The 53,892-nt window shown below is 63.2% G+C and carries 61 protein-coding genes and 1 pseudogene (2 of these 62 running past the window's edge); 27 read left to right on the top strand and 35 right to left on the bottom strand.

Annotation, left to right across the window (positions count from 1 at the left end):
• Both X751_RS149220 and yihA read left to right on the top strand, forming a co-directional pair.
• Positions 1-586, top strand: partial view of a CatB-related O-acetyltransferase gene (locus X751_RS149220; protein ID WP_023744902.1) — the 3' portion only. It extends 53 nt beyond the left edge of the window; only the last 586 of its 639 coding nucleotides appear in the window; its start codon lies beyond the left edge, outside the window; its stop codon occupies positions 584-586.
• Positions 583-1,242, top strand: a complete 660-nt coding sequence (gene yihA, locus X751_RS149225; RefSeq protein ID WP_023673242.1) for a ribosome biogenesis GTP-binding protein YihA/YsxC — start codon at positions 583-585, stop codon at positions 1,240-1,242. Before X751_RS149220 ends, yihA begins: the two co-directional genes overlap by 4 nt.
• Positions 1,243-1,308: 66 nt before the next feature.
• On the opposite strand, the gene X751_RS149230 is transcribed toward yihA, so the two are convergent.
• Positions 1,309-2,052: a TetR/AcrR family transcriptional regulator gene (locus X751_RS149230; protein WP_023673241.1), complete on the bottom strand. Its 744-nt coding sequence runs from the start codon at positions 2,050-2,052 to the stop codon at positions 1,309-1,311.
• A gap of 146 nt (positions 2,053-2,198) precedes the next feature.
• Between X751_RS149230 and X751_RS149235 the strand changes: the two genes are divergently transcribed.
• Entirely contained in the window at positions 2,199-3,380 is a 1,182-nt protein-coding gene (locus tag X751_RS149235; RefSeq protein ID WP_023744901.1) for an HlyD family secretion protein, read from the top strand.
• Between the two features lie 22 nt (positions 3,381-3,402).
• Positions 3,403-4,998, top strand: coding sequence for a DHA2 family efflux MFS transporter permease subunit (locus X751_RS149240; RefSeq protein ID WP_023744900.1), 1,596 nt, complete (start codon positions 3,403-3,405; stop codon positions 4,996-4,998).
• 118 nt (positions 4,999-5,116) lie between these two features.
• On the opposite strand, the gene X751_RS149245 is transcribed toward X751_RS149240, so the two are convergent.
• From X751_RS149245 to X751_RS1000000167505, 6 genes are all read right to left on the bottom strand, one after another.
• Positions 5,117-6,664 carry an FAD-dependent monooxygenase gene (locus X751_RS149245; RefSeq protein ID WP_031247104.1) on the bottom strand — a complete coding sequence of 516 codons (1,548 nt, stop codon included), beginning with the start codon at positions 6,662-6,664 and terminating at the stop codon, positions 5,117-5,119.
• A gap of 153 nt (positions 6,665-6,817) precedes the next feature.
• The gene (msrB, locus tag X751_RS149250) at positions 6,818-7,318 is read right to left on the bottom strand and encodes a peptide-methionine (R)-S-oxide reductase MsrB (protein ID WP_023736961.1); all 501 of its coding nucleotides are present in this window, start codon (positions 7,316-7,318) and stop codon (positions 6,818-6,820) included.
• Positions 7,319-7,529: 211 nt separating this feature from the next.
• Entirely contained in the window at positions 7,530-8,087 is a 558-nt protein-coding gene (locus tag X751_RS149255) for a fasciclin domain-containing protein (RefSeq protein WP_023744898.1), read from the bottom strand.
• 224 nt (positions 8,088-8,311) lie between these two features.
• On the bottom strand, positions 8,312-9,034 hold the full coding sequence (locus X751_RS149260) for an anti-sigma factor (protein WP_023736962.1): 723 nt from the start codon (positions 9,032-9,034) through the stop codon (positions 8,312-8,314).
• Complete coding sequence (locus X751_RS149265) at positions 9,031-9,570, bottom strand: sigma-70 family RNA polymerase sigma factor (RefSeq protein WP_023673234.1); 540 nt, start codon at positions 9,568-9,570, stop codon at positions 9,031-9,033. Before X751_RS149265 ends, X751_RS149260 begins: the two co-directional genes overlap by 4 nt.
• 120 nt (positions 9,571-9,690) lie before the next feature.
• Positions 9,691-9,927: a hypothetical protein gene (locus X751_RS1000000167505; RefSeq protein ID WP_023696029.1), complete on the bottom strand. Its 237-nt coding sequence runs from the start codon at positions 9,925-9,927 to the stop codon at positions 9,691-9,693.
• 56 nt (positions 9,928-9,983) lie between these two features.
• Between X751_RS1000000167505 and X751_RS1000000167960 the strand changes: the two genes are divergently transcribed.
• Positions 9,984-10,214 carry an amidase family protein gene (locus tag X751_RS1000000167960; RefSeq protein WP_023696030.1) on the top strand — a complete coding sequence of 77 codons (231 nt, stop codon included), beginning with the start codon at positions 9,984-9,986 and terminating at the stop codon, positions 10,212-10,214.
• Between the two features lie 77 nt (positions 10,215-10,291).
• On the top strand, positions 10,292-11,185 hold the full coding sequence (gene argB / locus X751_RS149280) for an acetylglutamate kinase (RefSeq protein ID WP_013528489.1): 894 nt from the start codon (positions 10,292-10,294) through the stop codon (positions 11,183-11,185).
• A gap of 49 nt (positions 11,186-11,234) precedes the next feature.
• Here the strand turns inward: argB and X751_RS1000000165660 are convergent.
• From X751_RS1000000165660 to X751_RS149290, 3 genes and pseudogenes are all read right to left on the bottom strand, one after another.
• Positions 11,235-11,628 (bottom strand): annotated as a pseudogene (locus X751_RS1000000165660) (RidA family protein); the annotation flags it as partial.
• 112 nt (positions 11,629-11,740) lie between these two features.
• Positions 11,741-13,288, bottom strand: coding sequence for a magnesium-protoporphyrin IX monomethyl ester anaerobic oxidative cyclase (gene bchE / locus X751_RS149285; RefSeq protein ID WP_023744897.1), 1,548 nt, complete (start codon positions 13,286-13,288; stop codon positions 11,741-11,743).
• Positions 13,289-13,399: 111 nt separating this feature from the next.
• Complete coding sequence (locus X751_RS149290) at positions 13,400-13,876, bottom strand: Lrp/AsnC family transcriptional regulator (RefSeq protein WP_023687465.1); 477 nt, start codon at positions 13,874-13,876, stop codon at positions 13,400-13,402.
• A 139-nt stretch (positions 13,877-14,015) separates the two neighbouring features.
• Here X751_RS149290 and phhA point away from each other — a divergent pair, with 139 nt between their 5' ends.
• Positions 14,016-14,852, top strand: a complete 837-nt coding sequence (gene phhA / locus X751_RS149295; protein ID WP_023744896.1) for a phenylalanine 4-monooxygenase — start codon at positions 14,016-14,018, stop codon at positions 14,850-14,852.
• A gap of 197 nt (positions 14,853-15,049) precedes the next feature.
• Here phhA and X751_RS149300 read toward each other — a convergent pair whose 3' ends face one another.
• The 3 genes from X751_RS149300 to X751_RS149305 all read right to left on the bottom strand — a co-directional run bounded on the left by X751_RS149300 (position 15,050) and on the right by X751_RS149305 (position 17,595).
• On the bottom strand, positions 15,050-16,489 hold the full coding sequence (locus X751_RS149300; RefSeq protein WP_023744895.1) for a GMC family oxidoreductase: 1,440 nt from the start codon (positions 16,487-16,489) through the stop codon (positions 15,050-15,052).
• Positions 16,486-16,656 carry a hypothetical protein gene (locus tag X751_RS1000000166990; protein WP_023673226.1) on the bottom strand — a complete coding sequence of 57 codons (171 nt, stop codon included), beginning with the start codon at positions 16,654-16,656 and terminating at the stop codon, positions 16,486-16,488. Before X751_RS1000000166990 ends, X751_RS149300 begins: the two co-directional genes overlap by 4 nt.
• Before the next feature lie 177 nt (positions 16,657-16,833).
• A complete protein-coding gene (locus X751_RS149305; RefSeq protein ID WP_023681345.1) occupies positions 16,834-17,595 on the bottom strand; it encodes a GGDEF domain-containing protein in 762 nt (253 codons plus the stop codon).
• A gap of 175 nt (positions 17,596-17,770) precedes the next feature.
• Between X751_RS149305 and X751_RS149310 the strand changes: the two genes are divergently transcribed.
• Positions 17,771-18,490 carry a pyrimidine 5'-nucleotidase gene (locus X751_RS149310; protein ID WP_023687469.1) on the top strand — a complete coding sequence of 240 codons (720 nt, stop codon included), beginning with the start codon at positions 17,771-17,773 and terminating at the stop codon, positions 18,488-18,490.
• Positions 18,491-18,570: 80 nt separating this feature from the next.
• Here X751_RS149310 and X751_RS149315 read toward each other — a convergent pair whose 3' ends face one another.
• Entirely contained in the window at positions 18,571-19,416 is an 846-nt protein-coding gene (locus X751_RS149315; RefSeq protein ID WP_023681343.1) for an LOG family protein, read from the bottom strand.
• A 147-nt stretch (positions 19,417-19,563) separates the two neighbouring features.
• Here X751_RS149315 and dapD point away from each other — a divergent pair, with 147 nt between their 5' ends.
• The 3 genes from dapD to X751_RS149330 are packed head-to-tail and all read left to right on the top strand — an operon-like array spanning position 19,564 to position 21,611.
• Positions 19,564-20,418: a 2,3,4,5-tetrahydropyridine-2,6-dicarboxylate N-succinyltransferase gene (gene dapD / locus X751_RS149320; protein ID WP_023744894.1), complete on the top strand. Its 855-nt coding sequence runs from the start codon at positions 19,564-19,566 to the stop codon at positions 20,416-20,418.
• The gene (locus tag X751_RS149325; RefSeq protein WP_081726158.1) at positions 20,415-20,819 is read left to right on the top strand and encodes a DUF805 domain-containing protein; all 405 of its coding nucleotides are present in this window, start codon (positions 20,415-20,417) and stop codon (positions 20,817-20,819) included. The genes dapD and X751_RS149325 overlap by 4 nt, the downstream gene beginning before the upstream one ends.
• A 21-nt stretch (positions 20,820-20,840) precedes the next feature.
• Positions 20,841-21,611: a hypothetical protein gene (locus X751_RS149330; protein WP_023732758.1), complete on the top strand. Its 771-nt coding sequence runs from the start codon at positions 20,841-20,843 to the stop codon at positions 21,609-21,611.
• Between the two features lie 65 nt (positions 21,612-21,676).
• On the opposite strand, the gene X751_RS149335 is transcribed toward X751_RS149330, so the two are convergent.
• A complete protein-coding gene (locus X751_RS149335; protein ID WP_023744892.1) occupies positions 21,677-22,690 on the bottom strand; it encodes a 2-dehydropantoate 2-reductase in 1,014 nt (337 codons plus the stop codon).
• 115 nt (positions 22,691-22,805) lie between these two features.
• Here X751_RS149335 and dapE point away from each other — a divergent pair, with 115 nt between their 5' ends.
• A complete protein-coding gene (dapE, locus tag X751_RS149340) occupies positions 22,806-23,996 on the top strand; it encodes a succinyl-diaminopimelate desuccinylase (protein ID WP_023732760.1) in 1,191 nt (396 codons plus the stop codon).
• A 2-nt stretch (positions 23,997-23,998) separates the two neighbouring features.
• Positions 23,999-24,604, top strand: a complete 606-nt coding sequence (locus tag X751_RS149345) for a hypothetical protein (RefSeq protein ID WP_023696038.1) — start codon at positions 23,999-24,001, stop codon at positions 24,602-24,604.
• Here X751_RS149345 and truA read toward each other — a convergent pair.
• The 6 genes from truA to def all read right to left on the bottom strand — a co-directional run bounded on the left by truA (position 24,601) and on the right by def (position 28,199).
• Positions 24,601-25,356 carry a tRNA pseudouridine(38-40) synthase TruA gene (gene truA, locus X751_RS149350; RefSeq protein WP_023681338.1) on the bottom strand — a complete coding sequence of 252 codons (756 nt, stop codon included), beginning with the start codon at positions 25,354-25,356 and terminating at the stop codon, positions 24,601-24,603. The two genes, X751_RS149345 and truA, sit on opposite strands and share 4 nt — an antisense overlap.
• A gap of 11 nt (positions 25,357-25,367) precedes the next feature.
• Positions 25,368-25,874, bottom strand: coding sequence for an N-acetyltransferase (locus tag X751_RS149355; RefSeq protein ID WP_023692998.1), 507 nt, complete (start codon positions 25,872-25,874; stop codon positions 25,368-25,370).
• Positions 25,871-26,821 carry a methionyl-tRNA formyltransferase gene (gene fmt, locus X751_RS149360; RefSeq protein WP_023725313.1) on the bottom strand — a complete coding sequence of 317 codons (951 nt, stop codon included), beginning with the start codon at positions 26,819-26,821 and terminating at the stop codon, positions 25,871-25,873. The genes X751_RS149355 and fmt overlap by 4 nt, the downstream gene beginning before the upstream one ends.
• A 38-nt stretch (positions 26,822-26,859) precedes the next feature.
• Positions 26,860-27,285: a type II toxin-antitoxin system VapC family toxin gene (locus X751_RS149365; RefSeq protein WP_023732763.1), complete on the bottom strand. Its 426-nt coding sequence runs from the start codon at positions 27,283-27,285 to the stop codon at positions 26,860-26,862.
• Entirely contained in the window at positions 27,282-27,569 is a 288-nt protein-coding gene (locus tag X751_RS149370; protein ID WP_023739789.1) for a hypothetical protein, read from the bottom strand. The genes X751_RS149365 and X751_RS149370 overlap by 4 nt, the downstream gene beginning before the upstream one ends.
• Before the next feature lie 99 nt (positions 27,570-27,668).
• The gene (def, locus tag X751_RS149375; protein ID WP_023739790.1) at positions 27,669-28,199 is read right to left on the bottom strand and encodes a peptide deformylase; all 531 of its coding nucleotides are present in this window, start codon (positions 28,197-28,199) and stop codon (positions 27,669-27,671) included.
• A 103-nt stretch (positions 28,200-28,302) separates the two neighbouring features.
• Between def and X751_RS149380 the strand changes: the two genes are divergently transcribed.
• Entirely contained in the window at positions 28,303-29,556 is a 1,254-nt protein-coding gene (locus X751_RS149380; RefSeq protein ID WP_023692996.1) for a DNA recombination protein RmuC, read from the top strand.
• A 99-nt stretch (positions 29,557-29,655) separates the two neighbouring features.
• On the opposite strand, the gene X751_RS149385 is transcribed toward X751_RS149380, so the two are convergent.
• From X751_RS149385 to X751_RS149400, 4 genes are all read right to left on the bottom strand, one after another.
• On the bottom strand, positions 29,656-30,462 hold the full coding sequence (locus tag X751_RS149385) for a class I SAM-dependent methyltransferase (protein ID WP_023687477.1): 807 nt from the start codon (positions 30,460-30,462) through the stop codon (positions 29,656-29,658).
• 81 nt (positions 30,463-30,543) lie between these two features.
• Positions 30,544-30,948, bottom strand: a complete 405-nt coding sequence (locus tag X751_RS149390) for a GFA family protein (RefSeq protein ID WP_023744891.1) — start codon at positions 30,946-30,948, stop codon at positions 30,544-30,546.
• A gap of 78 nt (positions 30,949-31,026) precedes the next feature.
• Entirely contained in the window at positions 31,027-31,980 is a 954-nt protein-coding gene (locus X751_RS149395; protein WP_023687479.1) for a cation diffusion facilitator family transporter, read from the bottom strand.
• 110 nt (positions 31,981-32,090) lie between these two features.
• Positions 32,091-32,900 (bottom strand): transglutaminase family protein, encoded by an 810-nt coding sequence (locus X751_RS149400; RefSeq protein ID WP_023687480.1) that lies wholly within the window; start codon positions 32,898-32,900, stop codon positions 32,091-32,093.
• A gap of 212 nt (positions 32,901-33,112) precedes the next feature.
• Here X751_RS149400 and X751_RS1000000168475 point away from each other — a divergent pair, with 212 nt between their 5' ends.
• Together X751_RS1000000168475 and sugE are read left to right on the top strand one after the other, a co-directional pair.
• The gene (locus X751_RS1000000168475) at positions 33,113-33,238 is read left to right on the top strand and encodes a hypothetical protein (RefSeq protein ID WP_006200611.1); all 126 of its coding nucleotides are present in this window, start codon (positions 33,113-33,115) and stop codon (positions 33,236-33,238) included.
• A 206-nt stretch (positions 33,239-33,444) separates the two neighbouring features.
• Positions 33,445-33,759, top strand: a complete 315-nt coding sequence (gene sugE, locus X751_RS149405; RefSeq protein WP_023681326.1) for a quaternary ammonium compound efflux SMR transporter SugE — start codon at positions 33,445-33,447, stop codon at positions 33,757-33,759.
• 85 nt (positions 33,760-33,844) lie between these two features.
• Here sugE and X751_RS149410 read toward each other — a convergent pair whose 3' ends face one another.
• The gene (locus tag X751_RS149410; RefSeq protein ID WP_023673205.1) at positions 33,845-34,273 is read right to left on the bottom strand and encodes a DUF6481 family protein; all 429 of its coding nucleotides are present in this window, start codon (positions 34,271-34,273) and stop codon (positions 33,845-33,847) included.
• A gap of 234 nt (positions 34,274-34,507) precedes the next feature.
• Here X751_RS149410 and X751_RS149415 point away from each other — a divergent pair, with 234 nt between their 5' ends.
• From X751_RS149415 to pmtA, 7 genes are all read left to right on the top strand, one after another.
• Positions 34,508-35,569, top strand: a complete 1,062-nt coding sequence (locus tag X751_RS149415) for an LLM class flavin-dependent oxidoreductase (protein ID WP_023744890.1) — start codon at positions 34,508-34,510, stop codon at positions 35,567-35,569.
• 110 nt (positions 35,570-35,679) lie between these two features.
• Positions 35,680-36,849 carry an AI-2E family transporter gene (locus tag X751_RS149420; RefSeq protein ID WP_023741322.1) on the top strand — a complete coding sequence of 390 codons (1,170 nt, stop codon included), beginning with the start codon at positions 35,680-35,682 and terminating at the stop codon, positions 36,847-36,849.
• Positions 36,850-36,931: 82 nt separating this feature from the next.
• On the top strand, positions 36,932-37,135 hold the full coding sequence (locus X751_RS149425) for an arylamine N-acetyltransferase (protein ID WP_023703806.1): 204 nt from the start codon (positions 36,932-36,934) through the stop codon (positions 37,133-37,135).
• A gap of 22 nt (positions 37,136-37,157) precedes the next feature.
• Positions 37,158-38,156 (top strand): LLM class flavin-dependent oxidoreductase, encoded by a 999-nt coding sequence (locus X751_RS149430; protein ID WP_023744889.1) that lies wholly within the window; start codon positions 37,158-37,160, stop codon positions 38,154-38,156.
• A 371-nt stretch (positions 38,157-38,527) separates the two neighbouring features.
• A complete protein-coding gene (gene dnaK, locus X751_RS149435) occupies positions 38,528-40,444 on the top strand; it encodes a molecular chaperone DnaK (protein ID WP_023673200.1) in 1,917 nt (638 codons plus the stop codon).
• 219 nt (positions 40,445-40,663) lie between these two features.
• Positions 40,664-41,794, top strand: a complete 1,131-nt coding sequence (gene dnaJ, locus X751_RS149440; RefSeq protein WP_023681322.1) for a molecular chaperone DnaJ — start codon at positions 40,664-40,666, stop codon at positions 41,792-41,794.
• Between the two features lie 117 nt (positions 41,795-41,911).
• Positions 41,912-42,517, top strand: a complete 606-nt coding sequence (pmtA, locus tag X751_RS149445; RefSeq protein ID WP_023687484.1) for a phospholipid N-methyltransferase PmtA — start codon at positions 41,912-41,914, stop codon at positions 42,515-42,517.
• Positions 42,518-42,612: 95 nt separating this feature from the next.
• On the opposite strand, the gene X751_RS149450 is transcribed toward pmtA, so the two are convergent.
• Positions 42,613-43,512, bottom strand: coding sequence for a LysR family transcriptional regulator (locus X751_RS149450; protein ID WP_023744888.1), 900 nt, complete (start codon positions 43,510-43,512; stop codon positions 42,613-42,615).
• Positions 43,513-43,643: 131 nt separating this feature from the next.
• Here X751_RS149450 and X751_RS149455 point away from each other — a divergent pair, with 131 nt between their 5' ends.
• The 4 genes from X751_RS149455 (at position 43,644) to X751_RS149470 (ending at position 45,983) form a co-directional block, all read left to right on the top strand.
• Positions 43,644-44,255: a LysE family transporter gene (locus tag X751_RS149455; protein ID WP_023744887.1), complete on the top strand. Its 612-nt coding sequence runs from the start codon at positions 43,644-43,646 to the stop codon at positions 44,253-44,255.
• Positions 44,256-44,375: 120 nt separating this feature from the next.
• Positions 44,376-44,972 carry an NADPH-dependent FMN reductase gene (locus X751_RS149460; protein WP_023703810.1) on the top strand — a complete coding sequence of 199 codons (597 nt, stop codon included), beginning with the start codon at positions 44,376-44,378 and terminating at the stop codon, positions 44,970-44,972.
• The gene (gene pyrF, locus X751_RS149465) at positions 44,969-45,682 is read left to right on the top strand and encodes an orotidine-5'-phosphate decarboxylase (RefSeq protein WP_023701963.1); all 714 of its coding nucleotides are present in this window, start codon (positions 44,969-44,971) and stop codon (positions 45,680-45,682) included. The genes X751_RS149460 and pyrF overlap by 4 nt, the downstream gene beginning before the upstream one ends.
• 13 nt (positions 45,683-45,695) lie before the next feature.
• Positions 45,696-45,983: a DUF1330 domain-containing protein gene (locus tag X751_RS149470; RefSeq protein ID WP_023701962.1), complete on the top strand. Its 288-nt coding sequence runs from the start codon at positions 45,696-45,698 to the stop codon at positions 45,981-45,983.
• 18 nt (positions 45,984-46,001) lie between these two features.
• On the opposite strand, the gene X751_RS149475 is transcribed toward X751_RS149470, so the two are convergent.
• The 8 genes from X751_RS149475 to X751_RS149510 all read right to left on the bottom strand — a co-directional run.
• On the bottom strand, positions 46,002-47,255 hold the full coding sequence (locus X751_RS149475; protein WP_031247103.1) for a low temperature requirement protein A: 1,254 nt from the start codon (positions 47,253-47,255) through the stop codon (positions 46,002-46,004).
• 90 nt (positions 47,256-47,345) lie between these two features.
• The gene (locus tag X751_RS149480) at positions 47,346-48,407 is read right to left on the bottom strand and encodes a hypothetical protein (RefSeq protein ID WP_023703813.1); all 1,062 of its coding nucleotides are present in this window, start codon (positions 48,405-48,407) and stop codon (positions 47,346-47,348) included.
• A 103-nt stretch (positions 48,408-48,510) separates the two neighbouring features.
• Entirely contained in the window at positions 48,511-49,386 is an 876-nt protein-coding gene (locus tag X751_RS149485) for an SMP-30/gluconolactonase/LRE family protein (RefSeq protein ID WP_031247102.1), read from the bottom strand.
• Positions 49,386-50,027, bottom strand: coding sequence for a 2-dehydro-3-deoxy-6-phosphogalactonate aldolase (locus X751_RS149490; protein ID WP_023744884.1), 642 nt, complete (start codon positions 50,025-50,027; stop codon positions 49,386-49,388). The genes X751_RS149485 and X751_RS149490 overlap by 1 nt, the downstream gene beginning before the upstream one ends.
• A 21-nt stretch (positions 50,028-50,048) precedes the next feature.
• Positions 50,049-50,993 carry a 2-dehydro-3-deoxygalactonokinase gene (locus X751_RS149495; protein ID WP_031247101.1) on the bottom strand — a complete coding sequence of 315 codons (945 nt, stop codon included), beginning with the start codon at positions 50,991-50,993 and terminating at the stop codon, positions 50,049-50,051.
• A gap of 5 nt (positions 50,994-50,998) precedes the next feature.
• Positions 50,999-51,766 carry an SDR family oxidoreductase gene (locus X751_RS149500; RefSeq protein ID WP_023744882.1) on the bottom strand — a complete coding sequence of 256 codons (768 nt, stop codon included), beginning with the start codon at positions 51,764-51,766 and terminating at the stop codon, positions 50,999-51,001.
• A gap of 169 nt (positions 51,767-51,935) precedes the next feature.
• Positions 51,936-53,285 carry an EAL domain-containing protein gene (locus X751_RS149505; RefSeq protein ID WP_023681311.1) on the bottom strand — a complete coding sequence of 450 codons (1,350 nt, stop codon included), beginning with the start codon at positions 53,283-53,285 and terminating at the stop codon, positions 51,936-51,938.
• A 100-nt stretch (positions 53,286-53,385) separates the two neighbouring features.
• Positions 53,386-53,892 carry the final stretch of a hypothetical protein gene (locus X751_RS149510; protein ID WP_023744881.1) on the bottom strand. Its footprint extends 1,293 nt past the window's final position, so 507 of the gene's 1,800 nt are visible here — the last part of the coding sequence; the start codon falls outside the window, past its right edge; its stop codon occupies positions 53,386-53,388.

The raw sequence follows: 53,892 nt of genomic DNA, 5'->3' as shown, positions 1-53,892 counted from the left end.
CGGCTTCCTCAAGCCCCTGGTCACCGCGCCGAATATCGAGATCGGCGAGTTCACCTACTATGACGATCCTGACGGACCGGACAAATTCGCCGAGCGGTGCGTGCTGCATCATTATCCCTTCATCGGCGACAAGCTGATCATCGGCAAGTTCTGCGCCATCGCGGAGGGCGCGCGCTTCATCATGAACGGCGCCAACCATGCCATGTCCGGCTTTTCCACCTATCCGTTCAACATTTTCGGCCATGGCTGGGAGCAAGGCTTCGACCCGAAGACGTGGTCGCAGGAAGTGCGCGGCGACACGGTGGTCGGCAATGATGTATGGATCGGCATGGATGCGGTGATCATGCCCGGCGTGTCGGTCGGCAACGGCGCCATCGTGGCGGCGAAATCGGTGGTGACGCATGACGTGCCGGACTATGCGATCGTCGCCGGCAATGCGGCAAAGGTGGTGAAGATGCGTTTCGACGACAGGACGGTGCGGCGGTTGCTGGCTGTGGCGTGGTGGAATTGGCCGGTGGACAAGATCGGCCGCAACCTCAACGCCATCCGGGGCGCCGATATTTCGAGGCTGGAGGCAGCAATTTGAACGCGCTGGGCAACACCGTCATCGGCACCGACCTGTTCACCAAGGGGTGGATCTTCATCCGCGGCGTGCCGGCGATGAAGTTCCTGCCGCCGGAGGGGCCGCCTGAGATCGCCTTTGCCGGCCGCTCCAATGTCGGCAAGTCGTCGCTGATCAATGCGCTCGTCGGCCATAACGGGCTGGCGCGCACCTCCAACACGCCGGGGCGCACGCAGGAGCTCAACTATTTCGTGCCGGGCGGGTTTTCCGGCGAAGGCACCGACCTGCCGCCAATGGCGCTGGTCGACATGCCGGGCTACGGCTATGCCAGCGCGCCGAAGGAAAAGGTGGACGATTGGACCAAGCTGGTCTTCGACTATCTCAAGGGCCGCGTGACGCTGAAGCGGGTCTATGTGCTGATCGATTCCCGCCATGGCATCAAAGCCAAGGACGACGAAGTGCTGTCGCTGCTCGACAAGGCGGCGGTGTCCTACCAGATCGTGCTGACCAAGACCGACAAGATCAAGGCCGCCGGCGTGCCGCAGCTGATCGAAGAGACATTACTGAAGATCAAGAAGCGGCCGGCGGCGTTTCCGTTCGTGCTCGCCACGTCGTCGGAAAAGGGCGAGGGTCTGGACGAACTGCGCGCGGCGATCGTGCTGGCGGCCAATGGCGGTTAAAAGCAACTCCGGGAAAAGTGTGAAGCGGTTTTCCGTCCGGAGTTGCGAAAAAAGACCTTTGGCTAACTAGGCCTTTGCCTTGGACTTCGCCTCAAGCGCGATCATCTGATGGCTTTCTTCCTCGGCAAGCTTTTCGGTGCCGTAGGACTTCAGGAACAGGCTGACGCCCGACCGCACGATGTGGTCGATTTCATCCTGGCTCGGCGCCGTGGTGCGGTAGGCGAAGATGCACTGGCGAAACAGGCCGGCGAGGCACAGTTCGGTGAATTGATAGGCGGCAAGATCGACATCATCGATCTTGAGCAGGCCGCGTTCGATGGCTGCATTGAGGAACTTGACCACCTTGTCGTGGCCGCGTTTGGGGCCACGTTCGTAAAACCGCGCGCCCATGTCCGGTATCCTGTCGGAGGCGCCGATCACGGTGCGTTGCGCCTGGATGACCTTGGCCGAGGTGATCTTCATCGACAGCACCTTGCCGAATTTCACCAGCGTCTGGCGCAGATCGTCGGCGCGGTCGAGCATGTCGTACATGTTCTTGAAGATGGTGCCGCGCTCTTCCTCGATCAGCGCCTCGAACAGCTCTTCCTTGTTGGCGAAGTAGACATAGATCGTGCCCTTGGAGACGCCGGCCTCGCGGGTAATGTCGTTCATCGACGCCGCTTCGAAGCCCTTGTCGATGAACACGCGCCGCGCGCCCTCAATGATCTGGCTGCGCTTGACGGGATCCTGGCCCGCCGCCGGGCGGCCGCGACGCGCACTATCCAGCACATCGCACCGATCATTTTCGACGTCGGGTAACGTGTCGGCCATTAAAGTCACACCTCGCGAAATAATTCGAACCGAGCGGTTCGATTGCTCTTGATATGGGCCTGCTTTAGCGCTATGTCAACGTTCGGATCGAACCGAACGGTTCAGTATAACACATTTTCCTTATGTAGCTACGGTAGCGAGATATCATGTCCTCGAACACGCCAACCACCGCCGAAGTCCGCCCCTTTCCCAACGCCAAGGTCTCGCCGGTTATCGAAGCGCCGGAAGCGCCCATCAAGCCTGCCGCCGAAGTTTTGGCCGAGGTGCCGGCCAAGAAGAAGCGGTCGGCTCGCTCGTTCATGCTGCCGATCATCGGCCTCGCTCTGCTCAGCGCCGGCGCCTGGTATGGCTATAATTACTGGACCGACGGCCGGTTCCTGATCTCGACCGACGATGCCTATGTCCAGGCCGACATGTCGTTCGTCTCGCCGAAGATTTCCGGCTATGTCGATCAAGTCAAGGTCTCGGAGAACCAGCAGGTCAAGGCCGGCGATCCGCTGCTGACGATCGACGACGGCGACTACAGAATAGCCGTTGCCCAAGCGGAGGCGCAGATCGCCACGCTGGCCAAGACGCTCGACCGTATCGACGCGCAGACCAAGGCGGCGCACGCTTCGCTGCAACAGGCGCAGGCGCAGAAGGTCGCCGACCAGGCGGCAGCCGACAATGCCGCTCGTGCCCAGCAGCGCGCCGCGCAACTGGTCAAGACGCATGTCGGCACGCAGGCGCAACTGGACGACGCCCAGACCGCTCTCGACCAGGCCAATGCAGCCCTTGTCGGCGCCGACGCGCAGATTGCAGCCGCACAGGCCAATATCGGCGTGTTCGAAGCGCAGCGCGCCGAATCGGCCAGCACGCTGGCTTCGCTGCGGCTGAACCGCGACAAGGCCGCCCGCGATCTTTCCTTCACCGTGCTCAAGGCGCCTTATGACGGCGTCGTCGGCAACCGCTCGGTCGAGCAGGGCGACCTCGTCAGCCCCGGCCAGAAGCTCGCCGTCGTGGTGCCGCTGGACAAGCTCTACATCGTTGCCAACTTCAAGGAGACGCAGCTGGCCAAGCTGGTGCCCGGCGAGAAGGTGCGGGTCTCGGTGGACGCCACGGACGGCCATGATTTCGAAGGCACGGTGTCGTCGCTGGCGCCGGCTTCGGGTGCGGTGTTCTCGCTGCTGCCGCCGGAAAATGCCACCGGCAACTTCACCAAGGTGGTGCAGCGCATCCCGGTTCGCATCGACGTGCCGGCCGATGTGCTGAAGGCCGGCAGGCTGCGCGCCGGCCTGAGCGTCGTCGTCGCCGTCGACAGCCGCACGGCTCCGACCGCGGCGAACTGAGCGGCCGCAAGGGGATAACGCCATGGCAACCGCAACCATAACAGCAGGAGCGGCCCCTGCCATGCCGGCGGTGCCGACGACCATCTCGACGCGCCGCCTCATCGCCTTCCTGGCGATGGTGTTCGGCATGTTCATGGCGATCCTCGACATCCAGATCGTCTCAGCCTCGCTGGCCGAGATCCAGGCCGGCCTCAGCGCCAGTTCCGATGAAATCCCATGGGTGCAGACCGCCTATCTGATCGCCGAAGTGGTGATGATCCCGCTGTCGGGCTTCCTCAGCCGGATGCTGTCGACGCGCGTGCTGTTTGCAGGCGCCGCGGCCGGCTTCACGGCGGCCAGCGCGCTGGCCGCGACCGCCACCAACATCGACCAGATGATCGTCTACCGCGCCATCCAGGGCTTTATCGGCGGCGGCATGATCCCGAGCGTTTTCGCCGCCGCCTTCACCATCTTCCCGCCGTCGCGCCGCGCCATGGTGTCGCCGATGATCGGCCTGGTGGCGACGCTGGCGCCGACCATCGGCCCGACCGTCGGCGGCTATATCAGCCATGCCATGTCGTGGCACTGGCTGTTCCTCATCAATGTCATTCCAGGCATTCTGGTGACGGTCACGACCTGGACCCTGATCGATTTCGACAAGCCCAATCTCGGCCTGTTCAGCAAGTTCGACTGGTGGGGCCTTGCCGGCATGGCGGCGTTTCTCGGCTGCATGGAATATGTGCTCGAGGAAGGTCCGAACCATGACTGGCTGCAGGAACAGGCCGTGTTCATCTGCGCCATCATCATGGTTGTCGGTGCGGCGCTGTTCTTCTGGCGTGCCTTCACCGCCGAGGAGCCGATCGTCGATCTCAGGGCCTTCACCAACGTCAATTTCGCCTTCGGTTCGCTGTTCTCCTTCGTCATCGGCATCGGCCTGTACGGTCTGACCTATCTCTACCCGGTGTTCCTCGGGCGCATCCGCGGCTACGATTCCATGATGATCGGCGAAGCCCTGTTCGTCAGCGGCCTGGCGATGTTCGTCACTGCGCCGATTTCCGGCATCCTGTCGAGCAAGATGGATTTGCGCATCATGATGATGATCGGGCTGTTCGGCTTCGCTGCCGGCACATGGTGGATGACGCATCTGACCGCCGACTGGGATTTCTGGGAATTGCTGATCCCGCAGATCCTGCGCGGCAGCTCGATGATGCTGTGCATGGTGCCGATCAACAACATTGCGCTCGGCACCTTGCCGCCGGACCGGCTGAAGAACGCGTCGGGCCTGTTCAACCTGACCCGCAACCTCGGCGGTGCGGTCGGCCTTGCCGTCATCAACACCGTGCTGATCGATCGCAGCGCCTTCCACTACGCCAGGCTGGCCGAGCATGTGGAATGGGGCAGTGCGGCGGCGCAGACCAAGCTGCAGAACATGACGCTCGACTTCCAGCAGACGCCTGGTCTCGACGCCACCAAGGCCGCGATCTCCAAACTGTCGGGCATGGTCCAGCAGCAGGCGTCGCTGCTGTCGTTCATGGATGTGTTCACCATGCTGACCGTGCTGTTCGCGACCATGGCGGTCTTTACCCTGGTCATCGCCAAGCCGGCGCCGCCCGCGGGCAGCGGTGGCGGAGGCCATTGAGCGCGCCGGACCCCCCCGCCTGGCGCCCTCATGTGTGACCCCGGAAATCACCCCCGATTTCCGGGGTCACGCTTAAGCATCGATCGTTATCAAGCTCCTTGGTCGAACACCCGGCGCGCTATGCTGCGGCAGGCGGCCCAAACCATTTGGTCAGCGAGTCGGTTAGCCCGGCTGCTTCAGGGCCGCCGACCCAGGCCACATAACCGTCAGGCCGGACCAGCACTGCGCGTGGGGCTTCGACTGCCCCCAGCACCGGAAGCTCCCATGCGCCATCGTAGCTGGCGTCGACCAGCTGAATCCGCTCCACCCACTGGCCGATACCAAAAGCGCCGGGCTCACCAAGATTAAGCAGCAGCGGCCGGGCGTCATGCAGCAGGGCGAAAACCGGCAGCGGACCGGCAGCGGTGACGAGGTCGAGATCCGGCATGCGACGCCCCAGCAGCGGATGCCCCTCGCCAAGATCGTAGTGGATGTCCAGGCCGGACAACATGCCGGCAAAACGCTTGCGCGGTTCTTCCATGCCGAGAAGTTCCGACACTGTATCGCGCAGCGCCTTGGTGCGCTCGTCTTCGCGACGGAGCACGACCGACGCCATGGTGTTTTTCATCACACGCGCGGCAATCGGGTGGCGCTCTGCCTGGTAGCTGTCGAGCAGGCTTTCGGGCGCAGTTTTCCTGACCACCTGGGCAAGTTTCCAGCCCAGATTGACCGCGTCCTGCACGCCGGTCTGCAGCCCCTGTCCACCGTCCGGCGGATGCACGTGCGCGGCGTCGCCGGCCAGCAGCACCCGCCACTTGCGGTATGAGGCTGCCTGCCGGGTCATGTCGGTGAAGCGGGCCAGCGATGTTGGATTGTGGACGCCGTAATCGGTGCCGTAGACGGCAATGAGCGCCTCGCTGAGCTCATGCAATGTGGGCACGCCGCCGGCCCCGACCTCGCGTTCGGTCACCAGCACCCGTACCGTACCGTCTTCCAGTCTGCTGAGGCCGTGAATTCCGATGGCGTCGCGGTGGATACCCCATTGCGGCTCTTCTGTTACCTCGACCTCGGCAATCAAATTGCTGATTGTCGGCTCGGAACCGGGGAACTCTATGCCAGCCGCCTTGCGCACGAGACTTCTGCCGCCGTCGCAACCGACGAGATAATCGGCACGAAGCGACCCGCCATCTGTCAGCGCGACATCGACGCCGCCTGCATCCTGCACGAAGCCTGTCACCTCGCGGCCACGGTAGACCGTGACGCCAAGTTCATCGACCCAGCAGGCAAGGATCCGCTCTATGTGCTTTTGCCACAGCGCCAGCCCGTAATTGTGGCGGGTGGGGAAGTCGCTGATGTCAAGCGAAACGCCGGCGAAGCCTGCGACCTGTGCGGTCTGGCCTTGCGACAGGAACCGATCGGCAATGCCGCGCTGGTCGAAGATCTCGATGGTGCGCGAATGCAGGCCGCCCGAGCGCGCGCCCGCGAGATCCTGGTTCTCGCGCCGCTCGACGATGGCGACATCGATGCCGGCCAGGGACAGTTCGCCGGCCAGCATCAACCCGGTCGGGCCGCCGCCGGCGATCACCACTTGATGGGAGATACGCGGCCGGTCCGCATCAACACCGCCGGTCGATTTGGAGGTCGATTTGGGCTCGCCGTCGCGAGCCCGTGCTTCAGTTCGTTGCATAGGTTCTGGCCCTCTCGTTAAGGGCTGCGGAATCTACGCATAAAAAGCCGTCTGCCAATTCTTGAAGTTGACTGTTTTCGCCCCATTTCAAGAGATAGGGGGCGGTCGTCACACCGGCGCCAAATCCCCACCCCGCTAAAAGACGCCGAACGGTCAGGCAGTGGCCGGCTTGAAGCTGAGCGCAACGCCGTTGATGCAGTGGCGCAGGCCGGTGGGTGCGGGACCGTCATCGAAGACATGGCCGAGATGACCGCCGCAGCGGCGGCAATGAACCTCGGTGCGGGTCATGCCCAGAGAACGATCCGTGGTCTTGCCGACGCTGTTGGCGATCTCCTGCCAGAAGCTCGGCCATCCGGTACCGGAATCGAACTTGGTCTCCCAGGAATAGACCGGCAGGTCGCAGCCGGCGCAGGCGAAAATGCCTTTGCGGTGCTCGTTGAGCAGCGGGCTGGTGCCGGGATATTCGGTGCCTTCCTTGCGCAGCACATTGAAGGCTTCATCCGACAGGATGGCGTGCCACTCGGCGTCGGTCTTGGTGACCTCGAAGGTTTCGGCAGCTCTGGCGGACTGGGTTCCGCCCAAGCGTAGCGTTGCCAAGGCGCCGGCGACGGCCGCAAAGGCGACGCCACTCAAAAGCAAGTCGCGACGGTTCATGACGGAAATCCTCCTGCGGATCATTTTGCCAGATTTGGCCGCCACTGGAAAATCAAAAGCCGGTGACGGTTGCCCTGCAAACCGAACGCTCCAAGCCGGCTCCGCGTTTTGTGGCGGACGGCGTGGAGCGCTCGGAAGATTGCGCGGCCCGCGAAGGGGGAGCCGCGCAATCAGAGAGCTTACCGCCTGTTCGTCGGCGGCAGGGGCTTTGTTACATCTTCGGCAGCAGGACCTTGTCGATGACGTGGATGACGCCGTTCGACTGCTCGACATCGGCGATCGTGACATTGGCGACATTGCCGTTCTCGTCGGCTACGGTGACCTTGCCGCCATCGGCCTTGAGCGACAGCTCGCAGCCGCCGACCGTCTTGACCTTGTGGGTGCCGCCATCGGCCTTGGCCATCGAGGCGACATCGGCGCCCATCGCCTTGGCGCCGATGACATGGCAGGTCAGGATCTTGGTGAGCTTGTCCTTGTTCTCGGGCTTGAGCAGCGACTCGACCGTGCCAGCCGGAAGCGCGGCGAAGGCCTCATTGGTCGGCGCGAAGACGGTGAACGGGCCGGCGCCCTGCAGTGTCTCGACCAGGCCGGCAGCCTTGACGGCGGCGACCAGTGTCGTGTGATCCTTCGAATTGACGGCGTTCTCGACGATGTTCTTGTTGGCGTACATGGCGGCGCCGCCAACCATCGGATTCTCGGCATAGGCGATTGTGGCGAGGGCGGAGACGGCAATGGTACCGGCGAGCAAAAGGGTGGAGATTCTACGCATAGTGTTCGAACTCCTCGGGGTTATTGTTTCCTCTTTCGGGAACATGAGGAGATACGTAATAGAACTGCCTGAGTTTCCGCGCGCCGGGAAAAATTTATCCTTTATCTTGTCGGCGAATTATCTCCGGAGATCGAATCTCTAATCTCCAGCAGCGTATCCAAAACGAAAACAACGGAAGATCTACTTCCGCTGACTTCATTGTCACGTCATGGTTTTACGATCTATCAGATGCCCTTCAGGTCGCCCGCGGCAACGACCGGTCCGGTCGGCTGTCCCGTCGTCGAACCGCCCGTCGGCTCGACGCTGACAGCAAGCACGGCGCCCTGCGCCAGCTTCTGCTGCACGGCCGGGGTAACCGGGATATGGGCGACCTGGCCGGCGGGGATGACGCCCATCGAGACCGGAGCATTCTTGCCTTCGATCATCCACAGTTCGAAGTCCTTGCCGGCGGCGCGTTCGCCCGAAACCAGCGACAGGCCGACATCGCGGCGGGAAGCGTCGTAGACGACAAGGTATTTGACATCGCTGCCTTCGGCAGCCAGCGAGGCGACGAGGCGCTCCTGCGGCACGACGACCGGCGACCTGACGTAAGGCACGGCGACATAGAGCACCAGGGCCGCGAGAGCCGCTGCGGTGAGGCCGCGCCAGAAGCTAAGGCTGGACCACAGGCTGCCGCTCGGGGCCGTCGTCGACGCCGCGGTGGAGGAGAACAGCCGGCGATCGATAGCCGGCTTGATGGTGGCCGGCGGCTCTACCTCAGCATAAGCGGCAGCCATCGGCGAGAGGTTTACTTCCCAGGAATCGACGAGACGGGCAAAGCCGGTCTCCGCGTCGATGCGTCCGGAGGCTATCTGGCGCTCATCCGCCGGCAGCACGCCGAGAACGTATTCGGCTGCGAGCAGGTCGTCGCCTCCACGTTCCGGTCCATTTTCTTCTGCCAGGGTCATCTTTCCAGACATTCTCTAAGTTTCAACAGGCTGCGGCGCAGCCATGTCCGCATCGTGTTGAGCGGAACCTTGTGACGTTCCGCGAGCTCGGCGTAACTTTCGCCGTTCAAATAAGCACCCCGAACGGCTTGCGCCCGGTCTTGTTCCAACTCTTCAAGGCACTGATAGATGCGCTCGGATTCACCGCCCGCAACAACCATAGCCTCTGGCCCCGGACCGGGGTCAGCCACGTCGAGCGCGGCATCGATATCGGCAGCGGGCTTGCGTCGCGACCGGATGCGATCAATCGCATGATTGCGTGCTATGGCCACCAGCCAGGAGATTGGGCTTAGATCGGAAACAGCGAAACGGTCCGCCTTCGTCCACACTTTGACGAAGACCTCTTGCAGCGCTTCTTCCGCATCTCCGCGATCCTTCAATACACGAAGGCACACGCCGAAAAGTTTCGCACTGGTTTGCCGGTAAAGCAGATCGAACGCAGTCCGATCCTTCATCGAGGTCCGGACAATCAGGGTGGAGATATCCTGCGGCGTCATACGGACAAGCTAAGCGATCACGATTTATTTGCAAAGGCAGAAATCTTGTTGTCCACGCAATCGATGTCCGCGCCCGATCGCCAGTAATCGCCGGTCGGTTGCCAAGGAAATCGGCTGTCGTTAGCCTCCCGCAGATAGGGGAACAGCAATGTCGGCCGAACGGATGCTGTGGGAGAACGATGCGACCGGCTTGGCAGAGCTGTTGCACAGAGGCGAGATCTCGCCGCCAGACCTTGTCGATGCTGCGATCGCGCGCGCCGAGGCAACCCGATCATTGCGCATCCGCCGCTTGCCTGAGGCGCCATGGACCCGAAGGGGGCCGACGAGCTCATCGAAAACCTGCTCGACAAATTGCATTTGACCCGTCTCTTGGAGATCAGATCCTTGTTTGGGCAATTGATGGACAAGAGCCTGTGGTTCACCACTGGCCGGCGATCCAGAATGTCAGCGGCCAGCCGTCGATCGCGCTCCCGGTCCATGTCACCGATGCCGGCCTGCCGCTCGGCATCCAGGCCGTCGGCCGCCCCGGCGACGAGCAGGACGCTTTTGTCGCTTGCTGCGCAGATGGAGAAGGTTTCCGGGTGGCTGACGCGGCGGGCGCCGCTCAAGGTGCCGGCCTGATCCGGCAGATTTCATCATCGTGATAGCAAAGCTGTTTGCGGCCTGGGCCAATTCCCGCTAAGACGCCGCCGTCCTTACCCACATCCAGGGAACCATGCCGATGACGGAGATCACCGCCACCGCCGAAATGCAGGCCGCTCTGCTCTCGCGGGCCCTGCCCTATATGCAGCGCTACGAGCACAAGACGGTGGTGGTGAAATATGGCGGTCATGCCATGGGCGATATCGAGCTCGGCAAGGCTTTCGCCCGTGACATCGCGCTGCTGAAGCAGTCCGGCGTCAACCCGATCGTCGTCCATGGCGGCGGGCCGCAGATCGGCGCCATGCTGGCCAAGATGGGCATCGAATCCAAGTTCGAAGGCGGACTGCGCGTCACGGATCAGAAGACGGTCGAAATCGTCGAGATGGTGCTGGCCGGTTCGATCAACAAGGAGATCGTCGCGCTGATCAACGCCGAGGGCGAATGGGCGATCGGCCTGTGCGGCAAGGACGGCAACATGGTGTTCGCCGAAAAGGCGCGCAAGACCATGATCGACCCGGATTCCAACATCGAGCGTGTGCTCGATCTCGGTTTCGTCGGCGAACCGGTCGAAGTCGACCGCACCCTGCTCGACCTGCTGGCGCGCTCCGAAATGATCCCGGTGCTGGCGCCGGTGGCGCCCGGCCGCGATGGCCATACCTACAACATCAATGCCGACACCTTCGCCGGCGCCATCGCCGGCGCCTGCCAGGCGACGCGCCTTTTGTTCCTGACCGACGTGCCCGGCGTGCTCGACAAGAACAAGAAGCTGATCGACGAGCTGACGGTGGCCGAAGCCAAGGCGCTGATCAAGGACGGCACGGTGTCGGGCGGCATGATCCCCAAAGTCGAGACCTGCATCGAGGCGATCGAGCGCGGCGTCGAAGGCGTCGTCATCCTCAACGGCAAGACGCCGCATGCGGTGCTTCTGGAACTGTTCACCGAACACGGCGCCGGCACGCTAATCGTGCCCTGATCGGCAACTGGCTTGGCGGCCAGTTGGTCGGCTGGCCAGCCCTTAGGCAGGCTGGGGGCAGGCGCGCGATGACCTTTATCTTCGAAGTCGAAGCCGGCTAACCAGTTGACGCCGACCGCCGTCCAATTGGTGTAGGGCGGTTCACCGAACACCTTCAGCCGAACGGCATCGATCACGGGCCATTGCGTTGCCGGATCGGTGTGGAAGGTGGTCACGTCGACTATATCGTCGAACGTGGCGCCCGCTGCTTTCAGCACTGCCGCGAGATTGTCGAAGGCAAGCTGGACCTGCTTTTCGAAGACAGGTTCGGGCGACCCGTCCTCGCGGCTGCCGACCTGGCCCGAGACAAACAAAAGATCGCCCGATCGGATTGCAGCAGAATAGCGATTGATCTCGTAGAGAGCCTGCCTGCCGGCAGGAAAGATCGCGTCACGTTTGGTCATTTTCACTCCATTGTCCGGGGCACTCACATACGTCCCGTATGCATGAGGTGGGTACATACGCCGCGTATGTCAATACGCATACGGTACGTATCTATGAATGGCAGCGAGCCGGTCAGGTGCCGGCCGAGATCGCGACAGCCGCTTCGGCCGGCTTGCGCGACGGGCGCATGACGAGCATGGATTCCTCATCGGCATCCTGCGGAGCGCCCCAGAACTCAGCCAGCGTCGGACCATCCTTGAGGCGGCGGTCGCGGGCCAGGAAACCCCAGACCTCGCGGAACCACACGCGGCGGCCCATTTGGGTGTACCAGCGCATCGAATGGCGCTGTTCGGGATCGGGGTGGAAGAGAATGCGCGCCAGCGCCTTCGGCCGCGACTGCACCGCGACCTCGATCAGCTTGACCGAGAAGAACAGCATCCACGGTTTCAGCCGGGTCATCTGCAGCACCTGGTGCTTGTAGTCCCACAGCCGGGCATCCGTCTGGATCACCTTGCGGTCCTTGGCGATGCGGAAGAACGGCGTCCAGCGGTGCGGCGTGACATAGAGCGCCTGGATCTGGTCGGGGTCGTAGGCAAGCAGCTGGCGAAAGCCGCGCCACAGATCGCGAAAGGTCTCATCCTCGAACCCCGCCACCCAGGTCGCCATGGACAGTATGCCATGCTGGCGGAGCAGCCGGATCGCCTCGCGGTCGGATGAGGTGCTGCCGCCCTTGCGGATCAGTTGAAGCGTCTGCTGGTCGGTGTTTTCCATGCCGAGCAGCCAGCGGATGACGCCGGCCTTGCGATAGAGGTGCAGGATGTCGGCATCGCGCACGATGTCGTCGGCCCGGGTCGAGCCGACGATCAGCACCGGCACGTTCTCGGCGATCAGCGCATCGAGAAAGGCGCGCCAAACCTTCTTCGATACGGTCGGGTTTTCGTCGGCGAGGTTGATCAGTTCGACGCCGTGCTGGCGGTGCAGCCAGGCAATCTCCTGCGCAAATTTTTTGGGGTCGCGGTGCCGCCAGCGGGTCCAGAAACCGCGCTGGCCGCAATAGTTGCACAGATGCGGGCAGCCCCGCGAAAACTGCATGACCACGGCGCGCTTGCCGCCCCAATAGCTGTAGCGGCGGTGATCGATCAGCTCCCAGCTGACGCGGTACTCGTCCAGATTGGCAGTGGTCCCGGCCGGCCGCGTCGCGAAGGGGCGGCCGAGATCGTCGCGATAGGCGATACCCGCGACATCGCCCAGCGGCCGGCGATTGTCCAGTGCCACGACCAGGGCAAGGATGGTTGCCTCGCCCTCGCCGCGCACGATGAAGTCGAAGACATCGCTCGCCGCCAATATGTCGCGCCAGTGATAGGTCGGGAACACGCCGCCATAGATCACCAGCGTCGCCGGCTCGAGCGCCTTGACCATGCGGGCGATCGCGAGCGCGGTGGGATGCGCCGAGGTCGAGCCGGAGTGGCCGATCAGGATGCAATCGGGCTGGCCGCTGAGCGCATCGCGCACCAGAGTTTCCAACGGCATCGGCCCGAATTCGGCATCGACCAGCCGGACTTTATGGCCGGCGTCGATAAGCGGGCCGCCCAGTGCCAGCAGGCCGAGCGGTGGCAGATGGTCATCGGGCACGCGGCTGCCGATGGCGGTGTGCGGCGGATTGATCAGCACGATGTTCATGACGGACCTTTGAGCGACGGTCCGCATGGCGTAGCCGGCGTTTCAGTTTCGCATTTGGGCTCCGTTCAGCAGTTTGCGTGCAGCTTTTCCGCAGAAATGGCGGTGCGTGTCCTACCGCCTGAGGTGGGCGAGCGGCACGTGGCCCGGGCCCTTGATGTTCTGCAGCACCAGCTGGGTGTGAACGTCGCGCACGCCGGCAAGGCGCATCAGGCGGTGCATGACGAAGGCGTTGAGTTCGTCGACCGACGGCACCATGACGTGCAGCAGGAAATCGTGGTCGCCGGTCATCGTCCAGCATGACGACACTTCGTCCATGCGTTGCACGGCGGCGATGAAGGTTTCGGGCGAACCGTCGCTGTGGCTGGTGAGCCGCACCTGGATGAACACCTCGACCATCAGGCCGACGGCGCGGCGGTTGAGCACGGCGGCAAAGCCCTTGATGATGCCGGCCTCCTGCAGCGCCTCGAAGCGGCGGGCGCAAGGCGTCGTCGACAGGCCGATCTCCTGCGCCAGTTCGGACACGGGCTTGCGTCCATCGCGCTGAAGCACATCCAGCATCTTGATCTCGAAATCGTCGAACTGAGGCATTTTCACTCTCTTTCAGCTTCTGCTTGGTGATTTTTACCTCAAATCATGGACCCAAGCCATCATCAAAGCTGAATTGCCTCGCCGGCCGCCGCTAGACTCTGCGGACAGATTCAAGTGTCACGATCAGGGGAGAAGAACCATGACGACGATGAGCGTTGCCGAATATGCCCGTGATTGCGCGGCGCAAGGCCTGCGTGGCGACTATTCAGTGTGCCGTTCCGATTTCACCGTGGCGCAGGGCTATGATTACAGCGCCGACGAACAGGCGGTGTGGCGCACGCTGTGCGACCGGCAGACCAAGCTGACGCAGAAGCTGGCGCACCATTCCTATCTCGATGGCGTCGCCGCACTCGGCCTGCTCGACAAGATCCCGGATTTCGGCGCGGTCTCAGACAGGCTGCGCAAGCTGACCGGCTGGGAAATCGTCGCCGTGCCTGGCCTCATCCCGGCCGCGCCCTTCTTCGACCATCTCGCCAACCGGCGCTTTCCGGTGACCAACTGGCTGCGCACCAAGGACGAGCTCGACTACATCGTCGAACCCGACATGTTCCACGACTTCTTCGGCCATGTGCCCATCCTGACACAGCCGGTGTTTGCCGACTTCATGCAGATGTATGGCGAAAAGGCCGAGAGCGTGATTGCGCTGGGCGGTGACGAGATGATCACCCGGCTCTACTGGTACACCGCCGAATACGGGCTGATACAGGAGGAGGGCCAGAAGCTGAAAGCTTTCGGCGCCGGGCTGATGTCGTCGTTCACCGAATTGCAGTTCGCCGTCGCGAGCCCGGACGCGCACCACGTGCCCTTCGACCTCGAAACGGTAATGCGCACCGGTTACGAGATCGACAAGTTCCAGCGCGCTTATTTCGTGCTGCCGTCCTTCGACGTGTTGCGCGATGCGTTCCGGACCGCCGATTTCAAGGCGATCGTCGCCCGCCGCAAGGGGCAGCCGGCGCTGGACCCAGCGACGGTTTAGCAAATCCTGAAGGGTTGCGCGGCACCTATCCCCACCCTTAATCCCTCCCCACAAGGGGGAGGGAGATCTCGTTGGCGCTGATTTCCGAGGGTTTCGACACCAAGGCATGGGTAGCGCCGGCAGCAATCCTGTCGCGCCGTTCGCTTTTTTGACAATCAGACGGTGATGACTTCGTCACACCCGGGGGGATAACTTCGTCACACCGTGATTACTTTGGTCAGATGGTCGCCTAGCCGGCAGGCAAGTGCGGTGATCGTCGTCGTCGGGTTGCATTCGCCCGACGTGCAGAATACCGAGGAACCGCCGACATAGAGATTGTCCATGCCGTGCACCTTGCAGTTGGCGTCGACCACGCTCTTGGTGACATCGGTGCCCATGCGCGTGCCGCCCATATGATGGTGGCCGGCCAGTTCCTCATCCGTCGGGTAGTCCTCGCCATTGGTCAGCCAGTCCATGATGCGGACGCGGCCGAGGTCCTTCTCGATCAGCGTCGTTCCGAACAGCTTGAGCCCCTCGAGGATGGTGCGGCGCTCCAACGGCGACTTCTTCCAGTGCAGCTCGATGCGCGGCACGCCGGCACGGTCGACATCGGTCTTCGACAATTCGATATGGTTCGAGGCCAGCGGCGCCTGTTCCCAGGCGACGTAGAGCTGGGCCGCACAGCGCAGGTTTTGGCTGAGCTGGTAGGCGACCCATTCGGCGGCCTCGGGCGCGGTGCAGGCGAGGTCGGCAATCAGGCTCTTGACGCCGGCATAGGGCATCTCGATCAGGCGTATGCCGAAATTCATGATCTGCAGCCGCTCCATGGCGGCGAGCGTCGGCGAGAAGAACGCCTCGTTGACGGCGTCAACCTCGAACTCCCTGTAATCGGCCAGGATGGCATTGCCGCCCTCGAAGGTCGGGTGCTCCATCCAGTAGCGGCCAAGTGCCGTGGCGTTCGGCACCACGCCGCCATTCGAGCGCTGGTTCGACCATAGAAGCAGCCGCGAATTCTCCAGCCCGCCGGCGCAGACGATGAAATAATCGGCGCTGAAGGCGCCGGCATCCTTGCCGTTCGACCACAGCCTGGCGCCGGTCACTCGTTTGCCGTCCCCGGCAAGTTCGGTGGCATAGGTGTTGAGCACGAGCGCTATGTTCTTGCTCTTGTCGAGCTCGTCGGAGAATTTCTCGCCAAAGCGCACGGCCGGGCTCTTGATCAGCTGCACCCAGCGTATGTCGTCTGAAATCGGCACATCGGGCTTGAAGTCGGGAAGCTCGAGTATGTCGTGCACCTCGGATAGATAGGGCTCGATGTCGGTCCGGGCGATTGGCCAGCCGGTGTCCGGCGCCCATGCCTTGGGCTCAAAGTCCTGCTTGTCGAGCACGCGGCACCAGCCGGCCCAGTGGTTCGACGACCCGCCCATGAAGCGCAGCCGGGTGATGTCGAGATCGAAATATTGATCGCCGACCGTGGAGCCGCGATAGAAATCCTGAGATTCATCGCTGAATTCACGGGAACCGGCTTCCAGCATCACCACCGGAATGCCGGCGGCGCCGAGCTTTCTGGCGATGGTGGTGCCGGCAGGCCCGGAGCCGAGAATGCAGACCTTGGGCTTGAAATCCGAGGCTCGAAACGCCTCATAGCTGTCGAAGATCATGCCAGGTCGCTCCGCTTCAGGATCCAGCCATTGACCACGACGATCTCGTCGGGATCGGCCGGGGGGCGGTCGCTGTCAGGCAGCTTGCGAAAAAGCTGTAGCGCCGGCATCGCAATCAGCGCCTGCACGATGGTGCGGCGCGACATTTTCCTGATGAAGAAACTCATGACACGTCTCTGGATGGGGGCTTCGATCCACGCATGGCGTTCCCTGAACGGCACAGGTACCGGCCAGACATGCCATTCCCGTGCCAAGCCTTGCCTGTAAACGAGTTACAACCCGGTAAACGGCGCAGTTGCGTGGAAACAATGTTGGCGAACCGTTAACAGCCCCACCACCAACACCTAGGCAGCTTCGGAAATGTCCCGGTCGAGGATCGACAAATTGCGGCCGCGGTGCTTGGCCTCGTAGAGCCGGCGGTCGGCGGCGCGCATCAGGTCCGAGACATCGGCATCTTGCGCACAGGTGATGCCGCCGATCGAGACGGTCAGCGGCACCGTGCGCTCGTCGACCGGACGAAAGCGGACCAGCTCGACTTCACGGCGGATGCGCTCGGCCACGCGCCGGGCTTCGGCTTCCGTAGCGCCGACCAGGAAGGCGCCGAACTCCTCACCGCCAATGCGGCCGAGCACGTCGCCGCTGCGGACGCCGCGCTCGATGGCGCTGGCGATCAACACCAGTGCGTCATCGCCGGTCAGATGGCCGAAACTGTCGTTGATCGCCTTGAAATGGTCGGCGTCGATGATCAGCAGCGCGCCGCGATCGGATTTGCGCCGCGAGCCGTCCAACGCGGCAAAGAAGCTCTCGCGGTTGAGCATGCCGGTCATGTCGTCGCGGCTCGCCTTCGCCGACAGGCGCCGATGCGCGGCGGCGAGCTGGGCATGCGCGCGGGCGAGATCGCGATGCGCGTTTTTCAGTCGGTCGCTCTGCCAGAAGGTGCTGGCGCAGGCGATCCAGGCGAGCGCCAGCGGGCACACCGTCGATGTCAGCCAGACAGTGCGGTCGACCGGAAAACCCATGGCGGGAACGATGATCAGCGTCAGCAAAAGCGAGATGGCTACCGAGCCGAATGCGACCGCGGCGGACTTTAAGACTATGCGACTCATCGCTGGCTCCCACTGAACCGTCTCTGTGCCAGCAAGCCCTGAAGGCCACCTTTCCGTGATGGCTAAAATTTGAATGGTGAGCCCATTTTTACAACTCTAGATGCACATAGGTTGTGGATAAGCTCTACATCAGAAAGGGGTTCGAACGGCAGATATTTCATGCCATAAGGACGCCATGACCACGCTGCCCGATCCCGCCCGCTTCGCCCATGTCACCGACTGGGTGTTCGACCTCGACAACACGCTTTATCCGCACCATTCGAATCTGTTTTCGCAGATCGACGTCAAGATGACGGCCTATGTCGGAGAACTGCTCACGCTGCCGCGCGAGGAAGCGCGCAAGCTGCAGAAGGAACTCTATCTCGAATATGGCACGACGCTGAACGGGCTGATGACGCGTCACGGCATCGACCCCGACGACTTTCTCGAAAAGGTGCATGATATCGACTATTCGTGGCTGGTGCCGGATCCGGTGCTGGGCACCGCTATCCGCCAGCTGCCCGGCCGCAAGTTCATCTTCACCAATGGCGACCGCAGGCACGCCGAGCGCACCGCGCGCCAGCTCGGCATACTCGACCATTTCGACGACATTTTCGATATCGTCGCCGCCGGGCTGACGCCGAAGCCGTCGCGGCAGACCTATGAGAAGTTTGCCGAACTGCACGCCGTCACCGGACACAATGCGGTGATGTTCGAGGATCTCGCCCGCAACCTCGAGGTGCCGAAATCACTGGGCATGACCACGGTGCTGGTGGTGCCGCGCAATTTCGAGCCGACCTTTGCCGAGATCTGGGAACGCGATCCGGCCAATGAGGACGACGTCGATTTCGTCACCGACGATCTCGCGACGTTTCTGACGGGGATAGTGGAGGGGGTAGAGGAATTGAGGAGCTGAAGAATTGAAGAACTGGTGAAAGGGAGACCGATCCGGACCTCCTTTTCCTCAATTCTTCAGTTCTTCAATTCCCGGTTCCCCTACTCCCCCAACTTGTAGAAGCGGCTGATGATCCCCCAGGCCTCGTCGGCGGTGTCGACAAAGTCGATGATATCCTGGTCGCCGGGCGTGATGGTGCCTTGTTCGGCCAGGAAATCGAGGTCGATCGCGCGCTGCCAGAACGCCTTGCCGAACAGGATCACCGGCACGCGCTCCATGCGGCCGGTCTGGATCAGCGTCAGCGTCTCGAAGAATTCGTCCATGGTACCGAAGCCGCCCGGAAACACCGCGACGGCCTTGGCGCGCATGACGAAATGCATCTTGCGGATGGCGAAATAGTGGAAGTTGAAGCACAGCTCCGGGGTCACATAGGCGTTCGGCGCCTGCTCGTGTGGCAGGACGATGTTGAGGCCGATCGACGGCGCGCCGACATCGTCGGCGCCGCGATTTCCCGCCTCCATCACGCCTGGGCCGCCACCGGTGACGACGACGAATTCGCGGTAGTAGGACGTGGCCGATTGCTGTGAGCAGAGGCGGGCGAATTTGCGCGCCTCCTCGTAATATTTGCTGTTTTCCTCGAGGTTTTTCTTCTGCGTCTCGTTCTTGGCGGCCCAGGCCTCGCCGCCGGGCTCGGGAATACGCGCGCCGCCGAACAGGATCACCGTCGAGCGGATGCCGCGCTCGGCCAGGATCATTTCGGGCTTCAAGAGCTCAAGCTGCAAGCGCACAGCGCGCAACTCCCGGCGCGTCATGAAGTCGGGATCGTTCCAGGCCAGCCGGTAGGTTTCGGCGCGAGTCTGCGGCGTGTCGGGTACGCTTTTCGAGCGCTCCAGATCCTCGTCCGAATGCGGCAGCGGCGTCCATCCCGCCTTTTCCATAGGAGTCATATGCTTCTACCCGTCCCAACAGTTCACTTGCGCCGTCCCATGGCGCACCCGCGATTGACCCCCAATACGCCTTAACATAGGGTCCGCGCGACTTTCAAAACAAGGTTAAGGCCGACGGCCTTAACAGCGTGGTAACGGAGCGAATTCATGTCGAAGCCTGATCTGGCCAGCCTCGAAAAGATCATCGAGAAGGCCTTCGAGGAGCGCGACACGATTTCGACCGCGACCCGTGGCGAAACGCGCGACGCCATCCAGTCCTCACTCGACCTGCTCGACCGTGGCACCGTGCGGGTCGCCGAGCGCCAGCCGGATGGCAAATGGCATGTCAACCAGTGGCTGAAGAAGGCGGTGCTGCTCTCCTTCCGGCTCTATCCGATGGAGATCATCAAGGGCGGCCCCGGCCAGGCGGTCTGGTGGGACAAGGTGGCGTCGAAGTTCGACGGCTGGAGTGCGGTCGATTTCGAGAAGGCAGGCTTCCGCGCCGTGCCGTCTTCGATCGTGCGCCGTTCTGCCTATGTCGCGCCGGGCGCGGTGCTGATGCCGTCCTTCGTCAATGTCGGCGCCTATGTCGACAGCGGCACCATGGTCGACACCTGGGCCTCGGTCGGCTCCTGCGCCCAGATCGGCAAGAATGTGCACCTCTCGGGCGGCGTCGGCATCGGCGGGGTGCTGGAGCCGATGCAGGCCGGCCCAACCATCATCGAGGACAATTGCTTCATCGGCGCGCGCTCCGAAGTGGTCGAGGGCTGCATCGTGCGCGAAGGCTCGGTGCTCGGAATGGGTGTGTTCATCGGCCAGTCGACCAAGATCGTCGACCGCGCCACCGGCGAAGTGTTTTATGGCGAGGTGCCGCCTAATTCGGTCGTCGTCGCCGGCTCGATGCCGGGCAAGGCCTTTCCGAACAACGAGCCGGGCCCTGGCCTCTACTGCGCCGTCATCGTCAAGCGCGTCGATGCCAAGACCCGGTCGAAAACCTCGATCAACGAACTGCTGCGTGATTGATCCTGTCCGAGCAACCAGAGCGCTCCAGATTGCCCAACACACCACCACTTCCCTGGCTTTTCTTCAGCCTCTCAGGGCGCGTCAGCCCAAGTGCCTACGTGCTCGCCGGGCTGCTGCTGGTGCTTGCACAGTTTTTCCCGCTCTACCAGTTGTCGAGACTGGAACCCGGCACCGCAACCAGCCAGAACTGGGCACTTGTGTTCTGGGTCGTTTTGCTGATCTCGACATGGTCGAGCTTTGCGGTAACCGCAAAGCGGTTTCATGATTTCGGCAAGCCGACTTATTTCGCGTTGATCTCTCTTATCATCGGCCCCATTCTTCTCATCGTTCTAGCGTGTTTCCGCGGTGACCCCGGTCCGAACCGCTACGGCAAACGCAGCAACGCGCCGGCTGAACCATGAGCGCCGACCGGATATCTCGCCATGCGCTACCGCACGCTTGATCCGAAACTGATCATCGACACCGCCGAGCGGCTGGAAGAGCGCGTCGCCGAGCGTTTTCCCGATGCCGGCCTGCGCGGCGTCGCCGCCGAACTGGTGTCGCTGTCGCGCGACCTGGCCAAGGCGGCGCAGGCGCTCGAAGCGCCGATCTGGTGGCTCCGCGGCGCCATCGTCGCCGCTGTTGCCGCCGGCGCGCTGATCTTCCTGTTCGTCGGCACCATCCTGCCGCTCATCCATATCTCGCAGGCCGACGATGCGGTGCAGTCGGTGCAAGGCATCGAAGCCACGATCAACATGATGATCCTTGCCGTGCTTGGCCTGCTGGCGCTGATCCGCACCGAGGAGCGCATCAAGCGCAAGCGGGTGTTTCGCCAGCTGCATGGGTTGAGATCGCTGATCCATGTCATCGACATGCACCAGCTGACCAAGGATCCGGCAGCATTGTCCGCCAATTTCAGGCCGACCGCGCATTCGCCGGCGCGCATCACCAATGCCGCCGACCTGGCGCGCTACCTCGACTATTGCTCGGAGATGCTGTCGATCACCGGCAAGATCGCGGCGCTGTTTGCGCAGTCGGTCAATGACGATGTGGTCATCGACGGCGTCAACGACGTCGAGAACCTGGCGTCCAACCTGTCGCGCAAGATCTGGCAGAAGATCACGCTGATCGAGAACCACCCGGCTGCGCAGCCCCTGCCGGCGCCAGGCTCGGCGAGCAAAGCGCCGGCTCCGAGGCGCGCACCAAAGCTGTGACGCGGCGGGCCCACGCGCCTATTTTCGGGCTATGCGGGCCAAGGCCCGAGGCTCGCGCAAGCAGACTATCCAGTGACGGCTTCCGGCGTCAGCCCGGGTGAGCCGCGCTTTTCCCGCTCGGCCTGCTGCACCAGCGCGGTGACCCGCTTCAGCAGAGGCGCCGGCGTGCCGGCCTTTTCGGCGAGGCTCAGGACGGCCCCCTGCAGGTCACCGATCTCGGTCGGCCGACCGCGCTGGAGGTCGTCCCACATGGACGAGCGCGCCTGCGGGTCGATGGCGAGCATGCGGCGGGCGACCAGCCGGAACAGCCAGTCCGGCAGCCGGAGCAGCTTCGACAGCAGGCCGGGACGCAAGCCGCCGATCCGCGCCGGCGCGATATGTAACGCCTTCATCGCCGCCAGGGCCTCGTCGATCTGACCGGCCAGGATCCGCCGCCAGCGGCGGTCGGCAAGTTCGCTCGCCAGCGGCAGGCCGGACAAGGCGACAAGCGCGTTGTTGAGGTTGATCAGCAGCTTGCCCCACTGAACGGCTTTCATGTCGGGATGGGTTTCCACGCCAAGCCCTTCGACATCGAGAAGGCCGGCAAGGCCGGTCACGCCATCTTCGATCATGACCTTGCCGTCGCTGGCGCGATGCACGTGAAGCGGCAAATTGCCTATGGCCGACTGGACGACATTGAACGGCACCATGCCGGCGAGTACAGTCCGGCCACCGAGCACGGCGCGTAACCGGTCGGCATTGCCGACGCCGTTCTGCAGGCTGACCACCACGACATCGCCGCGCGCATGTCCGGCAACAAGCGACGCCATCTCCTCGGTAGCGCCGTTCTTGACCGTCACCAGCACCACGTCGGCGCTGGCGAGGGCAGCGGCGGGATCGGTGGTGACGGACTCCGGCCGGATGGATCGGTCGCGACCATCGAGATCGGTGATGCGCAGGCCACCGCCCAGCAAGGCCGTCGCTATGTCTGGCCGCGCCAAAAACACCACCTTGCGTCCGGCCAGCGCCAGGCAACCACCGACATAGCAGCCGATGCTGCCGGCGCCGGCAATGACGATGGTCTTTTCGGCGTTGGCCATGCGATTATCTCGTGTTGGCCTGCACTATACGACAGGAAAACCATAATGTCGGCGGCAGGATCGGTCATCATCTCTGGCCGTGACAGGCCTTTCGCTTTCGACTATCGCTTTGCCCATGAAACTGCCGACCGATCCCGCCGCCAACCTCGCGACCCTCATACGCTGCGCCTCCGTAACGCCCGCCGAGGGCGGCGCGCTGGCTGCCTTGGAAGGCATGCTGAAGCCGCTCGGCTTTTCCGTCGAACGCCCTGTGTTTTCCGAAGACGGCACCCCCGACATCGAGAACCTCTACGCGCGTCGCTCCGGCAACGGGCCGCATCTGATGTTTGCCGGCCATACCGACGTGGTGCCGGCGGGCGACGAGGCGTCGTGGACGCATCCGCCCTTCGCCGCCGAGATCGCCAAGGGCGAGATGTACGGCCGCGGCGCCGTCGACATGAAGGGCGGCATTGCCTGTTTCATCGCTGCCGTGGCGCGCCATGTCGAGAACAAGGGTGGTCCGAAAGGCTCGGTCTCGCTGCTGATTACCGGCGACGAGGAGGGGCCGGCCATCAACGGGACGACAAAACTGCTCGACTGGGCGGCGGCCAGGGGCGAGAAATGGGACGCCGCGATCGTCGGCGAGCCCACCAATCCGGACACGCTCGGCGACATGATCAAGATCGGCCGGCGTGGCTCGATGTCGGGCAGTGTCACGGTCAACGGCCGCCAGGGCCATGTCGCCTATCCATTGCTCGCCGACAATCCGGTGCGCGGCCTGATCAGCCTGGTCGACGCCTTGCTGTCGCCCGTCTTCGACAAGGGCACGAAGGATTTTCAGCCGACCAATCTGGAAGTGACCTCGATCGATGTCGGCAACCCCGCGACCAATGTTATTCCGGCCAAGGCGACAGCCACCTTCAACATCCGCTTCAACGACACATGGACTGCCGAGACGGTGCAGGCCGAGATCCATAACCGCCTCGACCAGGCGGCGAAGCGCAAGAAATACCGGACCGGCAAGACGCCGGTCGACTACGAGTTGATCTGGCGCGACCGGCCGAGCCATGTCTTCCTGACGCGCGACGACAAGCTGATCGGGACGCTGCGCGGCTCGATCAAGGCGACGGTCGGCAAGGAGCCGGCGCTGTCCACCTCGGGCGGAACCTCGGATGCGCGTTTCATCAAGGACTATTGCCCGGTGGTCGAGTTCGGCCTGGTCGGCAAGACCATGCACATGGTCGACGAGCGCGTCGCACTGGCCGACCTCGAGACGCTGACCCAAATCTACCAGCGCTTCATCGATGACTGGTTCGAGCAGGGCTGATCATGCTTTCGGTTGACGAGACCTCTTCATCGCTTAACGGCGCCTGGCGGCTGATGCTCGGAAAGGCCGACGGCTTGCGGCTGCTCGACCTTTCGGCGGACGGCTTCTGGAATTCCTTCTTCGCCATCGTCGTCGCAGCGCCGGCGATGATCGTCGGGTGGGTCGGCACGGCCAACGAGATCGGCGATCCCAATGCGTTCGCCGGCCGGCTGGGCATGTTGGTTCGCCTGGCGACCGTCGACCTCGGCTCGTGGCTGCTGCCCCTGTTTGTGCTTGCCCTGGTCGCATCGCGCGCCGGCATCGGCGACCGCTTCGTCCACTATGTCGTTGCCAGCAACTGGGCGTCGGCGATCACCGCCTGGATGCTGCTGCCTTCAGCGCTGATCAGGCTTTTCCTGCCGTCCGGCAACCCGGTTGCCGAATTGGTGTGGCTGGTTCTGGTGGTGCTTTCGCTGGTACTCTCCTGGCGGATGACCAACGCCGCGATCGGCAAGGGCGCGGCTGTCGGCAGCGCCGTGTTCGCAGGCATGTTGGTGGTGTCTCTGGCCGTGTTGTTCGGCCTGGTGGCGCTGCTCGGCATCACTGTGCCGACCGCCGCTCCGGCCTAGAACTTTTCCGGATAGTCTACACCGACGAGAAAAAGCCCGTCGGGCGGCGCCACCTGGCCGCAGGCGGCGCGGTCTTGTGCAGCGAGCGCGGCCTTGAGGTCGGCGGCGGTCCAGCCGCCGTCGCCGACGCGTTTCAGCGAACCGACCATGGAGCGCACCTGGTTGTGCAGGAAAGAGCGCGCCGAGGCCCTGACTTCGATCAGGTCGCCCTGGCGGCTTACATCGAGCCGCTCCAGCGTCCGCACCGGACTATTGGCCTGGCATTGCGTCGAGCGGAAGGTGGTAAAGTCATGTCGGCCGAGCAGGACTTTCGCCGCTTCGTGCATGGCGTCCGCATCGAGCCGCTTCGGCACCCACCAGACCTTGCCCTTTTCCATCGCTGCAGGCGCGCGCCGGTTGAGGATGCGGTAGAGATAGTGCCGTCCGGTGGCCGAGAAACGGGCGTCGAACTCATTGGGGACAACCGTGGCCTGCAGGATGGCGATGCGCGCGCCTGCCGCCTGCAGGTGCGCGTTGACGGCGTCGCGCACCTTGTCGTTTGGCCATGCCTTGGCGAGGTCGACATGCGCCACCTGGGCGGTCGCATGCACGCCGGCGTCGGTGCGGCCGGCGGCGCGTATCCGCACCGCCTCACCGCAAAATTTCTCGATCGCCTGCTCTATCGCCTGCTGCACCGAAGGCTGATCCGCCTGGTGTTGCCAGCCGGCGAAGAGGCTGCCGTCATATTCGATATCGAGACGAAAACGCGGCATACACCCTTCGTTCAGGCGGCGAGTGCGGTAAAGGCCTGGGCGTAGACCAGTTTGCCTTTTTCGGGTGCGTCACCCCAGGCCAGCGCCTGCAGCGCTTCGCCCTGATATTCGCTCTCGAACTTTTCGGCGCGCGCATGGCTGTAGCCGAAGCGGCCGTAATAGGCCGGATCGCCCAACACAACGGCGAGCGTCTCGGCGCCATCCCTGAGGCGGATATGCGCCTCGCGGATCAGCGCACCGCCAATGCCCGAGCCGTGGAACGAAGGTTCCACCGCCAACGGCGCCAGCGCCACGGCTGCGAACTGCTTGCCGCCGTTCTGGACGAACAGCCTGGAAAACAGGATGTGGCCGACCACCTGGCCGTCTTCTTCCGCCACCAGTTCGACAACGGCGTCGCCGCCGGTGACCAGAGCGTCGACCAGCCCGGCCTCCGCCTGCTGGCCGAATGCGTGTTCCTCGACCAGGCGTATGGCCTCGCGGTCCCGCGGCGTCGCGCCGCGTATCGACATCATGCTCATGAGAACTTCATTCCTTTTTCGATCTTGGCCCCGCGCAGAAACTCCTGCGCGGCAGCGGGCTTTCCGCCTGCCCGTTGAACTTCGACCAGCCTGACCGCGCCCGACCCGCAGGCGACCGTCAGCCGGTCATCGAGAATTCCTCCCGACTCGCCCATGCTTTCAGAAAGCGTGCCTTCCAAAAGCGTCGAGCGAAGCAGTTTCAGCCGTTCCGTGCGGCCGCCGATGTCGGCCTCGCACCAGGCGCCGGGAAATGGCGACAGGCCGCGAATGTGATTGTGGACCTCCGCAGCCGGGCGCGTCCAGTCCACACGTGTCTCCGACTTATCGATTTTCCTGGCGTAGGTCACCCCGTCAGCCGCCTGCAAAGTCGATGCCAGGGTATTTGTCTCCAATCGGGACAGCGCTTCCACCATCAGCGTGGCAGCAATGTTCATCAAGCGGTCGTGCAGATCGCCGGCCGTCATGTCGGGCTCTATGGCGCATTTTTCAACCAGTGCCACCGGACCGGTGTCCAGGCCCTCTTCCATGCGCATCACCATCATGCCGGTTTCGACGTCGCCGGCCATAATGGCTCGCTGGATGGGAGCTGCACCACGCCAACGCGGCAAAAGCGAGGCGTGGCCATTGAGGCAGCCGAGGCGCGGAGCCTCCAGAATAGCCTTCGGCAACAGCAAACCATACGCGACGACGACTGCGACATCGGCACGCAACGCATGGAAAGCAGCTTGCTCGCCCTCGCCCTTCAGCGACAGCGGCGTGCGCACTTCGATGCCCAGCCGCTCAGCCTCGCGCTGCACCGGCGACGGTGTCAGCTCCAGCCCGCGGCGGCCCGCGGCGCGCGGCGGCTGCGTGTAGACGGCTGCTATCTCGTGCCCGGCCTCGGCAATCGCGCGCAGCACCGGCACCGAAAACTCCGGCGTGCCCATGAAGATGACGCGAAGCGGCATTTTTCGTCCAGTATCCTGTTCTGCGCGCGGCAGTCCGCTCAAGCGTCTGCTTCAAACGGGTTTACGATCTTGAGGTCAAGCTCTTCGAAGTCCTTAATATTGCGCGTCGCCAGCATAGCGTCGTGCGACAGGCAGATGGCAGCGATCATGGCATCGGAAAGGCTGATCGGCCGGCCGATAGTTTCCCGCATTGCCCGGAGCTTGCCCGCCAGACGGGGAATGGGACCGGCAAATTCGACGACACGTCCCGAAAACTGCTTCGAAACCAGGTGGTCAAGTGCACGGACGTGGCGGTCCGAGCCGGTCTTGTTCAGAAACCTTTCGGCTCCAAAGGACTGCTCCATGACAACAGGACCGCAGAGATAGAGGTCGAGCAGGTCCTGTCTGCGAAACCACTTAGCGACGTTTGGATCGGGCGCGGGCCGGCTCGCTTCCGAGACGACATTGGTATCGAGGATTATCACTCGAAATTCTCAATGGTGCGGCCAAAGTCGCGTTTCCGTTCCGCTTCGATCTCATCCATCATCTGCGCAAATTCGTCGCTGATTGCATTTTCCGAGGCGAAGGCAGCGCGAATCGCATCCCAAGCCGTGAGTCCAGGCTCGGCCTTGCCTTCTTTTTCCGCAACCATGCCTTTTCGCAATAAATCGATCGCCTTGAGCGAGAGGCTTTGGCCGCCCTTGCGTGCCGCATGCTCGATTTCACGCTTCAACGGCTCGGGAATATCTCTGATCAACATATCGCCCATCTGAGTCTCCAGTCTGATATCAATGATATCACGCAAGGAAGCGTCTCTCAATAGGGGCGGGTCGAGACGGGATTTTGTGCGAGTCGCCGAAAGCAGGGCCTATCCCACCAGCTTGCCCGGCCCCTTGTCCTTGGCGAGCTTCTTGAACTTCTTGACCACCATGTCGCGCTTCAGCTTCGAGATGTGGTCGATGAACAGCACACCGTTGAGATGGTCGATCTCGTGCTGCAGGCAAGTCGCCATCAGGCCTTCGGCCTCGATCTCCTGCAGCTTGCCGTCGCGGTCGAGATATTTCACGCGCACCGAGGCGGGACGCTCGACCTCGGCGTAATAGTCCGGGATCGACAGGCAGCCTTCCTCGTAGACCGAGCGGGCGTCGGCGCTTTCGAGGATTTCGGGATTGATGAAGACATGCGGCGCCGGCGGCTCGTCTTCCTTGGCGAGGTCGATGACCAGCATGCGCAGCGGCTCGCCGATCTGGATTGCGGCCAAGCCGATGCCCGGCGCATCATACATCGTCGCCAGCATGTCATCGGCCAGTTTGCGCAAAGGCGCGTCGACGCGTTCGACTGGTTTGGAAACCTGGCGCAGGATGGGATCGGGAAGGATGATGAGCGGCTTGATCGACATGGCGCCTCACCTAAAACGTCGCAGGAGAAGCGTCAACCGGTGCGAATCGGTCTCGTTCACGTTTTGATCTGTGCCAGGTCTGCGAATCGGCTATGCTGGCGGGATGAACGACCTGAGCACCATCCTTTCCGAACCCGTTGCCCGGCTTGGCGCCACGACGATCACGCTCGGCCATGCACTGGCCCTCGGCGCGCTGGTGTTTCTCGGCCTGTTCCTGGCGCTTGTCGTGGCGCTGTGGCGATCGGCCAAGGCGCGCACCATCGCCGCGGCGGAAGCCGCCGACCACGCCCGCGACGCCGAGGCGCGGATGGCCGGCATTTTGCAAAGCCAGGCCGAGATGCAGGGCCGCATGGGCGCCATCGCCGACGTGTTCGGCGCAAGGCAGGCCGAACTCAACCAGTCGATCGGCCAGCGCCTCGACGCCATGACCGGCAGGCTCGGTCAAACCATGACCGAACAGACCAAATCGACGCATGAGAGCCTCGCCAAACTGCAGGAACGGCTGGCGGTCATCGACACCGCGCAAGGCAACATTCAGTCGCTGGCCGGCCAGGTCGTGCAATTGCAGGCGATCCTGTCCAACAAGCAGACGCGCGGCGCCTTCGGCCAGTCGCGCATGGAGGCGATCGTCGCCGACGGCCTTCCGATGGGCGCCTACGAGTTCCAGGCAACACTGTCAAACGGCAGCCGTCCCGACTGCCTGGTCAGGATGCCGAACGGTGCGCCGCAGCTTGCCATCGACGCCAAGTTTCCGCTGGAAGCCTGGAACGCCATCCGCGCCGCCGATGGCGCCGAACAACAGAAGATCGCGGCCCAGGCTTTCCGCCGCGACATCGAAATTCACGTCCGCGATATCTCGGAAAAATACCTGATCCAGGGCGAGACGCAGGACACCGCCTTCATGTTCGTGCCGTCCGAATCGGTGTTCGCCGAAATCCACGAGAATTTCGACGCCGTGGTCCAGAAGGCGCACCGGGCGCGTGTCATCATCGTCTCGCCGTCGCTTTTGATGCTGTCGATCCAGGTCATCCAGGCCATCCTCAAGGACGCCCGCATGCGCGAACAGGCGCATCTGATCCAAGGCGAGGTGATCCGGCTGATGGAAGACGTCGCGCGCGTCGACGAACGCGTGCGCCGGTTGCAGACGCATTTTGGCCAGTCGGCCAAGGATATCGACGAGATACTGGTGTCGACGTCGAAGGTGACCAAGCGCGGCCAAAAGATCGAAGCGCTGGAGTTTGGCGAAAGCGAAGCCGAAGTGCGCGGTGGCGGACCCGCCAAGGCCGAAGCCGGGGTGCGGGTGGCGGATTCCAAGACGGGGCAGCTCAGGCTACGTGTCGTCGAAGGCGACGATTAAAGCGCGTCGCGCTGAAACGGATTCATACGACGCGCTTAAGTCTTTGTTTTGATGCATGTCGTTGTCCCGGAACCGCGGCACACTTCTGGGCGACATGCATTAGACCGTAGCCACGATCACGTGCGCCTGGATCTTGGCCGCAACCTCGCCGCTGCCGTGCCTGGCTGCAATCACGGACGCGGCGTGATCGGTTGCGGCTTCCAGTTTTCCTCTGGCCTCGATTTCGTTGCGAAGCGGAGTTCCCTGGCAATAGGCAACCGCCGGAAGGCGCGGCGAGGAGGCACGGCTTTGTTCGGCCCTCGTCTCGATCACCACACGGGAGAAACCTGCGGCTTCCAACTCGCCGCGGATCAATGCAGTGTCATTGTAGCCGTGCGGCGTGCGGGCGAGAAAGCGGGGCGGATCGTTCGGAAAAATCTCCGCAAGAGCATTCGTCACATCATTGGCGAATACATTCTCTTCGATGCGATCCCACACGTTGAACAGGAAATGGCCGCCGGTCTTCAGGACCCGCTTTGCTTCGCGATAGCCGGCGGCTCGGTCGGGAAAGAACATCGCGCCGAACTGACAGCAAACGAGATCGAAAGCCGCATCTTCGAACGGCAGCGCCAGAGCATCCGCCTGACGCCATTGTATGCGACTGTCGGGAGCTTGTCGCGAGGCCGCGTAGTCGAGCATAGGCTGGTTGAGGTCGGTCACGACATAGCTTGCGCCAGGGGACAGTTTCGGCGCCAATGCGCGGGTGACAACGCCGGTGCCGGCGGCGACTTCCAGGACGGCGCCGGGCGACAAGGACGCTGCCCGTCGTGCCAGATCCGCGGCGAACGGCTCGAAGATCAACGGCACCATGTAGCGGTCGTAGTTTTCCGGAATCGAGCCGGCAAACACTTTGTCCGTTTCCGACATTGCTATCCCCCGCCATCCGTTTGATGGCGAGCCTAGCACATAATTGGCTGGTTTGGGCCGCGTTTAACCGGGAGGCAGGTGCTACTGCGCCTCTACGATGCTTACGCCCTCGAATTCCGGAAGCCAGTGCAGGGCCGATCGGTGCCATTTCTGTTGGGTCGGAACGAGATCCTCGCGTTGCCGCGCGGTCCCCGCCCTGATCCCATAGACCTTCGGCCCGTCGTCAACCGACGTTGCGTAAAGATGCGAACCGCAGTCGCCGCAGAACGCCTGGGCACGCTTGGCGCCGCTCGATCCCGTCTTGATATAGACCTTCGGTGTGCCCTTGGTGATCCTGTAATAATCCTCAGGCGCGGGAACAGTGACACGAAAGGCGGTGCCGGTCAGTTGCTGGCAGTCGGTGCAATGACAGATAGAGGTCTTTTCCGGGTCGACGTCTGCTTCATAAGTTATGGCGCCGCAATGGCACCCACCATCGATTTTCATGGTTGATTCTCCGAAATCCGTCGAGTGATCTTAGCGGGACCAGGCGATGGGGCCAACGGTGGACTGCTGGTCCAAGAACTAGTCCGACGCCGCCTCGACCTGCTTGCGCCGGTGCTCCCAGGTTCCGGTCGTCTGCGGCTTGACGAACAGTCTGGTGATCTCCGGCATTTCTTTTTTCAAGAGCGCCTCGATGCGCTCGACACAGGCTTCGATCTCAGGCGCCGTCAGATGGTCCTCGAATTCGATGCTCAGCCCAGCGACGATCTGTTGCGGGCCGAGATGGACGGTGAGAACGCCGTTGGCCCGCTGCACCGCCGGATCCTGCTGGGCGATGGCCAGCACCTTGGCCTGCACTTCCGCCGAGGCCGGCTCACCGATGAGCAATCCCTTGCTTTCGCGCGCCAGAAAGATGGCGGTGGCGCCGAGGATCATCGCGATGCCGATCGAGGCGACGCCGTCGAGTTCGGGCATGTCGAGGAGTTCGGCCGCCAATATGCCGGCGAAGGCGACGAACAGACCGAGCAGGGCGGCGCTGTCCTCGAACAGGATCGTGTAGACGCTCGGATCCTTGCTCGATTGCACGGCCTGCAGCCAGCCTTGCTTGCCCTTCTGCTGGCGGAACTCCTTCAGCGCCACGTACCAGGAGCTGCCCTCGAACAGCATTGAGAGGCCCAGCACGATGTAGTTGATTTTGGGATTGGCGACCGGCTCAGGCGCCATGATGTGGACGACGCCTTCATAGAAGGACACGCCGGCGCCGAGCGCGAATACGAGCAGGGCGACAATGAAGCTCCAGAAATACAGCTCGCGGCCATGGCCGAGCGGATGCGTGCGGTCCGGCGGGCGGGCGGCGCGGTGCATGCCGTAGAGCAGCAGCCCGCCATTGCCGGTATCCACCAGCGAGTGCACGCCTTCCGACAGCATCGCCGAGCTGCCGGTGAAGAAGGCGGCGACGAATTTGGTCACAGCAATAGCGAGATTACCGGCGAGCGCCGCGTAGATGACCGTCTTCGACCCGCCATGTGCTGCCATGCTGTCCCTCCAAGGAACCTGATGTAACGCCCCTGAGCTCCACAGGCATCACAACGCACGAATCGCCCGGTCGTTCAGGGTCTTGTAGGCCAGCTTGCGGAAAGACGCCCCTATTCGATGATCTCGTCCGTCCACACCTTGAAACCAGCCAGCGTGCCCGGTCCGAAGATGTGGGTCAGCGGCACGTCGGCGGCGTCGCGGCCGGAGGCGATCAGGATGCGGCCGATGCGTGGCGAATTGTTGCGCGGGTCAAAGACATGCCAGCGGCCACCGAGATAGACCTCCATCCAGGCTGCGAAATCCATGCTCGCCCAAGGTTTGGGCAGGCCGATGTCGCTGATGTAGCCGGTGCAGTAGCGGGTCGGGATGTTGAGCGCACGGCAGAAGGTGACGGCGAGGTGGGCAAAGTCACGGCAGACGCCGCTTTGCTCCCGATAGGCTTCCGCCGCGGTGCGGGTCGGCCGCGCATTGCCGTAGCTGAAGACGATGTGGTTGTGGACGAAGTCGCAGACCGCCTGGACGCGCGCAATGCCAAGCGGCGTATGCCCGAACAGCCGCCAGGCTTCGCTGGCCAGCAGATCGCTCTCGCAAAAGCGGCTCGGCAACAGGAAGAGCAATGTGTCCGACGGCAGATCGCGCACCTCGTGCTGCCAGGCCATCAGGTCGCCCATCTCGAACGTGCCGGGGTCGCGGATTACCGAATCGGTGCCGAAGGTGAAGCGACCGGGCGGGGCGACGAAGCGGTTGCACCAATTGCCGAAACTGTCGCGGTAGCTCTGGATCGGCACCGGCGGGTTGGAGGTCAGGAAATCCGGGCGCTCGAGATCGGAGGCCCTGGAGTAGTGGACGTTGAGCATCGCGATTAGCGGCGTTTCCTGCGGAAAATCGAAACTCATCTCGCTGCCGATGCGGATTCGCATTGTCGTCCTGACCGCACTGCCTGATCATCGCCGGGCGAAGGCATGGCCGATGCTGCAGTGCGAAGGCAACCATGGCACGGACCGGAATGGTTTACGAGCAAATTAGAAACCGGTTGAAAGCGGCCCGACGGCGCCGGCGACAGACGCAGCCCTCTTGCAGTCCGGCGTTTCTCTTGTTTCACTTGGCCTCCCAGCAACTGGAGGAACGAATCATGGCTAAAGGTGCGATGAAGGCGGGCAAGGAAGCTCGGAAGCCGAAAAAAGACGCCAAGAAGCCCGCAGCGGCTCCGGCACTCAAGGCGCCGCCCGTCAAGGCGATGAGGCTCAAGGAAAAGTAAGCCCGCCTCGGCAGATCTTGGACGGTTGAAATCCGGACAAACCGTTTCGGCGCAGATTTTGACACCGGCGGCATGAACGATGCGGCCGGTGTTTTTGTTGATCGCACCGGCGCAGCCGCTTGTGTCGAAGCGGCGAGGACGACCTCGCGCCTTCCCATAAATCGGCCGGGACGGCCCGCCATGCTCATGGAATGGAGTGCATCCCGATGTCGTGGATTTTTCTGTTTTTCGCCGGCCTGTTCGAAATCGGCTGGGCGATCGGCCTCAAATACACCGACGGCTTCTCGAAGCCGCTGCCGACGGTGCTCACTGTCGCCTCGATGATCATCAGCCTCGGGTTGCTCGGCCTGGCGCTCAAGACGCTGCCTGTCGGGACGGCCTATGCGGTGTGGACCGGCATCGGCACGGTCGGCACGGCGCTTCTTGGCATCTGGCTGCTGGGCGAGCCTGCGACGGCCATCCGGCTCGCCTGCATTGCGCTCATCGTCTGCGGCATTATGGGGCTGAAGCTCGCCGCCTGAGCAAAGCAACCAAGGAAATCGACGCACAAACACATTCACGGCCGCTGGAAGGCGACCCTGATGTCCGATCGTTTCGATCGAAGCGTTAGCGGGCGGAGAAGCCCGGAGGCGTCCTGCCGGTACGCTGCTTGCGCGCCGCATAGCGTGCGTCGCGCTTGGCCTTGCGTTCGGCTTCGTCGGCCAGCAAACGGGCAATGCGCTCGTTTTCTTCGGCTTCCTTGATCTTCGCTTCAGCCTGCGCTGCCTCTTCGGCCGCAATACGCGCCGCTTCGGCTGCTGCCTCGCGCTCGGCCTTCTCGACCGCCTCGCGTGCCAGCTTTTCCTGCTTCAGCCTGGCCTTTTCGGCCTCGCGTATTTCGCGAGCCTCAAGAATCGCCTTGCGTTCGGCCTGTTTGGCCAGAACCGCAGGATCATCAGCCGCCGGCTTTGACTTGAAGCGCTCCAGAAGCGCCTTCTTTGCCTCGTTCGCGGCATTGCGCCGCTCGAAAATGTCTTTTTCCCTGTAGATAGCCAAGTCCACTTCCCTGAAGTCAATTCGCGACGCTTACATACGCGCGAAAACCGAGAGTTCAAGCGCCAAAACGGTATGCCAGCCATGAAAGTTTATGCTGTTGCAGCCGGGAGACGCGTTTTCCCTGAAACAAAGCCGGCCGAAACCGACATGCACTGTTCACTATCCGCCCCTCTGGCGGCCGGGGCGGCTCGCCGCTACCTCTAGCGGCAAATCAGAACATTTGGATGACATGCCATGGAACTCGGTCTCTACACTTTTGCCGACGTCAGCCCGGAGCCCGGCCCCGGCGCGATCGGCCCGCATCAGCGGCTGCGCAACCTGATCGAGGAGGTCGAGCTGGCTGACCAGGTCGGCCTCGACGTCTTTGGTCTGGGCGAACATCACCGCCCCGACTATGCCGCGTCCGCGCCGGTGGTGGGGCTGGCCGCCGCCGCCGAACGCACCAAGCGCATCAAGCTGACCAGCGCGGTCACCGTGCTGTCCTCCGACGATCCGGTTCGCGTCTTCCAGCAGTTCGCAACGCTCGACCTTTTGTCGGGCGGCCGGGCCGAGATCATGGCCGGGCGCGGCTCGTTCATCGAATCCTTCCCGCTGTTCGGCTACAATCTCGAGGACTATGACGAGCTGTTCGCCGAAAAGCTCGATTTGCTGCTGGCCATACGCGACAGCGTCAAAGTTACCTGGTCCGGCAATCTGCGCGCGCCGATCAACGACCGCGGCGTCTATCCGCGACCGCTGCAGGAAAAATTGCCGATCTGGATCGCAATAGGTGGAACGCCGCAGTCTGCTGCCCGCGCGGGGGTGCTCGGCCTGCCGCTGGCGCTGGCCATCATCGGCGGTGAGCCGGCGCGGTTTGCACCGCTGTTCGACATTTATCGCGATGCCGCCAGGCGGGCCGGTACCGACCCCTCGGGCCTTGCCACCAGCATCAATGTGCACGGCTTCATCGCCGGCACCACTGAACAGGCGGCCGACGATTTCTATGGCCCGCAGGCCGAAGTGATGAACCGCATCGGCCGCGAGCGCGGCTGGGGCCCGACCTCGCGGGCGCATTTCGATCAGTCGCGTGGTCCGAACGGCGCGCTGTTCGTCGGCGATCCGGAGCAGGTGGCGGAAAAGATCGTCGCCCAGCACAAGATCTTCAACAATGACCGCTTCCTGCTGCAGATGGCGATCGGCGCCATGCCGCACGCCAAGATCATGAAGGCGATCGAACTGTACGGCACCAAGGTGGCGCCGATCGTGCGCAAGGAGACCGCCAAGCCCGGCGTCGCCGTTGCAGCGCCAGCCGCCTGAGCGACGGGCGGCCCGGATTGAGGGCCTTGCCGGCTAACGGAACCTTGGGCTTGCAGAGGCGTTTCCGTCAGGGGAAAGCACCAATTGCGGTGCGCCGCTGAGGGAAAATCATGAAAGCCGAACCCGCCGCTTTGGGTGCTGGCCTTGCCGAGACCGAAGAGGCGAGAGTTGTGGCGCGTGCCGACACGCATCTGATGCGTTCGCTGCTCATCGGGATCTTCCTGTTCATGGCCATCTACGCGCTGTATTTCGCGCGTGCTTTCTTCATGCCGGTCATCCTCGCCTTCCTGCTGACGCTGACGCTGACACCAATCGTGCGCTTCCTGCGCAAGCGCGGCATTCCGGAAGTGGTTTCGGCGACAATGTTGGTCGTGCTGTCGATCTGCGTCTTCGGCGTTGCCGGCTATCTGCTCAGCGGCCCGGTCATCGACCTTCTCAACAACACCTCGTCGATCGGCCAACAACTTACCGAACGGCTGGCGCAATTGCGGCGTCCGCTCGAGAGGATCATGCAGATCTCGCATCAGATCGAACAGATGACGGAGACCTCGCAGGAGCCGGGCATCCAGAAGGTGGCGATGGCGCAGTCCGGCGTCCTGTCGGCCGCCGCCAGCAACGTCCTGTCGGCGGGGACAAGCCTGACCATCATCTTCGTGCTGTCACTGTTCCTGCTGGCGTCAGGCACGATGTTCTATGAGAAGATCATCCAGTCCTTCGCCAGCCTCAGCGAGAAGAAGCGGGCCTTGCGCGTCGTCTATGACGTCGAGCGCGAAATCTCGCATTATCTGCTCACCGTCACCGTCATCAATGCCGGTCTCGGCGCGGTTATCGGCCTTGGCCTGTGGGCGCTCGGCATGCCCAACCCGCTCGTCTGGGGAACGATGGCGGCGCTGCTCAACTTCCTGCCCTATGTCGGCGCGCTGATTACCATCGTGCTGGTCAGCGTCATTGCGATGATCAGCTTCGACTCGATTACCTACGCCCTCTTGGCGCCGGGCTTCGTGCTTTTGTGCGACATCGCCGAAGGCCAGTTCGTTACACCGATGGTTGTCGGCCGACGCCTCGAGATCAACGCCGTGGCGATCTTCATCGCCATCGCCTTCTGGTCCTGGCTTTGGGGCTTTGTCGGCGCGCTGATGGCGGTGCCGCTGCTGGTCGTCGTCAAAGTGTTCTGCGATCATTTCGATGGCCTCAGCCATGTCGGCAATTTTCTCGCCGCACAGCAGACGGCCGTGGTGGAGGAGGAAGCGGCCGAAGAGAACGGAAAGGCCGCGCCATAAGCTTGCCGCGCCTGTCCGTCATCTCGCATTTGTTGTCTTCAGGCGGAGTGCCTATATCGAGCCGGTCAACCCGGACCCTGCGATGAACGATGCCTCCTTCGACCTCGATTCCTATTTCGACCGCATCGGCTATCGCGGCCCGATCGATGCTCCGCTCGGCACGCTGAGCGCGTCGCATCGCCAGCGTCCGCAGGCGATCCCGTTCGAGAATATGGACCCGTTGCTTGGCACCAGCTCGACATCCTCATTCCCGACCGCGCCTTCGAAACCAGGGTCAGGCAGTTGAACATCGTAAAGGCTTGAGGCCCATGACCGCACTTTCCGTTCTCGACCTGTCGCCGATCGTCGAAGGCAGCGACGCCTCGCAATCGCTGGCAAATTCGCTCGACCTGGCCCGCCATGCCGAGCGGCTCGGCTACAAGCGCTATTGGCTGGCCGAGCACCACAACATGCCGGGCATCGCCAGCGCGGCGACCGCCGTGGTCATCGCCCATGTCGCCGGCGGCACCAAGACGATCCGCGTCGGCGCCGGTGGCATCATGCTGCCCAACCATGCGCCGCTGGTGATTGCCGAGCAGTTCGGCACGCTGGCGGCACTGCACGCCGGCCGCATCGACCTCGGCCTCGGCCGCGCGCCCGGCACCGATATGGGAACAGCGCGCGCGCTGCGCCGCAATCTCGAGGCGTCAGACAATTTCCCCCAGGATGTCGTCGAGCTGATGGGCTATTTCCAGCCGGCCGCGGAAGGCCAGCGTATCCACGCCGTGCCCGGCGAAGGCCAGAAGGTGCCGGTCTGGATCCTCGGTTCCAGCCTCTATGGCGCGCAGCTCGCCGCCATGCTCGGCCTGCCCTATGCGTTTGCCTCGCATTTCGCGCCGGCCGAACTCGACCATGCGCTGGAGATCTACCGTTCGCGCTTCCAGCCTTCGGAACAGCTGGACAAGCCCTATGTCATGCTCGGCCTCAACGTTTTCGCCGCACCGACCGATGGAGAGGCCAAACTGCTGTTCACCTCGTTGCAGCAGGCCTTCGTCAATCTGCGCACCGGGCGGGCCGGCCGCCTGCCGCCGCCGGTCGAGGGCTATGACCAGACGCTCGAGCCGATGGCAAAAACCATGATTTCGCAGGCGCTGTCCTGCGCCGTCGTCGGCTCTCCCGAAACCGTCCGGCAAGGCATAGACGCGTTCGTGCGCCGCACCGGCGCAGACGAGCTGATGGTGACCGCGCAGATCTTCGACCATGCGGCACGCGTGCGCTCGTTCGAAATCCTGGCCGAGGCGCATAAATCGCTGTCGCAGGCCGCGTGATGCTTTTGCCTGTGTCTGCTGTGGGCAGGCGCCTTCCTCAGCCAGGAGCCGCCTCTCTCACGCATAGGTGACGTTTTCTTGTGGTTTCGAAGCCCTGACTGGGCGCTTCGCCGGGGGATCGCGCAGATCCTGGGGTTTTGAGCGCGGTTTGAGCACATCCGGGCCGCCGGGCGGCTGTTCAAAGGCGCCAAGCGCGGCGCGGTGGATGCCATGCGCAGAATGCTTGCGCCCGATGCCGCCTGTTCTTATATACGCGCCAAGCCGCCCAGTGCCGGAATGCCGGTTGCCGGAGCGGAATTTCTTGTGAACAGGGGCTTTCGTCGGAACGCCTTACGGGTCCTGAGAGCCTGCTTAGCGGAGAGACTAGAAAAATGGCAAAAGTAATCGGTATCGATCTCGGCACCACCAACTCCTGTATCGCCATTATGGATGGCAAGGAGCCCAAGGTCATTGAAAATGCGGAAGGCGCGCGCACGACGCCTTCCATCGTCGCCATCTCGGGCGACGGCGAACGTCTCGTCGGCCAGCCGGCCAAGCGCCAGGCGGTCACCAATCCTGAAAACACCATCTTTGCGGTCAAGCGCCTGATCGGCCGCCGCTATGACGACCCGGTGACGGAGAAGGACAAGAAGCTTGTCCCCTACAAGATCGTCAAGGGCGACAATGGCGATGCCTGGGTCGAGGCCGGCGGCAAGAAGCAGTCGCCCAGCCAGATCTCGGCCATGATCCTGCAGAAGATGAAGGAAACGGCGGAGGCCTATCTCGGCGAGAAGGTCGAGAAGGCGGTCATCACCGTTCCGGCCTATTTCAATGACGCCCAGCGCCAGGCCACCAAGGACGCCGGCAAGATCGCCGGCCTTGAGGTGCTGCGCATCATCAACGAGCCGACGGCTGCAGCACTTGCCTACGGCCTCGACAAGAAGGATGGCAAGACCATTGCCGTCTATGACCTTGGCGGCGGCACGTTCGACATTTCGGTGCTCGAAATCGGCGACGGCGTGTTCGAAGTGAAGTCGACCAATGGCGACACCTTCCTCGGCGGCGAGGATTTCGACATGCGTCTCGTCGAATACCTGGCGGCCGAGTTCAAGAAGGAACAGGGCATCGACCTGAAGAACGACAAGCTTGCGCTGCAGCGCCTCAAGGAGGCGGCTGAAAAGGCCAAGATCGAGCTGTCGTCGACGACGCAGACGGAAATCAACCTGCCCTTCATCACCGCCGACGCGACCGGCCCCAAGCACCTGACGCTGAAGCTGACCCGTGCCAAGTTCGAGCAGCTGGTCGACGATCTCGTCCAGCGCACCATCGAGCCCTGCAAGGCGGCGCTCAAGGATGCCGGGCTGAAGGCTGGCGAGATCGACGAAGTGGTCCTGGTCGGCGGCATGACCCGCATGCCCAAGATCCAGGAGATCGTGAAGCAGTTCTTCGGCAAGGAGCCGCACAAGGGCGTCAACCCGGATGAAGTCGTCGCTTTGGGCGCCGCCATCCAGGCCGGCGTGCTGCAGGGCGACGTGAAGGACGTGCTGCTGCTCGACGTGACGCCGCTGTCGCTCGGCATCGAGACGCTGGGTGGCGTGTTCACCCGCCTGATCGAACGCAACACGACCATCCCGACCAAGAAGAGCCAGGTGTTCTCGACCGCTGAAGACAGTCAGTCGGCCGTGACCATCCGCGTCTTCCAGGGCGAGCGTGAAATGGCTGCCGACAACAAGGCGCTCGGCCAGTTCGACCTGGTCGGCATTCCGCCGGCGCCGCGCGGCGTGCCGCAGATCGAGGTCACTTTCGATATCGACGCCAACGGCATCGTCAACGTTTCGGCCAAGGACAAGGGCACCGGCAAGGAGCACCAGATCCGCATCCAGGCCTCTGGTGGCCTTTCGGACGCCGACATCGAGAAGATGGTCAAGGACGCCGAAGCCAATGCCGAGACCGACAAGCAGCGGCGTGCTTTGGTCGAGGCCCGCAACCAGGCCGAGGCGCTGGTGCACTCCTCCGAGAAGTCGCTGAAGGAATATGGCGACAAGGTTTCGGAAACCGAGCGCACGGCGATATCGGAGGCTATCACGGCGCTGAAGGCTGCTGCCGAAGGCGACGATGCCGCCGACATCGAGGCCAAGTCGCAGACGCTTGCCGAAGCATCCATGAAGCTCGGCCAGGCCATGTACGAAGCTTCGCAGAAGGAAGCGGCGGAAGCCGACGCCAAGGCGGACGCGGCCAAGGATAGCGACGTGGTCGACGCCGATTTCGAGGAAATCGACGAAAACGACGAGAAGAAGAAGTCGGCCTGACCGGTTGACGGCAAATAAAGCGGAAAGCCCGGCGCAAAGCCGGGCTTTTTTGCAACCCTCGCTGAAAAAGTGCGGGCCTTGCCGAAAAAGTCACTGAAAAACACAGGCACAAGCGCGCCGGCCCTAGCATCCGGGCATCACCGCTCCTAAATCGAGACAACGTGCCGGCAAACGACGCAACATGCATCAAGACGTTGAGCATCCGGACTGCGGGAAAAGATGAAAGCTGATTTCTACGAGACGCTGGGCGTGCAAAAGGGCGCCGACGAGAAGGAGCTCAAGAGCGCTTTCCGCAAGCTGGCCATGCAGTTCCATCCCGACCGCAATCCCGGCGATCACTCCTGCGAGCACAAGTTCAAGGAAATCAACGAAGCCTACGAAACGCTGAAGGACCCGCAGAAGCGCGCGGCCTATGACCGTTTCGGTCACGCCGCCTTCGAGCAGGGCGGCATGAATGGCGGCGCGCAAGGTTTTGGCGCCGGCGGCTTCGCCGACATTTTCGAGGATATTTTCGGCGACATGATGGGCGGGCGCCAGCGCCGCTCGTCGGGCGGCCGCGAACGCGGCGCCGATTTGCGCTACAATATGGAAATCACGCTGGAAGAAGCGTTTGCCGGCAAGACCGCGCAAATCCGCGTGCCGGCCTCGATCTCATGCACGGAATGCTCCGGGACCGGCGCCAAGCCCGGCACCCAGCCGGTGACCTGCTCGATGTGCCATGGCCACGGCAAGGTACGGGCGACGCAAGGCTTCTTCTCGATCGAGCGTACCTGCCCGCAATGCCAAGGCCGCGGCCAGACGATCAAGGACCCGTGCCCGAAATGCGCCGGCCAGGGCCGCGTCACCGAGGAACGCTCGCTGTCGGTCAATATCCCGGCCGGCATTGAGGACGGCACCCGCATCCGGCTTGCCAATGAGGGCGAGGCGGGCCTGCGCGGCGGCCCATCGGGCGACCTCTATATTTTCCTGGCGGTGAAGCCGCATGAATTCTTCCAGCGCGACGGCGCCGATCTCTACTGCAAGGTGCCGATATCGATGACGACGGCCGCCCTTGGCGGCTCGTTCGAGGTGACGACGCTGGACGGCAGTCAGACCAAGGTGAAAGTGACCGAAGGCACGCAGAACGGCCGCCAGTTCCGCCTCAAGGGCAAGGGCATGCCGGTGCTGCGCCAGCCCAATGTCGGCGACCTCTATATCCAGACCGCGGTCGAAACGCCGCAAAATCTGTCGCGCCGCCAGCGCGAGCTGCTGGAAGAGTTCGAGCAGCTGTCGTCGAAGGACAATTCGCCCCAGTCGAGCGGCTTTTTCGCCCGCATGAAGGACTTTTTCGAATCCTTCGGCGAGCACTGAACCCAAACCAAGGCCGCCACGCTTCCCGAACGTCATCAACATCTTATGCCAGATCGCGCCTTGCCTTGGACCTGTTAGCTGCTAAGTAGCGTTCGGGGAGTGTTGAGGAGAACTTGCATGGCACGTGGTCCGGGATTGCGGAAGGCGCTGGCGGAAAAGTTCGACGACGAACTCAAATTCTTCAAAGGCTGGATCGACAAGCCGAAGTCGGTCGGTTCGATCGTGCCGACAAGCTCCATCACCGCCCGCAAGATGGCTTCCATCGTCAATCCGAAGTCCGGCCTGCCGGTGCTTGAAGTCGGACCCGGCACAGGCGTCATCACCCGTGCAATCCTCGCCCAGGGCGTTAAGCCCGAAAACCTGTACGCGGTCGAATATTCCACCGATTTCGTGCGCCATCTGCGCCAGCTCTATCCCGGCGTCAACGTCATCGAGGGCGATGCCTTCAATCTCAACGCCACGCTTGGCGAGAAGAGCGGGATGGTTTTCGATTCCGTCGTCTCCGGCGTGCCGCTGCTCAATTTTCCGGTCGCACAGCGGATCGCCTATATCGAAAGCCTGCTAGACCGCATCCCGGTTGGACGGCCGATCGTGCAGCTGACCTATGGGCCGTTGTCGCCGATCCCGCCCGGCCGCGGCAATTACACGGTCAAGCATTTCGACTTCATCTTCCGCAACATCCCGCCGACGCAGCTGTGGATCTACCGGCGCGAAGCGCATTAGCTGGTATTGGGGGCGGGAGAAGTCTCTGGCGCCTTGTAGAGGATCGACGTCTCCCGAAGGAAGCTCGATTGAGGGTCGATCCACATCCTTGACTGTTATCCGCCTCGCAAACTCGTGGCGACCTCTCTGATCGCCGCGCACATGGCCCGCACGGCCGTTGCTTCGGCGCTGCTGGAGAACAGAAGCAGCAGAGGCCGACGCGCACGCGGCTCTAGAGGACGCCTCGCGACGGTTCGCTGCCAATCGGCCGGAAACGCCAGGCCTGGCGCAATCGACAAACCGCGCCCGGCCCCAACCAGAGCAAGCAGCGCCGCCATATCGCTCGCCGACAGGATGACAACTGGCGCAACGCCAAAATCCTGGAACAATTCGGCAAGCATTGGTCCGCAGCCGCCGCTCGACATGATGAATGGCTGGCCGTCGAGAGCGCGGATCGGAAATGACCCGCCTTGGACTGAGTTCTTTTGCGATGACGCTACAAAGAGTTCGTCGTCGACAAGTTCCTCGGCTTGGCAATTGCCGGCGATGTAGGACAGTCCAATATCGGCGGCACCGCGATCGACCCACTCCGCCACCTCGGTATCCGTGCCCAAGAGCAGTTCGACAGCAAGCTCCGGGTGCCGGACGGAAGTAATGTTCAACGCATATGGAGCAATCTTTACCGAGGCGCTGCTGACCAGCGCGAGCCGTACTCTGCCTTTGATGGAGTGTTCCCGTAGGCCGACAAGACGGCCTAAAGCATGCAAAGCGGCGCGCGCCGCGTCCAAAGCCGCCTCGCCGGTTGCGGTGAAAGCGACACCGCGCCGATCACGTATGACGAGGGGCGCGCCAACGATCTCCTCCAGCGCCTTCATTGCATGGCTTATGGCCGATTGAGAAAGACAGAGCCGCTCGGCGGTTTTGGTGAAGCTGCGCGTCTCGCTGAGCGATGTCAGGACGCGCACCATCGTGATGTTGATATTAGCTTTGTTCATGGCTGCCGAAATATCTTTCATTTGGCTCATATTAAAGAGCGCTGTAGGTTTTGTGAAGGTGAGGGAAACGACCCTCGAAATCGGCGAGCGGCTTTCCTGGCCTCTCCGGCATGCAGGCGTGCGGTACGACGAGACTGAAACTGGAGTATCGCATGAGCTACCTTCCGCAATTCCTGACCCTTGCTTCGGTCTTCCTGCTCGGCGCCATGAGCCCAGGACCCGATTTTGTAGCCGTGACTTCCCATGCGCTGATCAGCCGTCGCGCGGGGTTCCATGTGGCGCTTGGCATTGCCGCAGCGATCATGGTGTGGGCGGCTCTCGCGATGTGTGGCCTGGGCCTCGTACTGACGCAGATTGCATGGGCTCACCTTGCCGTCCGGATCGCCGGTGCCGTGTATCTCGGTTACCTGGGAAGCAAGATCCTTTTGTCGGCTTGGCAGGCGCGGCCACCGCTGGCCGTCGGTGGCGCAGAGACCACGGCTCCTTGGCGAAGCGGATTCGTTGTCGGAATTACAAATCCGAAGACGGCCGCGTTCTTCGCGAGCCTGTTCATATCGGTATTGCCGATGCAGGCTCCGATCTGGGTCCAGGCAGTGTCGCTGGCCATAATCGGGATGGTCGCGATGGCGTGGTTTGGGCTTGTCGCGCTAATGTTCTCCACAAGAAGGGTTCGGTCGGTATATGGCAGCGTCCGCAGGCCGATAGATGCCTTGCTCGGAGTTGCACTCATCGCGCTGAGTGCAAGAATTGCGGTCACCCACTAGCAATAGCCCAGCTGCTCGGCACACCTTCGCGCGCCTGCCCCCCGATCGTTTCCGTTTTTTGAGCCAGTGCGTTGATTTGCGCAGCCTCTGGCTGTACCTGTCCGGGAACAAGAGTGGCCAATGGCTGTGATCGCGAAAATCCTCGTCTTCGCCGGCTCGGTGCGCAGCGGCGCCTTCAGCGGCAGGACCGCCGATGTGGCGCAGAAGGAGCTGGCCATGCAAGGCGCCGAGGTGACGCGCATTTCGCTGGCCGACTATCCGCTGCCGATCATCGACGAGGACCTCGAAAAGGAAAAAGGCGTTCCCGACAACGCCGTGAAGCTCGGCCGGCTGATCGCCGCCCATGACGGGCTGCTGATCGCGACGCCGGAATATAATGGCTCGATCCCGCCATTGCTCAAGAACACGATCGACTGGGTAAGCCGGGTGCGCCTGGATGGCGGCCGGCCGGTGAGGCCATTTGTCGGCAAGGTCGCCGGCCTGTGCTCGTCTTCCAACGGACATTTCGCCGGGATCCGCTGCATCAACCATCTGCGCGCCGTGCTGGTGCGCTGCCAGCTGGAGATGGTGACGCCGGAATGCTCGGTATCCGATGGCGGCAATGCCTTCGACGGCGACGGCAATTTCAGGGATGATAGACTGACCAAATCGATGGAGCACCTATGCCGCACGCTGATCGAAACCTCGCGCATGCTGTCGACCCGGACCGGGGCATGATTTCCACAGCCATGCAGGCCCACACCATGAGAGACAGGCTGATCGTCGGCCTCGACGTGCCGACGGTGAAAGAGGCCGAACAGGCGGTGCGCGAACTCGACGGCGTCGTCTCCTTCTACAAGATCGGCTATCAGCTGGCCTTCGCCGGCGGGCTCGACTTCGCCAGGGAGTTGGCCAGCGGCGGCACCAGAATCTTCCTCGACATGAAGCTGCTCGACATCGACCACACGGTGGCCAAGGGTGTCGAGAACATCGTGCGCATGGGCATGACCATGCTGACCATCCACGCCTATCCCAAGGCGATGCGGGCCGCGGTGGAGGCCGCCAGGGGCAGCGACCTGTGCCTGCTGGCGGTCAGCGTGCTGACCTCGATGGACGAGCAGGACGTGATCGACGCCGGCTATGAATATGACCCGCACACGCTGGTGCTGAGGCGCGCCGAACAGGCGCTGCATGCAGGCATGGGCGGCGTCGTCTGCTCGGCCGAGGAGGCGGAAGCGGTGCGCCGCATCGTCGGACCCGACCTGGCGGTGGTGACGCCGGGGATACGGCCCAAGGGCAGCGACCATGGTGACCAGAAACGCGTGGTGACGCCCGGCCAGGCGATCCGCAACGGCTCCAGCCATCTTGTTGTGGGCCGGCCAATCGTGGCGGCAAGCGACAGGCGCGCGGCGGCGGAAGCCATACTGGAAGAGATGCGCGCCGCGTAACGAGGAGAAGAAAATGCGCAAGGGATACTGGATAGCCCGCGTCGATGTGCGCGACGCTGAAGGCTACAAGGACTATGTCGCTGCCGCCAAGCTCGCTTTCGACCGTTTCGACGTGAAGTTCCTTGCCCGTGGCGGTGAGCATGAAAAGGCCGAGGGGCCTGGCCGCGCCCGCAATGTCATTATCGAGTTCGAATCGCTCAGCGCGGCGCATGACTGCTACCACTCGCCGGAATACCAACGCGCCGTCGCCATCCGTCAGAAAGTGGCCGATGGCGAGATCGTGCTGGTCGAGGGTATCTGACGCGCGAAGCTGCTCTGCTCAGTGCGGCGCTTCCTCCTGCGCCAGCACCTCCAGTTGATGGCGGTGCCCCGACAGCTCATAGCCGACAACGGTGACGGCCGGCGCTAGCGTCAGTAAGATGAGGCAGACCGCCATGTCGACGCCGGCAAGGGCGGCGATGATGGCAAGTGCGACGACCGCAGCCGTTCCCGCCAGCAGCCAGACGTGGAGGGGATCGAAGCGCTGGACGAGATAATAATACAGCGCATAGATCGCCCCCAGGAACACGCCTAGCGGAATGGCGACTGACAGCAGGGTCGCTACCGGGCCGTTATGGGTCTTGTGCTCGATGAAATAGGCCGCGACATGCAGCCCGGCGCCGGTGGCGACGATGGCAGCGACGATCACCATCTGGCCATAGCCCCAGACGAAGGAACGGCTGCGGTGCTGGTGCAGCACCGTCCCCGAGGGCAGCATGTAATAGACCCACCACATGCCGAAGGTGAGACCCATTCCGGCAATGCCGATCAAGGCGGCATCGAGGTCCCAGCCCTGCTCCTCGACCGCGGCCGACAGCGTCGCCAGCGTGCCGACCACCCCTTCGCCCAGCGCGATGATGGCGAACAGGCTGTAGCGCTCGGCGACGTGGTGCGCGTGCCAGGGCGTGCCGCCATCCCGGCGTTCGGCGATGACCGGTCCGGCAAGCTCGATGAGAAGCAGGACCGCGCCGAAAGCCAGGCTGGTCTCCAGCGAGAAATCGACCAGGATCTGCACCACCCAGCCGATCTGGGCGATCGCGATGGCGATGGCATAGGTGAGACAGGCACGCCGCCGCCCAGGGTCCTGCCGCGCCGCGCGCAGCCATTGGAAGATCATGGCGACGCGCATGATGACGTAGCCCAGCACCATCACCGAATTGTTGAGGTGTTCGCCATGCTCGATCGAGGCGAACATGCGCGGCAGGCCGATGGCCAGCACCAGCACGCCGATCATCTGCACCATGGTGACGAGGCGGAAGATCCAATCGTCGGTGTCATAGGCGGAGGAAAACCAGGAGAAATTGATCCACGCCCAGCAGATGGCGAAGCTGGCAAAGCCGAAGCCGATCAGCGCCGCCGCGTAGTTGCCATCGGCAAGGGCGTGCGCCAGTTGCGCGGCGGCAAGGCTGAAGGCGGTGACGAAGGTCAGATCGAACAGCAGCTCGAGCGGCGTGGCGACGCGATGCGCCTCGTGCGGATCGCGCCCGGCCATGCGCCTGATGTGATGGTGGAGGGAGCTTGCTGGTGTGCTCATCGCGCGGCCTTGCCTGAGGACTGTCCCGCGACACTAAAGGTGGAGCAAAAGCCGTCAAGGCGCGGTAGGTCGCGCTGGTCCCTCGACCGTTCAGATCGCCTGTCGGTTCAGTCGGTTCGCCGCCGTCTCGGCAACCGCATCGGCCAGCGTCATGCCCCATTGCATCAGGCAATAGGCGCGGAAATCGAAGCAGGGCAGGCCGGGACAGACCTCGAACTCGATGAGGTGGACATGGTCGTTAGCCTCGACCCTGAAATCGAGGGAAAACACGTCTCGCAGGCCGAGCCCGCTGACCAGCCGCTCGGCGATGCGGCGGATGGTTGCCGCGGCTGCCGGCTGGGTGTCGGCAACCGCCTCCAGCACCGGCTCGCTGTATAGTCCAGCCGCCTTGGCGGCCTCGCCGGTGTCGCCGTAAAGCGCCATCGAGTCCGCCATGGTCTGGAAATCGCCGCCGGAGTCGACGAATGCAACGCCGAGCGCTTCCGCCCCGGCATCCGTTTGCAGCCCAAGGAAGCTGGCGCGGACATTGCGACCGCCGACATAGGGCTGGACGACGACATCGTCGCGATAAGCGGCATAGACCCGCCGGCTAAGCTCCAGCGCATGGGCCAGGTCGTTGCAGCGTGAATCCGGCCAGATGCCTACCTTGGAGCCGAGCCGGTTCGGCTTGACGAACCAGCCGGCTTCCGAAGCTGGCGGGTCGGCCAGCCAGCGGCCGTCGCGGGCCAGGCCTGCCTGCGGCGCCGGCAGGCCGAGCGCGCAAAGCACGGCGCCGGAACGGAACTTGTCCTGGCAAAGCGCGAACAGCGCATCGTCGGCTCCGATGGTTCTAAGCCCATTCAGCCTGGCAAGTGCGGGCGCTGCAGCACCGCGGAAATAGGCAATGCCGTCGGTCAGCGTCCAGACCAGCGTGGTTGCGGGATCGGCCTTCGCCAGCGCGCTTGCCGCATCGTCGAGTGCAACCGGCATAAAGGCGAGGCCGCGCTTTTCACAAGCGGTCGCCAGTTGATCGAACTCAGGAGCGAGATCGGTCGACTGCGCCAGATAAGACGAGATTTCCAAGGCGCGCTCGGCGGGAAAGCCGTCGGCGACCAGCCTGTCGAAACAGGCCTTTTCCGGCTCGTGGACGAGGATCAAGGTCGGGCGCGGCATGGGTCAAAGCTTCTCGGTGATGCAGCCACACCATCGCACGGCCAATGCGATCGGCTTGCGCGAAATCGACCCGCGCCCGCCGCCTGCACGACAACCGGTACGCTCAGGCGATGACCACGCGCGGCTCGAAGCGGCCGTTGACGGGGATGTCGAGCAGGAAGGTCATGCCGGCCTGTGGGTCGAGCTTGCGCTGCTTGTCGTCCTTGCCTTTCCAGGCCGAGGTCACCGCCAGCCGATCGGCCTTGGCCCCGACAAAGGCCGGGCACGAGGACTGCCCCGCCGGCACGGCAATTTCGCGCAACAATGTGCCATCTGGCGAATAGGCCTTGACCGCCTTGCCGCCCCAGACGGCGTTCCACAGCACGCCGTCGCGATCAACGACCGAGCCGTCGACAAAGCCCTTGGACGAGCGATGGTCGACGAACACTTTGGACTCGCCGATCGGCAGACCCGTTGCCGGATCGCAGGCGACGCGCATCAACAGGCCGGTCGAGGTATCGGTGTAGTAGGCGATCGTTCCATCCTTCGAGAAACAGATCGAGTTCGACACGGTGATGCCGGTGTAAAGCGTGCGCAATTCTCCCTTGAAGAACCAGTAGATGGCGCCCGCGCCCTTCTCCTCACCCTTGCCCATCGTGCCGACCCAGAAGGCGCCACAAGGGTGGACGCGCGAATCGTTGGAGCGGGTCAGCGCATTGTCGGCCTCGATGGGCGTATGCAGCGTCAGCTTGCCGGTCGAGACGTCGCGGACATGCAGGCCGGTCTCGGTGGCGATGAGCTGGCGATTGTCATCGACAATGGCGATGGCGCTGGCCATCTGGCCGAGTTCATGGACCTTCCGCGCGCCGGACGTGACACCCTGCTCCAGCAAAAGCCCGTTGACAATGTCGAACCAGAACAGCGTGTCGGTGGCGGGATCGTAGCTCGGCCCCTCGCCGAGTTCACAGACATGGTCCGAAAAAACCGAAACCTTGTCCATCATGCCGCTCCGCCGAAGGCCGCATCCCAGGCCGTCACCGCCGCCTGCGCGCGCGAGGCCACCTCGTCGACGCTCATGCCGGGTTTGAACAGGCTGGAGCCAAGACCAAAAGCAGTCACCCCAGCGGCTTTGTAGCCGGCAAAGTCTTTGTCGGAAACGCCGCCGACGGCGCCGACCACGGTATCGGCCGGCAGCACGGCCCGCATCGCCGAAATGCCGCTAGGCCCGAGCACGCTTGCCGGGAAGAATTTGAGCGCCGAAGCCCCAAGCCTAATCGCCTGAAAAGCTTCGGTGGGGGTGAACACGCCTGGCATCGTCACCATGCCATGGTGCATGGCGCGGGCCATGACTTCGGCATCGATGTTGGGGCTGACCAGCAGCCTCCCGCCGGCCTTGGCCAGGGCGTCGACATCGGATGAAGTCAGCACCGTGCCGGCGCCGACCAGCGTTGTCTTGGGCAATGCGGTGACAATGCTGGCGATCGATGAAAACGGCTCCGGCGAATTGAGCGGCACCTCGATGGCTTCGATGCCGGCGTCAAACAGCGCCTGGCAGATGGCAACCGCCTCGCTGGGTTTGAGGCCGCGCAGAATGGCGATAAGACCACGCTTGAGCTTCGGGAAGGGGGCGGTCTGGGTCACGCTATCACTCCACTCTGGTGGTCATTTGGCGATCATGCCATTTTCTCGCGCCGCTTCGATAAGCCCGGCACGCACCGCCTCGTCGGCGTCGACCGTCCTGACGGCAAGCCCTGCAAGGCCGAGCGCCTGCCGGTAGAGGGCTGCTAGCGACCCCGAGGCGACCAGCACGATTGCAGTGGTGCTTTCGCCATAGCGGCGGCCCGCCGAGGCGATCTCGCCGCCGATCAGCAGGCCGGACAGGCAAGCGGCGGCATCGTCGGCCTTGAGGTCCTGCAGCAGGCCGGCGGCGCGGATCGAGAACAGCCGCGAGGTGACATCGCCGCCCTCGGCCAAAGCCTTGCGGCACCATTCCTGGAAGGAGGGATTGTCCGGAATGACCGGCTTCGGGCTCTCGCCCAGCGAATGGCGCAGGATCGAGTGAGTGGCCAGCACCGAAAAGAGCTCGCCGGTCGGCCAGGTGCAGAAGCCGTCGACCGCGCCGTCTTCGACCAGAACCCATTTCGAATGGGTGCCGGGCATGCAGACGAGATGGCGACCTTTTGCCGGCAAACCGGCGCCGGCAAGCTGGGTTTCCTCGCCGCGCATTACGTCCGGCGCATCTTCCAGGCGCTGCGCCAGGCCAGGCACGATGCGGATGTCGCGGCTCTGGCCGGGAATGCGGGCGGCCCCCGCGAGGATGGCACTGAGCGGCGCCGGCACGATGACGTAAGGCGCTTCCAGCCAACCCTGGCGCGAGCCGGCCATGCCGCAGATGATGACCGGCAGTGTGTCAGGTGCGCCGAGCGCCGCCAGATGGCCCTCGAGGATGATCGAAAAGCCTTTTTGCTGCGCGGTGATCAACCCATCATTGCCGCGACGCTCGGCAAGCACCCCGCCCGCCTCGTCGACCAGCCAGACCCGCATGCGGGTCGTGCCCCAGTCGACGGCGGCGACTGCTGGCGTGCCTTTTGCCGGATTTTGATTCACCGGGCTCACAGGAAACCCCCGTCGACGATCAACATCTGCGCCGTCAGCATACGCGAGGCGTCGGAGGCCAGGAACAGCACCGTGCCGACGATGTCGTCGGGCTGCATGACCTGCTTGATGCATTGCTTGGCGACATGGGCGGCGAGCCTCTCCTCGGTGACCCAGAGTTCCCTTTGCCGGTCGGTGATCACCCAGCCCGGCGCAACGGCGTTGACGCGAATGCCGTCGACGCCGAGCTTGCCGGCCAGCCCCTTGGTGAGGCCCAGAATGCCGGCCTTGGCGGCGGTGTAGGCCGGCATATCAGGATGGTTGATCAGATAGGAGGTCGAGGTGAAGTTGATGATCGACCCGCCGCCGGCCCGCTTCATGCCCGGCGCCACCGCCTGTGCGGTGAAGAAATGCGGGCGCAGATTGACGGCGAGATTGTTGTCCCAGAACTCGACGGTAACGTCGGCGATGTCGTGGCGTTCGTCCCAGGCGGCATTGTTGACCAGCACGGTGACGTCGCCATGCGCCTCAGCCGCTTTGGCGGCCGAAGCGCGCAACGCCTCGACGTCACGCAAATCGGTCTTGAGGTAGAGCGGTCGTCGGCCAAGTTCTTTTTCGACGCGGCCGGCAAGCAGCGTGCTTGGGCTATCGGCGATGTCGATGAAGGCGACATGGGCGCCTTGGCGAACGAAGCCCTCGGTCAGTGCCGCACCAATTCCGGAACCGCCGCCGGTGATCAGCACCGAGGCTCCCCTGAGGTCGGCAAAATCGGCCGATGGCATCATATCTTCATCTCCCGGTCCGGTCGGCGCGCATCCTATCCAGCCAAGTCCGGGGAGCAAGGGCGAAAACGGCGATTTGATTGGCTTATGTCAGACAAAAGGCCGCAAGATGGCGGCCACAGTCGATCTTGGCTTGCGCCGCTGACTTGCTCGACGCAGGCCAGACCGCCGGTCAGACTGCCTTGGCGTAGAGGGCGCCGCGATAGGAATCGCGGAGGTAGCCGAGCGTGGCGTCGGCGTCGACCGGTTTGCCGAAGAGATAGCCCTGGCCGCCGGCGCAGCCGAACTGGACGAGGCGGTCGGCCTGCGCCTCCTCCTCGATACCTTCGGCGACGACATCCATGCCGAGCCCTTCACACATGGCCAGAATGGCGCGGATGATGTGTTCCGACGGTCGGTCGTCGAGGATCGAGGAGACGAAGGCGCGGTCGATCTTGAGCTTGTCGAAATGGAATTCGCGCAAGCGGCCGAGCGAGGACTGGCCGGTGCCGAAATCGTCGAGCGAGACGCGGATGCCGACGCGACGCAGGTCCTCGACGATCTTCTCGGCCGAGGCCGGATCGTTCATCAGGCCGGTTTCGGTGATCTCGATCTCCAGCCGTCGCGGATCGAAGCCGGTGCGGTCGAGGATCGACAATATGTGCAGGCCAGTGTTCTGGTCGACGAGCTGCGAGGGCGACAGGTTGAAGGACAGGAACAGGTCCTTCGGCCAGCTGCGCGCCGCTTCGGTCGCCTTGCGCAGCACCAGCTGCGATAGCGGGCCGATGATGCCGCGCTCTTCGGCGATCGGGATGAACACGGTCGGCGGCACCACGCCGAGGTCGCGATCGGTCCAGCGCGCCAGCGTCTCGAAGCCGATGGTGCGGCGGGTGGTCAAATCGACGATGGGCTGGAAATGCGGTTCGACCTCACCGGCCGAGACGGCACGGCGCAGCGCCTGTTCGATGCGGGTGACGCGCTTGGCCGCCTCTTCCATTTCGCGGGTGTAGACGACGACGCGGCCACGGCCCGAACGCTTGGCGTGGTAGAGCGCCGTTTCGGCCTTGTTGACGAGGATTTCCGTGGTTTCGTCGCCGGAATAAAAGAGCGAGCAGCCGACCGAGGCCGAAAGCCTGGCGGTGCGTTCGCCGACATCGTAGGGCGCCGACAGGATTTCGATCATCATGCGCGACTTCTCGGCCGCCGCCTCCTCCGAGAACACCATCGGGTAGAGGAAGGCGAATTCGTCGGCGCCGATGCGGCAGACCGTAGAGTGGCTGTCCATCGAGGCGCGCAGCCGCATCGCCACCTGGATCAATATGTCGTCGCCGGCCTTGTGGCCGAACAGATCGTTGATCGGCTTGAAGCCGTCGAGGTCGAGAATGCCGACCGTGAACGGCGCGGGATCGTCTGCACGGTCGCTGATCAGGCGATCGACCTTGTCGAAGAAGCGGCGATGGTTGCCAAGCCCGGTCAGCGCATCGGTGAACGCCAGATCCGAGTTTTCCCTGCTTGCCTGCCCGGTGCCAAACGTCGTTTGCATCGGTATCCCTGTTTGTGACGCCCGAAATTTAGGCTGAGACTGGCAGCAAAGCGTTTAGGAAGCGTATCGCGAAATCGATTTTTCGCTGGCGAATGATGCTTTAGCGGACGCGGTAGAGTTCGACCGGGTCTCCGCGCGTTTCGGCCACCGGTTCGAGCCAATCGGGGACGCTTCCCTGCATAATCCCGGCCAGGAAGCCTTGCGGCGCCTTGGCGGCGAGCACCTTGCTTTCGGCGCTGCCGCGGCAGAGCGCCACAAGGCCGACTTGATGAGCCGCCGCGATCATCCTCGCCTGGTCCGCCGATCCGAGGAAGGCATCGAGCGCAAGCAGGTCGCCGGCGATGTTGCGATGATAGGGGCCGGCAAAGACGCGGTGCCCGGAATATGCAAGGATGGGCGAGCCAAGATTGGAAATGGCAAGCACCGTGGTGTCCGGCAGCCGGGCCAACGCCGCGAAGGAGGCCTTGCGCTCGCAGGACGGATCGCTGTCGGTGTCCTGTGCCTCGACCGAGACCTTGCTGGCCTCGAATACGCTCGACGTCGCGGCGGCAGCGCCGGCCCAGACGGCATTCGCCGACACCAGCCAGACCGCCGCCATGCGCAGCGA

Origin of the sequence: Mesorhizobium sp. LNJC394B00, from assembly GCF_000502555.1 — a bacterium.
GTDB lineage: Bacteria > Pseudomonadota > Alphaproteobacteria > Rhizobiales > Rhizobiaceae > Mesorhizobium.
Note: the sequence above shows the minus strand (reverse complement) of the source record. Positions and strands in the feature narration are given on the sequence as shown.

Bases quoted from the DNA above. Each gene is read 5' to 3' on its own strand.
- phhA (WP_023744896.1), top strand. From the start codon at position 14,016: ATGACGACGATGAGCGTTGCCGAATATGCCCGTGATTGCGCGGCGCAA.
- msrB (WP_023736961.1), bottom strand. From the start codon at position 7,318: ATGAACCGTCGCGACTTGCTTTTGAGTGGCGTCGCCTTTGCGGCCGTC.
- pmtA (WP_023687484.1), top strand. From the start codon at position 41,912: ATGGCACGTGGTCCGGGATTGCGGAAGGCGCTGGCGGAAAAGTTCGAC.
- X751_RS149500 (WP_023744882.1), bottom strand. From the start codon at position 51,766: ATGATGCCATCGGCCGATTTTGCCGACCTCAGGGGAGCCTCGGTGCTG.
- X751_RS149460 (WP_023703810.1), top strand. From the start codon at position 44,376: ATGGCTGTGATCGCGAAAATCCTCGTCTTCGCCGGCTCGGTGCGCAGC.
- X751_RS149430 (WP_023744889.1), top strand. From the start codon at position 37,158: ATGACCGCACTTTCCGTTCTCGACCTGTCGCCGATCGTCGAAGGCAGC.
- X751_RS149315 (WP_023681343.1), bottom strand. From the start codon at position 19,416: ATGACTCCTATGGAAAAGGCGGGATGGACGCCGCTGCCGCATTCGGAC.
- dnaK (WP_023673200.1), top strand. From the start codon at position 38,528: ATGGCAAAAGTAATCGGTATCGATCTCGGCACCACCAACTCCTGTATC.
- X751_RS149380 (WP_023692996.1), top strand. From the start codon at position 28,303: ATGAACGACCTGAGCACCATCCTTTCCGAACCCGTTGCCCGGCTTGGC.
- X751_RS149310 (WP_023687469.1), top strand. From the start codon at position 17,771: ATGACCACGCTGCCCGATCCCGCCCGCTTCGCCCATGTCACCGACTGG.
- X751_RS149505 (WP_023681311.1), bottom strand. From the start codon at position 53,285: ATGCAAACGACGTTTGGCACCGGGCAGGCAAGCAGGGAAAACTCGGAT.
- dapE (WP_023732760.1), top strand. From the start codon at position 22,806: ATGAAACTGCCGACCGATCCCGCCGCCAACCTCGCGACCCTCATACGC.
- X751_RS149400 (WP_023687480.1), bottom strand. From the start codon at position 32,900: ATGCGAATCCGCATCGGCAGCGAGATGAGTTTCGATTTTCCGCAGGAA.
- X751_RS149265 (WP_023673234.1), bottom strand. From the start codon at position 9,570: ATGACGCCGCAGGATATCTCCACCCTGATTGTCCGGACCTCGATGAAG.
- bchE (WP_023744897.1), bottom strand. From the start codon at position 13,288: ATGAACATCGTGCTGATCAATCCGCCGCACACCGCCATCGGCAGCCGC.
- X751_RS1000000168475 (WP_006200611.1), top strand. From the start codon at position 33,113: ATGGCTAAAGGTGCGATGAAGGCGGGCAAGGAAGCTCGGAAGCCGAAA.
- pyrF (WP_023701963.1), top strand. From the start codon at position 44,969: ATGATTTCCACAGCCATGCAGGCCCACACCATGAGAGACAGGCTGATC.
- X751_RS149390 (WP_023744891.1), bottom strand. From the start codon at position 30,948: ATGAAAATCGATGGTGGGTGCCATTGCGGCGCCATAACTTATGAAGCA.
- X751_RS1000000167505 (WP_023696029.1), bottom strand. From the start codon at position 9,927: ATGCAATTTGTCGAGCAGGTTTTCGATGAGCTCGTCGGCCCCCTTCGG.
- X751_RS149485 (WP_031247102.1), bottom strand. From the start codon at position 49,386: ATGGACAAGGTTTCGGTTTTTTCGGACCATGTCTGTGAACTCGGCGAG.
- def (WP_023739790.1), bottom strand. From the start codon at position 28,199: ATGTCGATCAAGCCGCTCATCATCCTTCCCGATCCCATCCTGCGCCAG.
- X751_RS149415 (WP_023744890.1), top strand. From the start codon at position 34,508: ATGGAACTCGGTCTCTACACTTTTGCCGACGTCAGCCCGGAGCCCGGC.
- X751_RS149385 (WP_023687477.1), bottom strand. From the start codon at position 30,462: ATGTCGGAAACGGACAAAGTGTTTGCCGGCTCGATTCCGGAAAACTAC.
- fmt (WP_023725313.1), bottom strand. From the start codon at position 26,821: ATGCCGCTTCGCGTCATCTTCATGGGCACGCCGGAGTTTTCGGTGCCG.
- X751_RS149470 (WP_023701962.1), top strand. From the start codon at position 45,696: ATGCGCAAGGGATACTGGATAGCCCGCGTCGATGTGCGCGACGCTGAA.
- X751_RS149305 (WP_023681345.1), bottom strand. From the start codon at position 17,595: ATGAGTCGCATAGTCTTAAAGTCCGCCGCGGTCGCATTCGGCTCGGTA.
- X751_RS149480 (WP_023703813.1), bottom strand. From the start codon at position 48,407: ATGCCGCGCCCGACCTTGATCCTCGTCCACGAGCCGGAAAAGGCCTGT.
- argB (WP_013528489.1), top strand. From the start codon at position 10,292: ATGACGGAGATCACCGCCACCGCCGAAATGCAGGCCGCTCTGCTCTCG.
- X751_RS149290 (WP_023687465.1), bottom strand. From the start codon at position 13,876: ATGCCTCAGTTCGACGATTTCGAGATCAAGATGCTGGATGTGCTTCAG.
- X751_RS149335 (WP_023744892.1), bottom strand. From the start codon at position 22,690: ATGGCCAACGCCGAAAAGACCATCGTCATTGCCGGCGCCGGCAGCATC.
- X751_RS149240 (WP_023744900.1), top strand. From the start codon at position 3,403: ATGGCAACCGCAACCATAACAGCAGGAGCGGCCCCTGCCATGCCGGCG.
- X751_RS1000000166990 (WP_023673226.1), bottom strand. From the start codon at position 16,656: ATGAGTTTCTTCATCAGGAAAATGTCGCGCCGCACCATCGTGCAGGCG.
- X751_RS149455 (WP_023744887.1), top strand. From the start codon at position 43,644: ATGAGCTACCTTCCGCAATTCCTGACCCTTGCTTCGGTCTTCCTGCTC.
- dnaJ (WP_023681322.1), top strand. From the start codon at position 40,664: ATGAAAGCTGATTTCTACGAGACGCTGGGCGTGCAAAAGGGCGCCGAC.
- X751_RS149235 (WP_023744901.1), top strand. From the start codon at position 2,199: ATGTCCTCGAACACGCCAACCACCGCCGAAGTCCGCCCCTTTCCCAAC.
- X751_RS149230 (WP_023673241.1), bottom strand. From the start codon at position 2,052: ATGGCCGACACGTTACCCGACGTCGAAAATGATCGGTGCGATGTGCTG.
- sugE (WP_023681326.1), top strand. From the start codon at position 33,445: ATGTCGTGGATTTTTCTGTTTTTCGCCGGCCTGTTCGAAATCGGCTGG.
- X751_RS149255 (WP_023744898.1), bottom strand. From the start codon at position 8,087: ATGCGTAGAATCTCCACCCTTTTGCTCGCCGGTACCATTGCCGTCTCC.
- X751_RS149395 (WP_023687479.1), bottom strand. From the start codon at position 31,980: ATGGCAGCACATGGCGGGTCGAAGACGGTCATCTACGCGGCGCTCGCC.
- X751_RS149475 (WP_031247103.1), bottom strand. From the start codon at position 47,255: ATGAGCACACCAGCAAGCTCCCTCCACCATCACATCAGGCGCATGGCC.
- X751_RS149300 (WP_023744895.1), bottom strand. From the start codon at position 16,489: ATGATCTTCGACAGCTATGAGGCGTTTCGAGCCTCGGATTTCAAGCCC.
- X751_RS149260 (WP_023736962.1), bottom strand. From the start codon at position 9,034: ATGACCCTGGCAGAAGAAAATGGACCGGAACGTGGAGGCGACGACCTG.
- X751_RS149245 (WP_031247104.1), bottom strand. From the start codon at position 6,664: ATGCAACGAACTGAAGCACGGGCTCGCGACGGCGAGCCCAAATCGACC.
- dapD (WP_023744894.1), top strand. From the start codon at position 19,564: ATGTCGAAGCCTGATCTGGCCAGCCTCGAAAAGATCATCGAGAAGGCC.
- X751_RS149450 (WP_023744888.1), bottom strand. From the start codon at position 43,512: ATGAAAGATATTTCGGCAGCCATGAACAAAGCTAATATCAACATCACG.
- X751_RS149425 (WP_023703806.1), top strand. From the start codon at position 36,932: ATGAACGATGCCTCCTTCGACCTCGATTCCTATTTCGACCGCATCGGC.
- X751_RS149345 (WP_023696038.1), top strand. From the start codon at position 23,999: ATGCTTTCGGTTGACGAGACCTCTTCATCGCTTAACGGCGCCTGGCGG.
- X751_RS149355 (WP_023692998.1), bottom strand. From the start codon at position 25,874: ATGAGCATGATGTCGATACGCGGCGCGACGCCGCGGGACCGCGAGGCC.
- truA (WP_023681338.1), bottom strand. From the start codon at position 25,356: ATGCCGCGTTTTCGTCTCGATATCGAATATGACGGCAGCCTCTTCGCC.
- X751_RS149330 (WP_023732758.1), top strand. From the start codon at position 20,841: ATGCGCTACCGCACGCTTGATCCGAAACTGATCATCGACACCGCCGAG.
- X751_RS149420 (WP_023741322.1), top strand. From the start codon at position 35,680: ATGAAAGCCGAACCCGCCGCTTTGGGTGCTGGCCTTGCCGAGACCGAA.
- X751_RS149370 (WP_023739789.1), bottom strand. From the start codon at position 27,569: ATGGGCGATATGTTGATCAGAGATATTCCCGAGCCGTTGAAGCGTGAA.